This is a genomic window from Marinobacter sp. SS21 (assembly GCF_028369065.1).
Taxonomy (GTDB): domain Bacteria; phylum Pseudomonadota; class Gammaproteobacteria; order Pseudomonadales; family Oleiphilaceae; genus Marinobacter.
The window spans coordinates 1-57,671 of sequence record NZ_JAQNDA010000009.1 but is presented as its reverse complement, the minus strand read 5'-3'; the positions used below and the strand labels follow the sequence as shown (position 1 = coordinate 57,671).

General features: G+C 57.9%; 47 protein-coding genes and 4 tRNA genes (1 of these 51 running past the window's edge). 14 read left to right on the top strand and 37 right to left on the bottom strand.

Features of this window, described 5'->3' with window-relative positions:
* From clpX to N6L25_RS13025, 5 genes are all read right to left on the bottom strand, one after another.
* Positions 1-535 carry the 5' portion of an ATP-dependent Clp protease ATP-binding subunit ClpX gene (gene clpX / locus N6L25_RS13045; protein ID WP_271981054.1) on the bottom strand. 749 nt of this gene lie to the left of the window's left edge, so the window shows 535 of its 1,284 coding nt (coding positions 1-535); the start codon lies at positions 533-535; the stop codon falls past the left edge of the window.
* A gap of 86 nt (positions 536-621) precedes the next feature.
* Positions 622-1,257: an ATP-dependent Clp endopeptidase proteolytic subunit ClpP gene (gene clpP, locus N6L25_RS13040; protein WP_271981052.1), complete on the bottom strand. Its 636-nt coding sequence runs from the start codon at positions 1,255-1,257 to the stop codon at positions 622-624.
* 191 nt (positions 1,258-1,448) lie between these two features.
* Positions 1,449-2,753 (bottom strand): trigger factor, encoded by a 1,305-nt coding sequence (tig, locus tag N6L25_RS13035; protein ID WP_271981050.1) that lies wholly within the window; start codon positions 2,751-2,753, stop codon positions 1,449-1,451.
* A 164-nt stretch (positions 2,754-2,917) separates the two neighbouring features.
* Positions 2,918-5,011, bottom strand: coding sequence for a putative bifunctional diguanylate cyclase/phosphodiesterase (locus N6L25_RS13030; RefSeq protein ID WP_271981047.1), 2,094 nt, complete (start codon positions 5,009-5,011; stop codon positions 2,918-2,920).
* Positions 5,011-5,526, bottom strand: coding sequence for a YfiR family protein (locus N6L25_RS13025; protein ID WP_271981045.1), 516 nt, complete (start codon positions 5,524-5,526; stop codon positions 5,011-5,013). The genes N6L25_RS13030 and N6L25_RS13025 overlap by 1 nt, the downstream gene beginning before the upstream one ends.
* 522 nt (positions 5,527-6,048) lie before the next feature.
* On the opposite strand from N6L25_RS13025, the gene N6L25_RS13020 reads away from it, so the two are divergent.
* From N6L25_RS13020 to N6L25_RS13010, 3 genes are all read left to right on the top strand, one after another.
* Positions 6,049-7,923 (top strand): TonB-dependent receptor plug domain-containing protein, encoded by a 1,875-nt coding sequence (locus N6L25_RS13020; protein WP_271981043.1) that lies wholly within the window; start codon positions 6,049-6,051, stop codon positions 7,921-7,923.
* Between the two features lie 324 nt (positions 7,924-8,247).
* Positions 8,248-10,068, top strand: coding sequence for a TonB-dependent receptor plug domain-containing protein (locus N6L25_RS13015; protein ID WP_271981041.1), 1,821 nt, complete (start codon positions 8,248-8,250; stop codon positions 10,066-10,068).
* Positions 10,069-10,331: 263 nt separating this feature from the next.
* Positions 10,332-12,341 (top strand): TonB-dependent receptor plug domain-containing protein, encoded by a 2,010-nt coding sequence (locus N6L25_RS13010; RefSeq protein ID WP_271981039.1) that lies wholly within the window; start codon positions 10,332-10,334, stop codon positions 12,339-12,341.
* A 54-nt stretch (positions 12,342-12,395) separates the two neighbouring features.
* On the opposite strand, the gene N6L25_RS13005 is transcribed toward N6L25_RS13010, so the two are convergent.
* From N6L25_RS13005 to N6L25_RS12990, 4 genes are all read right to left on the bottom strand, one after another.
* Positions 12,396-12,480: transfer RNA gene (locus N6L25_RS13005), tRNA-Leu, on the bottom strand.
* Positions 12,481-12,571: 91 nt separating this feature from the next.
* Positions 12,572-12,647: transfer RNA gene (locus N6L25_RS13000), tRNA-His, on the bottom strand.
* A 76-nt stretch (positions 12,648-12,723) separates the two neighbouring features.
* A tRNA-Arg gene (locus N6L25_RS12995) sits at positions 12,724-12,800 on the bottom strand.
* Positions 12,801-12,836: 36 nt separating this feature from the next.
* Positions 12,837-12,913, bottom strand: a tRNA-Pro gene (locus N6L25_RS12990).
* Positions 12,914-13,188: 275 nt separating this feature from the next.
* On the opposite strand from N6L25_RS12990, the gene folD reads away from it, so the two are divergent.
* Positions 13,189-14,046 carry a bifunctional methylenetetrahydrofolate dehydrogenase/methenyltetrahydrofolate cyclohydrolase FolD gene (gene folD, locus N6L25_RS12985; RefSeq protein ID WP_271981037.1) on the top strand — a complete coding sequence of 286 codons (858 nt, stop codon included), beginning with the start codon at positions 13,189-13,191 and terminating at the stop codon, positions 14,044-14,046.
* A gap of 91 nt (positions 14,047-14,137) precedes the next feature.
* Here folD and N6L25_RS12980 read toward each other — a convergent pair whose 3' ends face one another.
* The 3 genes from N6L25_RS12980 to N6L25_RS12970 all read right to left on the bottom strand — a co-directional run bounded on the left by N6L25_RS12980 (position 14,138) and on the right by N6L25_RS12970 (position 19,557).
* Entirely contained in the window at positions 14,138-16,318 is a 2,181-nt protein-coding gene (locus tag N6L25_RS12980; protein WP_271981035.1) for a malate synthase G, read from the bottom strand.
* A 165-nt stretch (positions 16,319-16,483) separates the two neighbouring features.
* The gene (gene cysS, locus N6L25_RS12975; RefSeq protein ID WP_271981033.1) at positions 16,484-17,866 is read right to left on the bottom strand and encodes a cysteine--tRNA ligase; all 1,383 of its coding nucleotides are present in this window, start codon (positions 17,864-17,866) and stop codon (positions 16,484-16,486) included.
* 17 nt (positions 17,867-17,883) lie between these two features.
* Positions 17,884-19,557 carry a glutamine--tRNA ligase/YqeY domain fusion protein gene (locus tag N6L25_RS12970; protein WP_271981031.1) on the bottom strand — a complete coding sequence of 558 codons (1,674 nt, stop codon included), beginning with the start codon at positions 19,555-19,557 and terminating at the stop codon, positions 17,884-17,886.
* A gap of 215 nt (positions 19,558-19,772) precedes the next feature.
* Here N6L25_RS12970 and N6L25_RS12965 point away from each other — a divergent pair, with 215 nt between their 5' ends.
* Both N6L25_RS12965 and N6L25_RS12960 read left to right on the top strand, forming a co-directional pair.
* A complete protein-coding gene (locus N6L25_RS12965; RefSeq protein WP_271981029.1) occupies positions 19,773-20,282 on the top strand; it encodes a peptidylprolyl isomerase in 510 nt (169 codons plus the stop codon).
* A complete protein-coding gene (locus N6L25_RS12960) occupies positions 20,279-21,007 on the top strand; it encodes a UDP-2,3-diacylglucosamine diphosphatase (RefSeq protein ID WP_271981027.1) in 729 nt (242 codons plus the stop codon). The genes N6L25_RS12965 and N6L25_RS12960 overlap by 4 nt, the downstream gene beginning before the upstream one ends.
* A gap of 94 nt (positions 21,008-21,101) precedes the next feature.
* On the opposite strand, the gene N6L25_RS12955 is transcribed toward N6L25_RS12960, so the two are convergent.
* The 6 genes from N6L25_RS12955 to N6L25_RS12930 all read right to left on the bottom strand — a co-directional run bounded on the left by N6L25_RS12955 (position 21,102) and on the right by N6L25_RS12930 (position 27,001).
* Positions 21,102-21,905 (bottom strand): SDR family NAD(P)-dependent oxidoreductase, encoded by an 804-nt coding sequence (locus N6L25_RS12955; RefSeq protein ID WP_271981025.1) that lies wholly within the window; start codon positions 21,903-21,905, stop codon positions 21,102-21,104.
* Between the two features lie 108 nt (positions 21,906-22,013).
* Positions 22,014-22,730, bottom strand: a complete 717-nt coding sequence (locus tag N6L25_RS12950) for a transglutaminase-like domain-containing protein (RefSeq protein ID WP_271981023.1) — start codon at positions 22,728-22,730, stop codon at positions 22,014-22,016.
* A gap of 67 nt (positions 22,731-22,797) precedes the next feature.
* Positions 22,798-23,559 carry a helix-turn-helix domain-containing protein gene (locus N6L25_RS12945; protein WP_271981020.1) on the bottom strand — a complete coding sequence of 254 codons (762 nt, stop codon included), beginning with the start codon at positions 23,557-23,559 and terminating at the stop codon, positions 22,798-22,800.
* The gene (locus N6L25_RS12940) at positions 23,552-24,004 is read right to left on the bottom strand and encodes a GFA family protein (protein ID WP_271981018.1); all 453 of its coding nucleotides are present in this window, start codon (positions 24,002-24,004) and stop codon (positions 23,552-23,554) included. The genes N6L25_RS12945 and N6L25_RS12940 overlap by 8 nt, the downstream gene beginning before the upstream one ends.
* A gap of 25 nt (positions 24,005-24,029) precedes the next feature.
* On the bottom strand, positions 24,030-25,973 hold the full coding sequence (locus N6L25_RS12935; protein WP_271981016.1) for a hypothetical protein: 1,944 nt from the start codon (positions 25,971-25,973) through the stop codon (positions 24,030-24,032).
* Positions 25,974-26,230: 257 nt separating this feature from the next.
* Positions 26,231-27,001, bottom strand: a complete 771-nt coding sequence (locus N6L25_RS12930; protein ID WP_271981014.1) for a ferredoxin--NADP reductase — start codon at positions 26,999-27,001, stop codon at positions 26,231-26,233.
* Positions 27,002-27,115: 114 nt separating this feature from the next.
* Between N6L25_RS12930 and N6L25_RS12925 the strand changes: the two genes are divergently transcribed.
* Positions 27,116-28,003, top strand: a complete 888-nt coding sequence (locus tag N6L25_RS12925) for a LysR family transcriptional regulator (protein ID WP_271981012.1) — start codon at positions 27,116-27,118, stop codon at positions 28,001-28,003.
* Positions 28,004-28,062: 59 nt separating this feature from the next.
* On the opposite strand, the gene N6L25_RS12920 is transcribed toward N6L25_RS12925, so the two are convergent.
* Together N6L25_RS12920 and N6L25_RS12915 are read right to left on the bottom strand one after the other, a co-directional pair.
* A complete protein-coding gene (locus tag N6L25_RS12920) occupies positions 28,063-28,866 on the bottom strand; it encodes a substrate-binding periplasmic protein (RefSeq protein WP_271981011.1) in 804 nt (267 codons plus the stop codon).
* Positions 28,867-29,021: 155 nt separating this feature from the next.
* A complete protein-coding gene (locus tag N6L25_RS12915; RefSeq protein ID WP_271981009.1) occupies positions 29,022-29,630 on the bottom strand; it encodes a tRNA-(ms[2]io[6]A)-hydroxylase in 609 nt (202 codons plus the stop codon).
* A 382-nt stretch (positions 29,631-30,012) separates the two neighbouring features.
* Between N6L25_RS12915 and acnB the strand changes: the two genes are divergently transcribed.
* Positions 30,013-32,607, top strand: coding sequence for a bifunctional aconitate hydratase 2/2-methylisocitrate dehydratase (gene acnB, locus N6L25_RS12910; RefSeq protein ID WP_271981250.1), 2,595 nt, complete (start codon positions 30,013-30,015; stop codon positions 32,605-32,607).
* Positions 32,608-32,874: 267 nt separating this feature from the next.
* Here the strand turns inward: acnB and putP are convergent, their stop codons facing one another.
* From putP to N6L25_RS12845, 13 genes are all read right to left on the bottom strand, one after another.
* Positions 32,875-34,347 carry a sodium/proline symporter PutP gene (gene putP, locus N6L25_RS12905; protein WP_442915246.1) on the bottom strand — a complete coding sequence of 491 codons (1,473 nt, stop codon included), beginning with the start codon at positions 34,345-34,347 and terminating at the stop codon, positions 32,875-32,877.
* 104 nt (positions 34,348-34,451) lie between these two features.
* Positions 34,452-37,631 carry a bifunctional proline dehydrogenase/L-glutamate gamma-semialdehyde dehydrogenase PutA gene (gene putA, locus N6L25_RS12900; RefSeq protein ID WP_271981004.1) on the bottom strand — a complete coding sequence of 1,060 codons (3,180 nt, stop codon included), beginning with the start codon at positions 37,629-37,631 and terminating at the stop codon, positions 34,452-34,454.
* A 191-nt stretch (positions 37,632-37,822) separates the two neighbouring features.
* On the bottom strand, positions 37,823-38,668 hold the full coding sequence (locus N6L25_RS12895; RefSeq protein ID WP_271981002.1) for an AraC family transcriptional regulator: 846 nt from the start codon (positions 38,666-38,668) through the stop codon (positions 37,823-37,825).
* A gap of 308 nt (positions 38,669-38,976) precedes the next feature.
* Positions 38,977-39,606: a dTMP kinase gene (gene tmk, locus N6L25_RS12890; protein WP_271981000.1), complete on the bottom strand. Its 630-nt coding sequence runs from the start codon at positions 39,604-39,606 to the stop codon at positions 38,977-38,979.
* A complete protein-coding gene (mltG, locus tag N6L25_RS12885) occupies positions 39,603-40,664 on the bottom strand; it encodes an endolytic transglycosylase MltG (protein WP_271980998.1) in 1,062 nt (353 codons plus the stop codon). Before mltG ends, tmk begins: the two co-directional genes overlap by 4 nt.
* Positions 40,664-41,467, bottom strand: coding sequence for an aminotransferase class IV (locus N6L25_RS12880; RefSeq protein ID WP_271980996.1), 804 nt, complete (start codon positions 41,465-41,467; stop codon positions 40,664-40,666). Before N6L25_RS12880 ends, mltG begins: the two co-directional genes overlap by 1 nt.
* Before the next feature lie 14 nt (positions 41,468-41,481).
* Positions 41,482-42,723, bottom strand: a complete 1,242-nt coding sequence (gene fabF, locus N6L25_RS12875; protein WP_271980994.1) for a beta-ketoacyl-ACP synthase II — start codon at positions 42,721-42,723, stop codon at positions 41,482-41,484.
* Between the two features lie 116 nt (positions 42,724-42,839).
* Positions 42,840-43,073 (bottom strand): acyl carrier protein, encoded by a 234-nt coding sequence (gene acpP, locus N6L25_RS12870; protein ID WP_092021478.1) that lies wholly within the window; start codon positions 43,071-43,073, stop codon positions 42,840-42,842.
* A gap of 150 nt (positions 43,074-43,223) precedes the next feature.
* Positions 43,224-43,967, bottom strand: a complete 744-nt coding sequence (gene fabG / locus N6L25_RS12865; RefSeq protein ID WP_271980989.1) for a 3-oxoacyl-ACP reductase FabG — start codon at positions 43,965-43,967, stop codon at positions 43,224-43,226.
* Positions 43,968-44,029: 62 nt separating this feature from the next.
* Positions 44,030-44,968: an ACP S-malonyltransferase gene (gene fabD, locus N6L25_RS12860; protein WP_271980987.1), complete on the bottom strand. Its 939-nt coding sequence runs from the start codon at positions 44,966-44,968 to the stop codon at positions 44,030-44,032.
* Positions 44,969-45,085: 117 nt separating this feature from the next.
* Positions 45,086-46,087, bottom strand: a complete 1,002-nt coding sequence (gene plsX, locus N6L25_RS12855) for a phosphate acyltransferase PlsX (protein ID WP_442915245.1) — start codon at positions 46,085-46,087, stop codon at positions 45,086-45,088.
* A 41-nt stretch (positions 46,088-46,128) separates the two neighbouring features.
* Complete coding sequence (gene rpmF / locus N6L25_RS12850) at positions 46,129-46,308, bottom strand: 50S ribosomal protein L32 (protein ID WP_271980983.1); 180 nt, start codon at positions 46,306-46,308, stop codon at positions 46,129-46,131.
* 85 nt (positions 46,309-46,393) lie between these two features.
* Entirely contained in the window at positions 46,394-46,939 is a 546-nt protein-coding gene (locus N6L25_RS12845) for a YceD family protein (RefSeq protein WP_271980981.1), read from the bottom strand.
* Between the two features lie 164 nt (positions 46,940-47,103).
* On the opposite strand from N6L25_RS12845, the gene N6L25_RS12840 reads away from it, so the two are divergent.
* Positions 47,104-47,721 (top strand): Maf family protein, encoded by a 618-nt coding sequence (locus N6L25_RS12840; protein WP_271980979.1) that lies wholly within the window; start codon positions 47,104-47,106, stop codon positions 47,719-47,721.
* Here N6L25_RS12840 and N6L25_RS12835 read toward each other — a convergent pair.
* Genes N6L25_RS12835 through rluC form a run of 3 tightly spaced genes read right to left on the bottom strand, consistent with a single transcriptional unit; the run spans position 47,697 to position 50,470 of the window.
* Positions 47,697-48,710, bottom strand: coding sequence for a S49 family peptidase (locus N6L25_RS12835; RefSeq protein WP_271980977.1), 1,014 nt, complete (start codon positions 48,708-48,710; stop codon positions 47,697-47,699). The two genes, N6L25_RS12840 and N6L25_RS12835, sit on opposite strands and share 25 nt — an antisense overlap.
* A 59-nt stretch (positions 48,711-48,769) precedes the next feature.
* Positions 48,770-49,420, bottom strand: coding sequence for an HAD family hydrolase (locus N6L25_RS12830; RefSeq protein ID WP_271980975.1), 651 nt, complete (start codon positions 49,418-49,420; stop codon positions 48,770-48,772).
* Positions 49,421-49,459: 39 nt separating this feature from the next.
* Entirely contained in the window at positions 49,460-50,470 is a 1,011-nt protein-coding gene (rluC, locus tag N6L25_RS12825) for a 23S rRNA pseudouridine(955/2504/2580) synthase RluC (RefSeq protein ID WP_271980973.1), read from the bottom strand.
* Positions 50,471-51,178: 708 nt separating this feature from the next.
* Between rluC and rne the strand changes: the two genes are divergently transcribed.
* Both rne and N6L25_RS12815 read left to right on the top strand, forming a co-directional pair.
* Complete coding sequence (rne, locus tag N6L25_RS12820; RefSeq protein ID WP_271980971.1) at positions 51,179-54,337, top strand: ribonuclease E; 3,159 nt, start codon at positions 51,179-51,181, stop codon at positions 54,335-54,337.
* Positions 54,338-54,340: 3 nt separating this feature from the next.
* Positions 54,341-54,880 carry a YecA/YgfB family protein gene (locus N6L25_RS12815; protein WP_271980969.1) on the top strand — a complete coding sequence of 180 codons (540 nt, stop codon included), beginning with the start codon at positions 54,341-54,343 and terminating at the stop codon, positions 54,878-54,880.
* Here the strand turns inward: N6L25_RS12815 and N6L25_RS12810 are convergent.
* Positions 54,877-55,752, bottom strand: coding sequence for a PHP domain-containing protein (locus tag N6L25_RS12810; protein ID WP_271980967.1), 876 nt, complete (start codon positions 55,750-55,752; stop codon positions 54,877-54,879). The genes N6L25_RS12815 and N6L25_RS12810 overlap by 4 nt on opposite strands.
* A gap of 97 nt (positions 55,753-55,849) precedes the next feature.
* On the opposite strand from N6L25_RS12810, the gene N6L25_RS12805 reads away from it, so the two are divergent.
* The 3 genes from N6L25_RS12805 (at position 55,850) to N6L25_RS12795 (ending at position 57,402) form a co-directional block, all read left to right on the top strand.
* Complete coding sequence (locus tag N6L25_RS12805; RefSeq protein ID WP_271980965.1) at positions 55,850-56,149, top strand: YciI family protein; 300 nt, start codon at positions 55,850-55,852, stop codon at positions 56,147-56,149.
* A gap of 103 nt (positions 56,150-56,252) precedes the next feature.
* Positions 56,253-56,924 (top strand): TIGR04211 family SH3 domain-containing protein, encoded by a 672-nt coding sequence (locus N6L25_RS12800; RefSeq protein ID WP_271980963.1) that lies wholly within the window; start codon positions 56,253-56,255, stop codon positions 56,922-56,924.
* Between the two features lie 187 nt (positions 56,925-57,111).
* Positions 57,112-57,402, top strand: coding sequence for a PilZ domain-containing protein (locus N6L25_RS12795; RefSeq protein ID WP_271980961.1), 291 nt, complete (start codon positions 57,112-57,114; stop codon positions 57,400-57,402).
* The last annotated feature ends 269 nt before the right edge of the window (positions 57,403-57,671 follow it).

The following is a 57,671-nucleotide window of genomic DNA, read 5'->3' as shown; positions in this document are numbered from 1 at the left end:
CCTTGTCAACGTCGTAGTCGCATTTCTGAAGCAACTTCTGGATGATGTTCTCAACATCTTCGCCGACATAGCCGGCTTCCGTCAGCGTGGTAGCATCAGCAATGGTGAACGGGACGTTCAGCATACGCGCCAGGGTTTCGGCCAACAGCGTTTTGCCGCTACCGGTGGGACCGATCAGCAGGATGTTGCTCTTGCCCAGTTCCACATCCGCCTTGCCTTCACCGTAACGCAGGCGTTTGTAATGGTTGTAAACCGCGACAGAGAGAACAATTTTGGCCCTATCCTGCCCGATAACGTACTCGTCCAGGGTGTGGCGAATCTCATTGGGCGTGGGAAGACGATCACTGGCTTCTTCCTGTGCACTTTCCTGAATTTCTTCCCGGATAATGTCGTTGCACAGATCCACGCACTCGTCGCAGATGAACACCGAGGGCCCTGCAATGAGCTTACGGACTTCATGCTGGCTCTTTCCACAAAACGAGCAGTACAGCAACTTGCCGTTATCGTCGCCTCTGCCGTTTCTATCATCTGCCATTGACTTACCTCTGTTCTGGATTTGCCGGCGCACCTTAACGGTTTACCACCTTACGCCGGCGTCATTTGAAGCGATTAGCCCCAGTATTATTTATTCGGTGCGCGCTTATCAAGTATAGAATCGATCAGGCCATACTCCTTCGCCTGCACCGGGTCCATAAAATAGTCACGTTCCGTATCTCTTTCGATGGTTTCCAGATCCTGCCCGGTGTGCCGGGAGAGGATGGTGTTAAGGGTATGACGGATCTTGAGAATTTCCTTGGTATGGATCTCGATATCCGTCGCCTGCCCCTGGTAGCCCCCCAGCGGCTGGTGAATCATGACTCGCGAGTTCGGCAGGCAGGCACGCTTGCCCTCTGTGCCGCCGGCGAGAAGAAACGCCCCCATACTGGCGGCCTGCCCCACACACAGGGTTGCAACGTCCGGCTTGATGAACTGCATGGTGTCATAGATGGACATGCCAGCCGTGACAGAACCGCCCGGACTGTTGATGTACAGATGAATATCCTTGTCCGGGTTCTCCGACTCCAGAAACAGCATCTGGGCCACGATCAGGTTCGCCATGTGGTCTTCCACCTGACCCACCATGAAGATCACCCGCTCTTTGAGCAGTCGGGAGTAAATATCAAAGGAACGCTCGCCACGAGCCGTCTGCTCAATAACGATTGGCACCAGGCCAGAATTGGTAACCATCGCGGGACCATCAATCGGTTTTTGCATCATGATGCGCCTGAACTCCTTCTGGACGTAAAGTGACCATCCGGCCACTAAGGTTGGGACTGTTATTGGTTGTTCATGTTGCTTTTTTATCTTACCAGAGCCCTACTTTGCCACCCTGAGCCCAAGATGAAAACAGCCGGACGTGCCGGCTGTTTTCTTTACATTGCTCTCAGACCGCCTCGCGGTCGGGCAACTTAACGCTGAGGCTGGCCGGCCTTCACCGCGTCTTCATACTTCATTTTCTTCTCTTTGACCTTGGCCTGCTCAAGTACCACGTCAACTACGGCCTCTTCCAGCACCACAGATTCAATCTGCGACTTCTGTTCCGCGCTGCCGGTGAAGTGAGCAACAACCTCTTCCGGCTGCTCGTAGGTCGAAGCGATCTCCTGGATCTTCTCTTCCACCTTGGCCTCATCGGCCTTCAGGTCATTCTTCTTGACCACTTCCTGGAACAGCAAACCAGTCTTAACTCGACGGACAGCCTGCTCTTCGAAAAGTTCTTTCGGCAGCTGTTTGAAATCCACCTGACCACCAAAACGCTGAACCGCATCCTGGCGCAGACGATCAATTTCCTGGTCGATCAGTGACTGGGGAACTTCCAGTTCGGTGGTTTCCAGCAGACCATCAATAACGTCGTTTTTGACCTTGTTGGTGATCGCCTGCTTCAGCTCCCGCTCCATGTTCTTACGAACTTCGGCACGGAATGCCTCTTCATCAGCGGCATCGATGCCAAACTTTTTGAAGAATTCTTCATCCAGTTCCGGCAGCTGGGGCTCCTGAACGTCATGAATCTTGATTTCAAACTTGGCGGGTTTACCGGCCAGCTCTTCGTTCTGGTAATCCTCGGGGAAAGTGACGTCGATTTCCAGCTCCTCGCCGGCCTTACCGCCCACGATGCCTTTTTCGAAGCCCGGGATCATCTGTCCGGAACCCAGGGTCAGGCGATGACCTTCCGCAGCACCGCCTTCAAACTCTTCACCGTCGATAGAGCCCTTGAAGTCGATGGTCACGACGTCCTTGTTCTTGGACTTACGCTTAACGGACTTATTGGTAGCCTGCTGTCGACGCAGGTTGTCGATCATGGTGTCGACATCTTTGTCGGTGATTTCCGTATTCGGCTTCTCAACGTTGATCTTGCTCAGGTCACCCAGCTCAATCTCCGGAAGCACCTCAAAGATGGCGACAAACTCGAGGTCCTTGCCCTCTTCCATGGTCTTGGGCTCGAACTTCGGCCAGCCAGCCGGAACAATATCCTGGTCTTCCAGGGCTTTCATGTAGTTGTCGCGCATGACTTCGCCAACGATTTCCTGGCGAACGCTATCCCCGAAACGACGTTTGACAACGCTCAGAGGTACTTTGCCCGGGCGGAAGCCGTTCAGGCGAACGGTACGCGCAGTCTCCTGAAGGCGTTTCTGAACCGCCGCGTCAATTTCCTGGGCGGGCACACCGATTGTCATGCGACGCTCGATGTTGGATGTCGTTTCAACAGACACTTGCATGGAAGTTCCTCGAATTACCGGTCAGTAGTGAGTGGGTGACTTTTCACGCCAGGCAGGGCGTGAGCCAGAAGATTGGCACGACCCGGAAGAGCGCGAAAATTAAAAGCGGTAGTCTACCACGGTTTTACTGGCGGAGAGAATTATCTGGGTGGGTGTAGCCTGAATTAACGCTGGCCGGCTTCGGCAATGATTTGCTCGAGGGAAAAATCCCTCATAAAGGCAACAAAATCGTCATCCCTAAGGCCCTGACTTACCAGGAAGCCCTGAATCTCATCACACTGGTGCTCCGACAGGAAAGCCCACTGGTCCGGTGTTTCAACCCCTTCGGCAATGACCTTGAGGCGGAGACTCTTGGCCATTGAGATGATGGCCAGGGTTATGGCGGTGTCGTCGCTGTTGGAACCAACTTCATCGACGAAAGAGCGATCGATCTTGAGGGAATCCAGCGGAAATTTGCGCAGGTAGCTCAACGAGGAATAGCCAGTGCCAAAATCGTCGATGGAGACTCTTAACCCCAGCAGCTTGATACGGCGCAGCATGCGAATGGCCTGCTCGACATCCCTCACCAGCATGCTTTCTGTGATCTCCAGCTCCAGAGACTGTGGTGGAATATCGTAGTCTTTGAGCAGATCCGCCAGAGTTTCCACCAGATCCGCCTGACGGAACTGGGCAGCGGACAAGTTAACAGCCACCGTCAGGTCGCCAAAGCCCAAGTCGCGCCAGCGCTTTAAGGCGGCGCAGGACTCCTCCAAAACCCAGCGGCCAATGCGGCGAATCTGGCCGGTGTGCTCCGCAACCGGTATGAAGTCCGCCGGGGAGATCCCGCCCAGCCCGGGATGACGCCAGCGCAACAGCGCCTCCGCGCCATGGACTCGACCATCGGCAAGCCCAATTTTCGGCTGGAACACCAAGAACAGCTGGTCCCTGGCAATGGCTTGCTGCAGCTCACTGCCCAGTTGCTGGCGCCAGACCGCCAGCTTGTTCATTTTCGACTCATAGAAGGCATAGGTGTTACGCCCTACCTCCTTGGCCTTGTACATAGCGGTATCTGCCGCCTTCATCAGGGCCTCGACCGTTTGTCCGTCATCCGGATAGACGCACACCCCCACACTCACGGTTGATTGCAGCGAATAGCCGGAAACCTGGAACTGACGATCAAAGTGATCGAGGATCTTGCTGACCGCCGGGATCACGTTTTCTGTGCTGTCGATGTCGGTCATGATGATCACAAACTCGTCGCCGCCCAGCCGGGCCAGCGTGTCCTCTTCCCTCAACATCTCGGACAGCCGCCTTGCGGTGGCTTTCAGCAGCTCGTCGCCAACGGCATGCCCCAACGAGTCGTTAATGTCTTTGAAATGGTCGAGGTCCAGGTACAGCACCCCGGTGCAGGTATTGGTGCGATTGGCATGCTTGATCGCATAGGCAATCCTGTCCATGCACAAGGCCCGGTTGGGCAAGCCCGTCAGCGAATCGTAATTGGCCAGGTATTGCAGCTCGGCGACTGCCCGTTCCAGCCGCACTTCTTTGTCCCTTAGGGCCTTCTCCGCTGCATCCCGAATCTGCTGCTGTTCCGAAATGGTCTCCAGCATGTCATTGAACGTGCCCGAAAGCAGTCCGATCTCATCCTGGGACTCCACAGGAACACGAAGATCGTAGTCATGACTGGAGGTCACTCGACGGGTAAAATTGGCGAGGCGCAGAATCGGTGCCGAGATATAACGTTGCATTGCCTGGGCCAGAATAAAAGCCAAAGCAACCATGGCGAGCAGCAACACCGCCAGGGTCAGCACAAAGGCCTCCAACTTCTCGGCCAACTCGGACTTGGACACCTTCAGGTACAAGGTGCCCAACTGCTCGTCGAGGGAATCCAGGACAGGCTGATACACATGCAGCCATTCTTCGTCCCAGATTACGGCGGGCTCCTGCAGAAAACCGGCTTCGCTTATTTCTCCCGCGCCCCGTTCAATTCGCGCAAAGATCCCTCCCCCATCATTGAACAACGCGACGCTGTGGGGAGCACTTAACACGGTTTTGCCCAATAGGTCTTCCCGGGCCTGTCCAGCCATACCCAGTGACATATAGGCAACACTGTCCACCGCTAGCCGGCGGGCCTGGGACACGGAATCGTTTTCCAGAGAATCTTCAATGGTGTTGGCGAAACTGAGGGTCACCACAAAAAAACCGACCATTATGGTCACCATCGAGACGCCGGCGATCAACAGCACCAACTTGGAGCGAATGGAGACGAGATAGGCCATCAGCGATGCCCCCCATTCAGCTCCTCGACCGCCCCATAGACCTTGCCGGCTAACTTGACAAAGGCAGCCGACGGCTCATTGCCACCGGCGGCGAACGCCGACTGATTAATCTCGATGTCAAAGGTGTCCGACTCTCCCAGGTACAGCCGTATGTGCAGTCCCGCAGCCGCACTGAACCTGCTGCTGCCAACAAAGACCGTGCGCTGCTGCAAGCCCGCCCGCAGAATACGCTCGATGTCACCCTGAGATACCTCGCCCAGATAGGCGACGTGGCAGCGCCCCAAGTCATCAAATCGATCTGCCTGAATCAGCTCGACAGGCTTTCCGGTGACCTCCCGCCCCCCCAGGAAGTCACGCATTTGCCGGTAAAATTCACGATCCTGATAGATACAGAGACGATAGGGGGTGGAGCGCTCATTGAGATCCGAATCCGGAGACCAGTAGATCTGCCCCGCCAGACGTAACAGGATAAAGGCCCGCACCTGAGCCTCCGCGGCGCGGTCTTGCGCTGACAAGGCCGGCACCATCCCTAGCAAAAGGCCTACGACCAGCAGCCCCAAGTACCACCGGAGTGAACACGGCCTTCCCCTGACCACTGTTCGCCGGTCACGCTGGGTAACTGAATGGCTAGCCTTACCGCCACGGAAAGCCGGATCTCGATTCATAGCGCGCTTATTGTCTGGACTCAGTGCACCCTTAGTATAGGCAGTACCCTGCACGTCTGTCAGATCAACCACAAAAAAATGCGTCTTCCTGTAATTTTCCCAGCAAATTCACCACCTATAATGGCAACAACGACCAAACCCACTAAAATTAGAATGGATTAAGGATGGAGTAAGGATGAATTGCGAGACTTCCTCCCGGCCAAGCAGATGACCTTTGGCCCCATTTTGAGAGAGAAGATGTTGACCTCATTGTTTACAGCACACAGGAAAGCAGCATTTCGCAGGCTGCTTTTCCTCGGCCAGTGCCTGTTCATAATCTCTCTAAGCTCCCCATCCAAGGGGCAATCCCTATCCGAATTGGCCGACCTGCCTTTGGATCAACTGCTTGCTATCAGTGTCAGCACGGCGTCCAAGCTGCCCAGTACCGTCACCAGTTCGCCGGGCATCATCACTGTCTACAGCGACGAGGAAATTGAATTGTTTGGTGGCCGGGATCTGGGCGAAGTCCTGGCCCGAATCCCTGGCATCAATCTCTTTAACTCCGCGACTTCCCACAAGTACCGGATCACCGCCAGGGGCGATGCTCCACGATTCAGCAACAATCACATCCTGGTGCTGCTGGATGGCATTCCATTGAATCGTGAAAGCTATACCGGCGGCCTCTGGACTCAGTCTGTCGTCACCTCCCTGCCGCTGGAAATCATTAAACAGATCGAAGTCATCCGGGGGCCGGGTTCAGTACTCTATGGCACCAATGCATTTGGCGGCGTCATCAATATCATCACCAAGCGGGCCGCTGAACTCGATAATGGAGTCACCCTTGGCCTCGGTGACAACGACACAATGGCGGCAAGATTCACCTACGGCAGCGAGATGGGCGAATCCGGTACTGAAGTGGCAACGGCCTTGCGCTATTTCGGCACCGAAGGCGAGCCGTTAACCCCCAATGATCTTGGTGGCGGCTTTCGCGATCGGCTTGAGGAGCGCTCCCCCGGCGGCCTGGTCAGCGCCCGCAATAAGGGACTTCACGCCACGGTTCATTGGGGGCGGGCCAGGGTTGACAACATTCGTGGCAGCCCACTGGAACTGGCCCACGGCCATGAGGACAACGAACGCGTGTTTGTCCACGCCGGCTATGAGCACCAAATGTTTGACCGGTGGCAGGGCAAAATCGACCTCTCCCACGTCAGTGTGCGCACCGAGCTGATCGACCCCATAGCGGGGGTTCTTGGACCCATCAATTACAAAACCGATGACAGTCGCGCTGAACTGCAGTTACAGGGACGGTTCAGCTCTGAATTTCAGCTGGTTACAGGCATTACCTTTGACTCTTTCCTGGCCAGGGTCGAAGAGCCCTACCCCTTCCTACCAAACTGGCGAAGCCATCTTTACGCCGCCTACATCCAGGCAGAGTACCAGCTGAACAACACGCGGCTGATTGGCGGTTTGCAGTTCAACAAGGTGGAGGGCATTGCCGATAAGACGGTCCCCAGATTAGGACTCATCCATAACTTCACGGACACCATCGGCGCCAAGCTGATGTATGCCGAAGCCTTCCGCGCGCCCTACGCCGTGGAAACAGAGGTTGCCATCGTCACCCCCGGCATTAGCCTGCTGGGAAATCCCGACCTGAAAAGGGAACTGGTGAAAACCTGGGATATGCAGATTTTTTATAACCAACGCAATTTCCAGACCGCACTGACCTTATTCCACACACGACAGGAAGACCTGATCGTTCGCGGCCTGCAAGCTCCGGGGGTCATCAGTTTCTTCAATGACGGCGAGCTTGAGACCCAAGGCGTGGAGCTGGAGGCCAAGTACATCCCCCACCCAGGCTGGTTTTTGACAGGCTCGGCCACCTGGCAACGCAATGAAGATGGTAACGATACTGACGACGTGACCCTGCAACCAGACTACACCCTCAAGGCCGGCATCGGATACCAGGGCGACACTTGGTCGCTGGCCCTGTTCGACATCTATCAAGATCACTATCAGGACAACATCATTGTCACCCCCACGCGGCTTGAACTGAATCCCACTGCCGGCAATAACCACAACATCAGTCTGAACGGCACACTGGTGCTGAGACAATTGGGCCAGCTGAAGCTTGGCCTCTACGTTCACAACCTGCTTGACGATGACATCTGGCTACCCGCTTCCCCCGGGTTTACCACATCCAACCTCAACACAATGCCCAGTGTCGAAAGCGGACGCACCTTCCTGGTCACCGCCAAGCTACCCTTCTAATTCTCTAACGCCCTACCCAGAACATCACCCACTTTGGTAACCTTGGGATCGACATCTAAAATCAGAAGCAAGAAACCTGGTCGCCCTGTAAGCAACCGGTTCTTTCAGCTAAGCCGATGACCTGCTGAGGGGAAGTTCTTGATCCGCGTTCGCCAATCACCCAAGCGTGCCCCACTTCGCCTCCGCCACTCTTGGTCCGCAGCACTGTTACTTTTCACCCTTATCGCCTCGGCGCGGGGCCAACCCCTACCTGAGCTCGCCGAACTACCTCTAGAACAGCTGCTTAACGTAAGCGTGACCACCGCTTCTAAATTACCGGGCACAGTGACCAACTCTCCCGCTGCCATCAGCGTCTACAGCGCTGAAGAGATTGCGCTGTTTGGCGGCAGGGATCTCAGTGAAGTGCTGGCCAGAATTCCCGGCGTCAACTTTTACCACGATACTGGTGGCCACAAGTTCCGCGTGATGACCAGAGCCGATGCGCCGCGACTCAACAACAACCACACCTTAATTCTGCTCGACGGCATCCCCTTCAACCGGGAAAGCTACACCGGCGGACTCTGGAACCACGCCGTGCTTACCACCCTTCCGCTGGACGCCATCCGTCAGATCGAGGTGGTGAGAGGGCCCGGGTCGGTACTCTATGGCACCAATGCCTTTTCCGGCGTCATCAATATCGTGACCAAGAGGGCCGGCCAAATCGAAAACAGCGTCAGTCTCGGTGGCGGAAGCAATACCACGTTCGCGTCGACATTCACTTACGCGGCCGAAGCCTCCGACACGGAGACCGAGTTTGTCACAGCCTGGCGACACTATCGCACCGAGGGCGAACGACTGAGATCGAACGATTCCAGCGGCCAGTTCAGCGCTCGACTGGAGGAAAGCTCGCCGGGTGGCCTGGTGACGGCCAGGCACCAAGGCTTTCACGCGGCCATTCAGTGGGGCCGCGCGGAAATGGAAAACATCCGCGGCAGCGATATTCAGCTCGCGGATGGCGGCCTGGATAATGAGCGAATTTTCGCAGCGGTGGGTTATGAGCGCGACATAGGTAGTCACTGGCGGGCCAAGGTGGACTTGTCTCACGTCAGCCAGCGCCTGGAACTGATCGAACCCACGGCGGGCGTACTGGGCCCCATCAACTACAAAACCGATGATAGCCGCATTGAACTTCAGCTCCAGGGTGAGCTCTCTGACAATCTGCAACTGGTTACCGGCGTGACCTGGGATTCGTTCCTGGCGCGGATTGAAGAGCCTTACCCCTTCCTGCCCAATTGGCGCAACAACCTGTACAGTGCCTATGCCCAAGCGGAGTACCAATGGCGCGAGACCCGGTTTACTGGTGGACTTCAATTCAACAAGGTGGAAGGCATCGCCGACAAGACGGTGCCACGGGTAGGCCTGATCCACAATTTCACCGACACAGCCGGGATCAAGCTAATGTATGCGGAGGCATTTCGCGCGCCCTACGCGCTGGAAACCGACATTAAGCTGATTACCCCAGCAGTGAGTCTTCTAGGTAATCCTGAACTACGCCGGGAGACAGTAAAAACCTGGGATTTGCAACTGTTTCATGACACCCCCAGACTGCAATCGGCCCTTACCTTGTTCCATTCCAGGCAGAAAGACCTGATCGTGCGCCGCTTGCAATCGCCTGGCGTGATCAGCACCTTCAACGACGCCGAGCTGGAAATCCAGGGCGTAGAGCTGGAGACAAAGTATATTCCCCATGCCAACTGGTTCCTGTCCGGTTCGGCAACCTGGCAGCAAAACAAGGATAACAACGGCACCAGGGACACCACCCTGCAACCGGACTACGTCATCAAAGCGGGCATTGGCTATCGAGCCAACACCTGGTCGCTGGGACTGTTCGACATTTACCAAAGCCGCTATCAGGACAACGTCATCGTCACCCCCTCACGACGGACGCTGAACCCCGCCGCCAACGCCAGCCACAACCTGAGCCTGAATGGCACATTGGAACTGGTTCAGCTCAATCGGCTGGAATTGGGCCTCTACGTGCATAACCTGCTGGATGAAGATTTCTGGTTACCGCCCGTGCCGGGATTCACAACCTCCAATCAGAACACTCAGCCTAGTGTGGAGTCAGGTAGAACCTATTTGATAACCGCCAAGCTCCCCTTCTAGATCAGAACAGCGGCAATCTGGGGAAATAGGGGCTGTAGGGCGTGATGAAAAGCGAGAAGGAAGGTGGCGCGAAAGGACTAACTCGAACGCCCACGGGTTGCCCTATTCCATTGGCCTGCCCTTGATCTGCACGAAAAACATCTGGCAAGCAGCCGAGGAACATCTAAACTCAAGAACAAACAATGCAAATGACGCACAGCACTCAAGCGCTTTAACCTAATAGAAGCGAGCATACAACACGCCGCTCCATGCAGGGCTCGTCAATGTGCATTTCCACCACATTAAGACGCCGCATTACCGCGCTCCAAAACCGTCTCGCGCTTTGGCTTGGCATACTATCACTTCTGATCACCAGCCATTGCCAAGGCAGCCATGTTGCCGAGATTGCCGAGCTGGCGTTTGAAGATTTACTCAACCTCAGCGTCAGTACGGCGTCGAAGCTGCCTACCAGCGTTGTGGACTCTCCGGGAATTGTCAGCGTTTATAGCGCCGACGAAATTGAGCTATTCGGGGGCCGTGACCTTGGGGAGGTTCTTGCCCGCCTGCCCGGCGTTACCCCCTTTTCATCAGCCTCCAGCAACCGCTCTCGCGTCACCACAAGGGCCGACTTCCCGAGGATAGACAACAATCATGTCCTGATCCTTCTCAATGGCACCCCCTTCAATCGTGAGGGTTACCTGGGGGGCCTTTGGGCTTATGGGGTTTTGACCACCTTCCCCCTGCAAGCCATACGTCAGATCGAGGTGATCAGAGGACCAGGCTCGGTGCTCTACGGCACGAACGCCTATTCAGGCGTCATCAACATCATCACCAAACGTGCCCATGAACTGGTTAATAGCATCAGCATTGGCGCAGGCAACAACGGTGCCCAAGCCAGCAATCTGGCGCTGAGCGCCGAATCCGATACCGGCGACAGCGAAATCGTCACCGCCCTTCGCCACTACCAGAGCGATGGCGAACCTATTCAGGCCAATGACGACAGTGGTGTATTTCGCACTGAACTGCAGGAATCATCGCCAGGCGCACTGGTTAGCGCTAACCATAAGGGGCTCCATGCCACACTGCACTGGGGTCGCGCCGATTTGGATGAAATTCGAGGAACCCAGGCCAAGCTTGCGGAAGCGAATGCAGACAACGAACGACTCTTTGTTCACGTAGGCTATGAACACCACCTTAGCAGCAATTGGCTTGGTAAAGCCGATGTTTCACACGTTTCTGCCCACACAATACTGACCGAACCGACCGTGGGGGTTCTGGGCCCAATACACTTCAGGACCGACGATAGCCGAGTTGAACTGCAATTACAGGGCCGCTTCAGCGAGAGCCTCCAACTGGTGACCGGCCTAACGTTCGATTCATTTTATGCCAGGGAGGAAGAGCCTTACTCTTTCGTCTCCCCCTCGCGGCAGAACCTGTACGGTGCCTATTCCCAGCTGGAATACCAGTGGCATAACACGCGCTTTATCGCCGGTCTCCAGCTAAATAAATCCGAAGGCATTGCTGACAAGACCGTTCCAAGGGTTGGAGTCATACACCACATGTCCGACAGCCTGGGGGTCAAGGCAATGTACGCTGAAGCGTTTCGAGCACCCTATGCCGCAGAAACCAACATTACCGTTCCAACTCCTCAGCTAACATTACAGGGCAACCCTGATCTGGATCATGAAACGGTCAAAACATGGGACTTGCAGGTTTTCTACCACCAGAACAATTTCGAGTCCGCACTAACCCTCTTTCATACCGAGCAGGAAGATCTCATTGTCCGGCGGCTTCAACCGCCTGACGTGATTACCTTCGTCAATGAAAACCGGTTGGAAACCAGGGGCGTTGAGCTCGAGTTTAAGTACCTCTCCCAGACCAACTGGTACATTTCCGGCTCGGCCACCTGGCAGACAAATGAAAACCAATCGGGAACGGAGGATACTACGCTCCAGCCGGATTACGAGGTCAAGGTGGGAATCGGCTATCGTGCCAACAACTGGTCGCTGGCGGTCTTTGACAATTATAAAACCGGCTATCAAGACAACCTTGTCGTGACGCCATCCCGCGTCGAATTGAATCCCTCCTCGAGCGCATTCCATGACATCAGCGTCAATGGCACCCTGGAAATAGAACGACTGCGACACTTAAAGTTGAGCGCCTATGTGTCCAACCTGCTGGATGAAGAGTCCTGGCTACCTGAAACGCCAGGTACTACGAGCTTTACCCTGAATACCCTGCCGGGTACAGTCAATGGTCGTACTTTTTTGGTAACGGCAGAGCTACCGTTTTAACCGGAAACCAAAAAAAGCCATTCACAGGAGAAGCAAAAAGGAAGGAGAGAAAGGTGGTGCGAAAGGAGAGACTCGAACTCTCACGGGTTGCCCCACTGGAACCTAAATCCAGCGCGTCTACCAGTTCCGCCACTTTCGCACAGCGGGCGCAGATCAAGAGCCCTGTACAGGGTTATCTTAAAATTCTGCCTTTGCGGAAATCAACCAAAGAATCAACTCGGAAAGAAAAGTGGGGTGGACGAAGGGGTTCGAACCCTCGACCGCAGGAGTCACAATCCTGAGCTCTACCAACTGAGCTACGTCCACCACATTCTGACGTACTGCTGAAACAACTTTACTGTGACGCGATGGCTCGCTTGGCGACCCGACCGAGGAGCTGTAATGGCACGCCCGGCAGGATTCGAACCTGCGACCCACGGCTTAGAAGGCCGTTGCTCTATCCAACTGAGCTACGGGCGCTTAACCTTTCGCCCACTTGAATATCCAGTTTGAAAGTGGTCGGGGTAGAGAGATTCGAACTCCCGACATCCTGCTCCCAAAGCAGGCGCGCTACCAGACTGCGCTATACCCCGATCGATCTGAACAACAAGTGCCTCAGCAAAGTTGGCGCGCATATTACCCGTGGATTTCGGCCCCGTCAACAATGATTTGAATTTTCCCTGATTATCAACGCCAAAGCTTTGTTACCGGAACGTCCTTGCTACCAGTTTATCACCACCCTGCTCTCTGCGCTCCTGTCTCGGGTAACTTCTGGCGTACGTCCGATTCACCATCCTTGCATTGGAGTCGGGGCCGAAGCATGAGACAATGCGGCGTTTTTTAACGCTGGATCAAAATAGACCTCGAAATGACCGCGAAACTGATCAACGGAAAAGAAATCTCCGCCCGGGTACGCCAAGAAGTTGCCGCCGGTGTGGAAGCCCGACTGCAACAGGGGCTACGCGCGCCAGGACTGGCCGTGGTACTGGTTGGCAACGACCCCGCCTCCCAGGTATACGTCGGCAACAAACGCAAGGCCTGCGATGAGGCAGGCATTGTCTCGCTGTCTTACGACCTACCCGAAGACACCTCCCAGGCATCCCTGGAAGCGCTGATCGACGAGCTGAACGACAATCCCGCGATCGACGGCATCCTGGTCCAGCTACCTTTGCCGGCCCACCTTGATGCAGACCCGATTCTGGTGAAAATTCGCCCGGACAAAGACGTCGACGGCTTCCACCCTCACAACATCGGCCGCCTGGTCCAGCGCCGACCCGAACTGCGCCCCTGCACTCCGGCCGGTATCATCACCCTGCTCGACAGCGTTGGCACGCCCTACAAGGGCCAGCATGCCGTCATCGTCGGTGCGTCCAACATCGTTGGCCGGCCAATGGCCATGGAACTGCTGCTCAAGGGCGCCACCACTACCGTCACCCACCGCTTCACCGATGATCTCGCCAAGTTTGTAGGCGAGGCTGACATTGTCATTGCCGCGGCCGGCAAGCCCGGTCTGGTGAAAGGCGAATGGATCAAACCAGGTGCCACGGTGATCGATGTGGGCATCAATCGCATGGCGGACGGCAAGCTCAAGGGCGACGTGGAATTTGAAGCCGCCGCAGAACGCGCCGCCTACATTACACCGGTCCCTGGCGGCGTAGGCCCGATGACCATCGCCACCCTCCTCCAGAACACCCTGTTCGCCGCAAACGAGCTGCACAAGGACTGACGCCTCAGCGGCCGCACAGCACCTTCGCTCCAGGCTACGGCAGACAATAAAAAACCCCGCACTCAGGCGGGGTTTTTTATTGGGCTTCGGCTTACTGACCGAACTTGGCTTTCGCCTTCAAACGGTAAGCGTGCAGAAGCGGCTCGGTGTAGCCGTTCGGCTGCTCACAGCCCTTCAGCACCAGAGCCATCGCAGCCTCGAACGCCACGCTGTCGTCGAAGTTCGGAGCCATGCTGCGGTAGGCCGGATCGCCAGCGTTCTGCTGGTCAACCACCGCCGCCATGCGCTTCATGGTTTCTTCGATCTGGGCCTCAGTGCAGATGCCGTGGTGCAGCCAGTTGGCCAGCAGCTGAGAAGAGATCCGCAGGGTTGCTCGGTCTTCCATCAGGCCAACGTTGTTGATATCAGGCACCTTGGAACAACCAACACCCTGGTCAATCCAGCGTACCACGTAACCAAGGATGCCCTGGGCGTTGTTGTCCAGCTCCTGCTGGATGTCCTCGGCACTCAGGGAGGAAGGATCCGCCATCACCGGCACCGTCAGGATATCTTCCAGGGCAGCGCGCTGACGGCTGGCCAGCTCTTTCTGCACATCAAACACATTGACCTGGTGGTAGTGCGACGCGTGCAGGGCAGCGGCTGTCGGGGACGGAACCCAGGCAGTATTGGCGCCAGACTTCGGATGGCCAATCTTCTGCTCCAGCATGCCAGCCATCAGATCCGGCATCGCCCACATGCCCTTACCGATCTGGGCAACACCGGACAGACCGGTTTCCAGACCGATGTCCACGTTCCAGTTCTCGTAAGCGCCGATCCAGGTCGCCTGCTTCATCTCACCCTTGCGGATGAACGGACCCAGCTCCATGGACGTGTGGATCTCGTCACCGGTGCGATCCAGGAAGCCGGTGTTGATGAAGACCGTGCGATCCTTGGCGGCGTGGATACACGCCTTCAGGTTCACAGTGGTGCGACGCTCTTCATCCATGATGCCCACTTTCAGAGTAAAACGGGGCAGAGCGAGTGCATCCTCTACACGACCGAAGAATTCATTGGTGAAGGCCACCTCTTCCGGTCCGTGCTGCTTGGGCTTGACGATGTACACAGAGCCCTTGGTGCTGTTCTGGAATTGGCCCAGACCCTTGAGGTCGTGGATGGCAATCAGGGAGGTGATCAGACCGTCCATCAGACCTTCAGGCACTTCGCTGCCATCGTTCAGCAGGATGGCCGGGTTGGTCATCAGGTGACCGACGTTGCGCACGAACAGCATGCTGCGACCCTTCAGGGACAGCTCGCCGCCATCAGCTGCGGTGTAGACCCGGTCTGCGTTCATCTTACGGGTCAGTTGCTGGCCACCCTTCTCGAAGGTTTCCTCAAGGTCACCCTTCATCAAGCCCAGCCAGTTCTTGTAGGCAATGATCTTGTCGTCAGCGTCAACGGCCGCCACGGAGTCTTCGCAGTCCATGATGGTGGTCAGCGCAGATTCCATCAGCACGTCTTTGACGTGAGCGCCGTCGTCTTTGCCGATGGGGTGGCTGGCGTCGATCTGGATCTCAAAGCGCATGCCGTTCTTGGCCAGCAGGATGCCAGTCGGCTCAGCAGCAGCGCCGACGTAACCAAGGAAACCGGACTCGTCTTGCAGGCCGGTCACTTCGCCGTTCTGCAGTTTAACGGCCAGCTTACCCCCGTCGATGTAATACTTGGCTGCGCCCTTGTGGCTACCGGAAGCCAGGGGAGCGGAGCCGTCCAGCAGATTGCGGGCCCATTCGATGACCTTGGCACCACGCACCGGATTGTATCCACGCCCCTTGTCGGCGCCATTTTCCTCGGAGATGGCATCAGTGCCATACAGGGCATCGTACAGGCTACCCCAACGGGCGTTGGCAGCATTCAGGGCAAAGCGTGCGTTCATTACCGGCACAACCAGCTGCGGACCGGCCATGGTGGCGATCTCGGGATCGACATTGGCGGTATCGATCTTGAAGTCAGCCGGCTCGTCGACCAGGTAGCCGATTTCCTTCAGGAATGCCTTGTACTCGTCCATGTTGATGGACTGACCTTTGTGGTCCTTGTTCCAGGCATCCATTTTCTCCTGGATCGCATCACGCTTGGCGAGCAGCTCTCTGTTGCGGGGTGCCAGCTCGTTGACGATGGTATCAAATTCCGCCCAGAATTTGTCGGCATCGACGCCGGTGCCCGGAATCGCTTCATTGTTCACGAAATCGAACAGGTTCTTTGCGACCTGCAGGCCGCCGACTTGCACGCGTTCAGTCATCGTTGTTTGCCTCAGTGGTTTGCTGTATTCCCTGGTTGCCGAAACCCGAGTTCCGGCCACCCCGCCCTCCAGACCGGAGTACCGGACGTGGGGCTACCTATATTTTGAGCGCGGTAGTGTACGTTAAATCCCGTACAAATTCATGCCCGCACGGTTCGGCTGTGCTCAGGCCCGACGCCAGGTGGTACCCTCGCGAGCGTCGTCGAGAACAATGCCTTTTTCCAGAAGATCGTCGCGAATCCGATCCGCTTCGGCGAAATCCCGGTTCTTCCGCGCCGCAGCCCGGGCCTGAATCAGCGCCTCGATATCGTCCGCCGTCAGCTCCCCGCCCGTGTCGGCATGGAAGAACGCCTCCGGGCCCTGTTGCAGCAGGCCCAGCACCTTACCCAGACGCACCAGCACCGCGGCACTGTCTCGGGCAGCCTGATCGTCGCCGTCACGACGGTGCTGGTTGATCTCTGCGGCCACCGCGTGCAGCACCGCCACCGCGCCGGCGGTATTGAAGTCGTCGTCCATCGCCTCGGCAAAACGCCGATCGTAATCGGTGTCCGCCACGCCCTTGGACGGCACCAGGCCACGCAAGGCGTGGTAGAGCTTGGTCAGGGTCCGGCCGGCTTCCACCAGGTTAGCCTCGGAGTAATCCACCTGACTGCGGTAATGGCTGGACACCAGGAAATAGCGCACCACTTCCGCCGGGTACTTTTCCAGGATCTCGCGGATGGTAAAAAAGTTGCCCAGGGACTTGGACATCTTTTCCTTGTTCACCCGGATGGCGCCGGCGTGCATCCAGGTCCGCGCAAACTCCTGCCCGGTGGCGGCCTCGGACTGGGCAATTTCGTTCTCATGGTGGGGGAACATCAGGTCCGGCCCGCCGCCGTGGATATCGAAGGTGTTCCCCAGGCAGCAGGTAGACATGGCCGAGCACTCGATGTGCCAGCCGGGACGGCCATCGCCCCAGGGTGACGGCCAGCTCACCTCCCCATCTTTCGCCGCCTTCCACAACGCGAAGTCGGCGGGGCTGCGCTTGGCCTCGGCAACATCCACCCGGGCACCTGCCAACAGGTCGTCCAGCTTCTTCTTGCTGAGCTTGCCATAGCCGTCGAAGGAATCGACGGCAAAATAGACATCGCCGTTATCCGCAGCGTAGGCATGCCCCTTGCTGATCAGGGTGCGAATCATCGCGAGGATGTCGTCAATATGGGCCGTCGCCCGAGGCTCTTCCGTCGGGGAAAGCACGGCCAAGCGCGCCTCATCCTCGTGCATGGCCTGAATCATCCGTGCGGTCAGCTCGGAGAACAGCTCACCATTCTCATCCGCACGCCGCAGGATCTTGTCATCGATGTCGGTGATGTTGCGCACGTAGTGCACGTCGAAACCGCGATGCCGGAGATAACGGGTGATGACATCAAAGGCCACCAGCACCCGGGCATGCCCCAGGTGGCAATAGTCGTACACCGTCATCCCGCAAACATACATCCGAACCTTGCCAGGCTCGATGGGCTGAAACTCTTCCTTTTGCTGGGACAGCGTGTTGTAAATTCGAATCACGTTACTGGCCTTTGGAACTATTTGGCTTTGGCCCAGGAATCCCTGAGCGTGACCGTACGATTGAAGATCAGGCGACCGGATTCCGGTGCTGGTTGATCCAGGAAGAAATAGCCTTCCCGCTCGAACTGGTACGGCAGATCGGTTCGTGCCGTGGCCAGGCTTTTCTCGACCCGGGCGCCAGTAATTGTGCTCAACGAATCCGGATTCAGGTGATCGATGAAATCCCCTTCCTTGTCGCTGTCGGGCGATTCGTGGTTGAACAGACGATCGTAAAGGTTGATATCCGCTTCCACGCTGTCCGTTGCCGACACCCAGTGGATTACCCCGTTGGGCTTGTAGCCCTGAGGATTCACACCCAAAGTATCGGCATCGTATTCGCACTTCAGCTCGACAATGTTCCCGGTATCGTCCCGCACAACTTCACGGCAGGTCATCACGTAGCCGCCGCGCAGGCGCACCGCCTGATCCGGTGCCAACCGCTTCCACTTGCGCGGCGGCTCCTCGGCAAAATCTTCCCGGTCAATGTACAGGGTGCGGGTCCAGGGGACATCCCGGGTGCCCATGGCCTCATTTTGCGGATGCACCGGCAGTGTCAGGGTCTCAGTCTGGCCTTCCGGGTAATTGGTCAGGGTCACCTTGAGCGGCCGCATCACACACATTGCCCGTGGCGCCCGCGCGTTCAGGTCTTCGCGGATGGCGAATTCCAACATCCCCATGTCCACGGTGCCGCCGGCCCGGTTGACGCCAATCATGTCACAGAAATTGCGGATCGATTCCGGGGTGTAACCACGGCGGCGCATGCCGGAAATGGTCGGCATCCGCGGATCGTTCCAGCCATCAACAAAGCCCTCATCGACCAGACGCTTGAGCTTGCGCTTGCTGGTGATGGTGTAGTTCAGGTTGAGTCGAGCAAACTCGGTCTGGTGGGGCCGCGCCGGCGGCGTGATGTTGTCCAGCACCCAATCGTACAACGGACGATGGTCCTCGAACTCCAGGGTGCACAGGGAGTGGGTAATCCCCTCCAGGGCATCGGAGATTGGATGGGTAAAGTCATACATCGGGTAGATGCACCACTTGTTGCCAGTTTGATGGTGCTCGGCTCGGCGAATGCGATACAGGATCGGGTCGCGCAGGTTCATGTTGGGGGACGCCATGTCGATCTTGGCCCGCAGCACCAGCTCGCCGTCGGCAAACTTACCCTCGCGCATCTCGCGGAACAGCGCCAGGCTTTCATCCACCGGACGGTCCCGATCCGGACTGTGCTTGCCCGGCTGTTTCAAAGTACCCCGATATTCCGCCATCTGATCGGCACTCAGCGAACAGACGTAGGCTTTGCCCTGCTCAATCAGCTCAACGGCAAAGTCATAGATGGCATCGAAATAGTCGGAGGCGTAGCGAACCTCACCGGCCCATTCAAACCCCAGCCAGTGTACGTCCGCACGGATCGCGTCGATGTATTCCTGGGATTCCTTTTCCGGGTTGGTATCGTCAAACCGAAGGTTGCACTCACCGCCGAAGGACTGCGCAATGCCGAAGTTCAGGCAAATCGACTTGGCGTGCCCCACGTGCAGGTAACCGTTAGGCTCTGGCGGGAAACGGGTGACCACCTTGCCGGTGTGCTTGCCACTGCTGATTTCGTCTTTGATCAGACTTTCAATAAAATTGTGGGCTTTCTTGGAATCGGCGCTCATACGATCTCAATTAAGTGGAACAGTGATTTAAAGAAGGCATTATACGCATTCGATGCTGTCGATTAACCCCATGGCGGTATCCGTTCGACGCTTTGCCCATGCACAGCCTCCGACACTTACGTACAATAGCCCCTTTCCAGCAAAAATTGGTCACTGACCAGCGACGTTTTTTAACCGCTTTTTAACCACAATGTTAACCACGACAGGAAACCCAAATGATTCTGCTGACTACCAATCACGGCGAGATCAAAATTGAACTGGACCACGACAAGGCACCGGAAACCGCCAAGAACTTCGAACAGTACGTTCGCGACGGTTTCTACGATGGCCTGATCTTCCATCGCGTGATCAGCAACTTCATGATCCAGGGCGGCGGCTTCGAGCCGGGCATGCAGCCAAGAAAAACCCGCGAGCCCATCAAGAACGAAGCCAATAACGGCCTCAGCAACATGACCGGCACCATCGCGATGGCGCGCACCATGGACCCCCATTCCGCCACTGCCCAGTTTTTCATCAACGTACAGGACAACGGTTTTCTGGATCACACCGCAGAATCCGCTGAAGGCTGGGGCTATTGCGTGTTCGGCAAGGTCGTCGACGGCATGGACACCGTGAACGCCATCCGCTCCGTTCACACCACCATGCTTGCCGGTCACCAGGACGTTCCGTCCGACGACGTGGTGATCGAGAAGGCCGAAATTCTGGAGGATGGAGGCGCGGCGTGACCACGCTGTTCATCTCCGACCTGCACCTTGAGGAATCACGCCCGGACATCACCCGGGCCTTCCTGCAGTTCCTGAGCGACAAGGCCACCGGCGTCGATCGACTTTACATCCTGGGTGATTTCTTCGAGGCCTGGATCGGCGACGACGAACACACGCCGCTACAGAACGAGATCGCTGCAGCGCTGAGGGCGGTCAGTGACAGCGGAACCAAGCTGTTCCTGATGCACGGAAACCGGGATTTCCTGATCGGCGACGCGTTCTGCGAACGGATCGGCGCCACCCTGCTGGACGATCCGTCGGTTGTGGACCTCTACGGAACGACCACCCTGCTGATGCACGGCGACAGCCTGTGCACGGCAGATGTGGAGTACCAGAAGTTCCGCACCACCATGCGCAACCAGCAGTGGCAGGACATGTTCCTGAAGCGGCCCCTGGCAGACCGCCAGACTACCGCCCGTCAGCTGCGGGAAATCAGCATGGCCAAGAACAAGGGCAAGGAACAAACCATCATGGACGTGACCCAGGACGAGGTGATCAAAGTGATGGAGGAACACCGGGTGCAGCAGCTGATTCACGGCCACACCCACCGCCCGGCCATCCATGAGTTTGAGGCCAATGGTCAGCCCGCCAAGCGCATGGTATTGGGCGATTGGGACAAAAACCTGTGGTGGATTGAAGTGTCTGCCGGCCAGCCGCCCGTTCTCAAGCAGCAACCCTTGTCGTAACCTGCAGTCACTCACCAGCAGAGACTAACCAGCGGTCACTAACCAGTGGTTAGCCAGAGGCGAGCTGGGTCGGATCACCCGGCCCAGCTCGCCTTCACTTCAGCCTTGCTGCCAGCCGCTTGTCCATCTGCCGAAATAGCGGCTGTGTCAGCCGGGTCACCGGACCGGGCAAGGCGGCTAACGCCAGACTGCCCAAGGTGCCCACCGGACTGCCCACCCGGGCATCCCGGGTTTGGATGGCCCGCACAATCCAACCTGCCGCCTTGTCAACGTTCATCATGGGCATGTGCCTATAGAGACTGGTGCGATTAGACATGGGGGTCCGCACCATCGGAAAGTACACCAGACTCACCGCAATACCCTGATCCGAGAGTTCCGCCAACATTGAACGGGAGAAAGATTCCAGCGCCGCTTTGCTGGCCAGATAAGCGGAGAACAGCGGGATCGGCACCTGACTGGAGAGCGTAGAGATGTTGACCACCTGCCCCTCACCCTGCTCCAACATCCGAGGCAGCAACTTCAACGTCAACCCAACGGCAGCCAGATAATTGATATTGATAGTGCGCTGGTAATCGTGAAGCCGATCCAACGCTTCGCTGATCGGGCGACGGATAGAGTGAGCCGCGTTGTTGACCAGCACATCGATCCGCGACTGCTCAACCAGGATGCGGCCTGAGACCGCAGACAAGGACGCCTCGTCGGTCAGGTCAGCAGGATACGACCAGGCCATTCCACCCGCACGGACGATGTCTTCCCTCACCCGATCAAGCTCATCTTCGCGCCGTGCCACCAGGCAGACCTTGGCACCGGCGGCGGCCAGCTGCCTGGCGGCGGTCTCACCAATTCCGCTTGACGCCCCGGTAATGACAATGGTTTTGCCACTCACATCAACGTGCATATATGCCCCTAGCCGGTTATCGGAACCACCATACTAGCGCCGTCATTCCGCGGTGTCCCTGCCCCGATTCGGTTTCGGCCCCCTGGGCCATGCCGCATTACCGGTAAGCTACAGCCCCCGACGTCGGATTCGGTCAACATTCAGGTTCATCAGATGGCGCAATACATGGCGGAACAGGAAGCGGCGAGGGCCTTTCAGGTTGCTTCCATGCTGCCGGTAGAAATCATCTGGCTGCTCGTATATCCCCAAATCGTCCGCAATGCCTTCCCGCTGAATGTAGGTATTGTCCCCGGTCCAGTCGTTATCCGGTTTGCTCAGGCATGGAGTTGCAATGCCATAACCACTGAAACCCTCACATTGGCCCGCGAACCTGGCCTGAACCTGCTCAAGGTAAGGGCGGTCAATGATGAAACCCTCAATCTCAAGCCACTTGCCGTCGAGATACACCTCCACCCAACTGTGGATGATGCGTTCCGGCGCGAACGGGAACAGATAGCCCGGAATGGCGCCTTTTTGCAGATCATTGAAAATAGTAAAGCCATGGAACCGGGTGGGTATGCCCACCGCCCTGAGCAATGCCATCAACAAGGTGCCCTTGGTATTGCATTGACCGTAGCCATCCTTGAGCACCTGACTGGCCGACAGGGTGTCATCCTTGTTGTAGCCGAAGGCGATCTGGTCACGAACATAACCATAGATGGAGGCAGCCGCATCGGCCTGGGGCAGCAGCCGCCAGCGCTGCTGATCAAGCAGTTGCTGGAGGCTTTCATGGTGAAAGTCCAGCATCGGGGTTGCCTGAAGGTATGCTTGCGTAAGGCTGGTCATGTGTCGCTCTCCTGTTCTGGTGATGCCAGAGTATGCGCGGCACGTTGGCAAGACTTGAATAAAGTAGCTATCGATCAAAAACCGCCATCGCTTCCCGGATGGACATGCCAAAGTTACTTCGGAACGTTCGGCTCAGATGGGCACTGTCGGAGAAGCCCGCTTCATGGGCAGCCTGAGTGGCGGACATACCTTTGCTCATTCCATTGACGGCACACAACAGCCTTCGCCAAAGTAGGTAAGGCCGCCAGGCAATCCCCATCTGCTCACGGAACAAGTGCAGAAAACGCCCTTCCGACAGGCTCAGCGATGTCGCCACCTCCGAAGCCCGCCAATGGTCCGGCTTAAGGCAGTGATCCATAAAGCAGGCATCCAGCGACGACAACAGGCGAGCAATCCGATCATCCCCGATGGTGCTGCTAACATCGCCGCTAACCTGTGGACTTGCCTTCCCCAACACCTGGGCCAGGCGCGGTAAAACCCGCTGTATAGCGCCCTTAGATTCGACCAGTTCAGTCAAAGCCGGCAACCCTTCAACAACCCGACAGCGATGTCCGGCGAGGGTGTCAGCCAACAGCTCACCCCAGTCAGATTGCGGCTCCAGCAAAATGACCAGCCCTTGCTGCATCTTCAGGCAATGGGGAACGCCAGAAGCTACGATAACCGGTCCGGTCTCAAGCTGACCGTCAATCGTCATCTCGCACCGTTCGACCGGCCAGACCACCTGGATCGCATGGTGGGCATGAACGTCAGCATCCAACGCCCCTCCAACCACCAGCAACATGCCGGGCTGGAGATGTACGAACGGTGTTCGCCCCTTCCGCTTAGTCATATTCCTGGGATTGCGGTAAGTCATCTTGAATATCATGCCAAGGCGCCTTGCTACCCACAAACACGTGCCGCGCAGCCTTCACACCAGGGTCAGTGTCGAGCGTCCCCAGCGGGAACCCTAGAATATCCGGGAACCGATCAAAGCGCGTATACAGACTGGAACCGCAGTTGGAACAAAAACTCTTGTGCTCCCCAGGAGATGACTCGTAGAACCGAATCAGCGCGTGCCCCTGCAGGGTTGCCCAGTCCTGAGCGCGAACTCTGGCTCGAGTGCGGAAAGCGGATGCGTGTAACTTGCGGCACATGGAGCAATGGCAGTTCAATACGTCGGTCAGCTCCCCATTAATTTCATACCGCACACCGCCACACAGACAACTTCCCTGATGAGCCACAACAGCCCTCCTGTCTTTTCCTATTACCTGCAAAAGAGCACATGCCACCAGCATGCGGGTGGCCAACCTGCTCTGATAACTAACGGACTACCTCGAATTCGACATTCGCGATCGGTAAATTGTTGACCTTAACCTCACCCTGCCATGTTCCAGGTCTATCTCCCTTCTGCGGGGTATAGGTCAGGAAACCGTGAAAAAACCCGCTCAGAGACGCCGAGTCCTCACGGTAAAAGGCCTTGCTTTGACCAGACTGGTCTTTGATGGAGAACTCTATTTGATAGGTTCCCTGTGGAATATCCGATAAGAAGCTAACCAAGTTGAAAGCACTGTCACCAGATATCGAAAATTCACTTCGACTGTCCAATGGCATATTTCGTGGCGACAGTGCCCCACTGGCAATCACGGCCCCCAACATCCCATGAGCCCTGAAAGCAGGAACACCAATTTCCGGATCACCAAAGACCTGACCTCGGTCATAGGCTTGCCTAAGAATCAGGTTCCCATTCGAAAAATAGCTCTCTAAGGCGCCGTCATACCATCCCTCGTGCATCTGGCCGCGACCGATGACATTACCACTGGGTCCGAATTCCAGGTACGCCCCTTCATACATTCCCCTGGCAACGGAATACTCATAGTAAACAGAACCATCGGGATACAAGCCTCGTTTCGCAATGACCTCGCCTTCTTTGTATTCCCATAGCTCAACAGGGCTGCCGAATTGATCAAAATGGGTTGCCTCGCCAACTGGCTTTCCACGTAAAAAGGTCGTTTCGCTTTGAGGAGGCCCAAAAATACTTTCTGACAAGACAAGCGTATGAGGATCATCGGGAGCCCACAGAAAGAGCTCCGCCAAGTGGGCATAATCACTATACCGACGGCGATCTCCGAGCTCGGCAGCCCGCTGGTAATAGTCCAGTGCTGCTTGATACTGGCCCTGCTCCAACGCTAGCCTACCCAGTTGGGCCCGCGCTTCAGCATCCAGTGGGTTAAGCGCCAGAGCGATAGCCATAGCCCTTTCGCCCTCGGCGGTGTTACCCAGAGTCTTTTCAATCAACCCCGACAATCGCCAGCCAGTTACATTGTAAGGATTCAGTCTTACCGCTTCGCGCAGGTATTCTCTGGCATCGACCAGGTAGCTACCACAGCTGTATGCTTTGCCGAGCTGGTAGCTGGTATAGCCGTTGCCAACGTCCTGATACGCCCTCATATATTCCGACAAGTGATCACAAGGGTTTTCACCTCGTCGGTTCAACAGTTGAAGTTGCCAATATACTGCCAGCGCAGAGAGCGACGGATATCGTAGCGCCTTGCCATCAACATGCCGGAGAAAGCTATCGGTCTGCCCTGGGGCGCCACCCCAACTGGTTTCCAATGAATGAAGGTACGTTTCATGAAGGAAGTAGCTGCCCGGATCACGGTTCAGGCCCTCCTCAAACAGACGCTTACGCTCTTGTGGACCATCCATTCTCATGGCAATTTCCAGCCCCATTTCATAGGGCTGAACCAGTTCGTCATCAAGTTGGGTCACAAATTCGAGATCTGTTTTGGCCCATCCCAAGTACAACGCCATACGCTGTCTTGACCACCAGGAGGTTCTGTTAATCACGTCATTGCCGCGGGCATTGAGTCCGAGGTTTATCAGATAAGAGGCACGAAACAGGTAGGGCAACGGATGGCCAGGGAATTGATCGACCCATCCGTCAAGCAAAGGTAAAAGGTCTATTTCCGGGCGCCGGATCGCCGTCAAGGCAAAACGAATCGCAGTTTTCGCCGCATCAGATCCGTCATCCAACAGAGCATCCAACTGCCCAGTCAAGGATCCATACTGCCGCTTTTGCAACAACAACAACCATTGCTGGCCCTCAATACCCGAGACCGGCTGTATGGCTGAAGCACGCAAGTCTCGGTTCTGGTAATCAAGAATCCAAACGGGATTCTGGGTTACTGAATAGACCCCATTCCCCAGAAGCCCGAGTCCCAGAACACACAACCCTAACCAGGCAGCTGCTAATATTTTGGCCAACACCCTCTCCTTCCTTGGCAGTTAAGTTACAACAGAAACCGGCCAGGAGTCTCCAGACCCATGACACGCTTTCACGTGAGCAATACTAGTTCAATCGATCTTCAGTTTAAAAGCTAACTTATTGACGAAAGTAGTTGTTATAAAAAGCTGGATTAGGTGAGGGTCGAAGGTAAAACACGTTGAAGCACAAAAAGAAAACCCCAGAGCTCATCACTCCGGGGTTCTCTTTGCTAAGGCGGTGGACGCAGGTCAGCGGGTTACTGCTCGACGAAGGCCCGCTCGATGACATAGTGGCCAACGTTACCTTGGCGCGCCTCGGTGAAGCCCTTGGCGTTGAGGATGGCACAGGTATCCTTGAGCATGCTGGGGCTGCCACAGATCATGAAGCGGTCATTTTCCGGGTCGAGTTCCGGCAGACCCAGGTCACGGGTCAGCTTGCCATTTTCCATGGCATCGGTGAGCCGCCCCTGGTTTCGGAAATCTTCCCGCGTAACGGTTGGGTAATACAGCAGCTTGCCCTGCACCATCTCACCAAAAAATTCGTTATCCGGCAGGTCGGTAATTTCCTGCTGGTAGGCCAGCTCACTGGTGTAACGGACACCGTGGGTCAGGATAACCTTGTCAAAGGCATCATAGACTTCCGGGTCCTTGATAATGCTCATAAACGGAGCCAGCCCGGTGCCGGTAGAAATCAACCACAGGTTTTTGCCCGGCAACAGATTGTCGAGAACCAGGGTGCCGGTGGGTTTACGGCTCACCAGAATCTCGTCTCCCACCTGGATTTTCTGGAGCCGGGAGGTCAACGGGCCGTCCTGCACCTTGATGGAGAAGAATTCCAGTTCTTCTTCATAGTTGGCACTGGCGATGCTGTATGCACGCATCAGCGGTTTTCCGTCGGTTTCCAGGCCAATCATGACGAAGTGGCCGTTCTTGAACCGGAAACCCGGGTCCCTGCTGGTCTTGAAGCTAAACAGAGTCTCGTTCCAGTGATGGACGCTGGTCACGGTTTCTTTCATCAAGTTGCTCATCGTCTCGCCCGTAATCGTAAATGGTTATCAAATCATCATTGCATCCATACTAACCCAAGGTTAACCTATCGATGAAATGGGATATTTTCATAACCTTATTCGGATTTTTCGATTATGCGATACAGCTTTCGCCAACTTGAGGTTTTCCTGGCCGCCGCACACTTCCAGAACATCACCAAGGCAGCAGAATCCCTGTCCATGTCCCAGTCCGCGGCCAGCAGTGCGCTCAAAGAACTGGAAAGCCAGTTCGACATCCAGCTGTTTGATCGGGTTGGCAAACGGCTTCAGCTGAACGAACTGGGCCGGCTCTATCGCCCCAAGGTCGAGTTTCTGCTGGCCCAAGCCCGTGAACTGGAACAGGCATTGGCAAAGCATACCGAAGTGGGCGCCTTGAAAGTGGGCGCCACCCTCACCATCGGCAATTACCTCGCCGTAGGCATCATGGCTCAGTATATGAAGTCGGAAACCCAACCCCGGGTTTCGTTGGAAGTGGCCAACACTCGCACCATTGCCCAGCGGGTCATCGATTTCGAGCTGGATATCGGGCTGATCGAAGGTGAACTGCAATCGCCGGAACTGGAAGTCATTCCCTGGCTGGCGGACGAACTGGTGGTGTTCTGCGCGCCGAGCCACCCGCTCGCCAAGAAAGGCAGCCTCTCCGACCAGGATCTCAAGGAAGCCACCTGGATCATGAGGGAGCCCGGCTCCGGCACCCGCCAGACTGTGGAGCGAGGCATGCACGGCATCCTTCCGGAGATGAAAATCTTGCTGGAGCTGGAACACACCGAAGCCATCAAGCGCGCGGTGGAAACAGGGCTGGGTATTGGGTGTCTATCCAGGGTTTGCCTTGAGGATGCCTTCCGGCGCGGCAACCTGGTGCCTTTGGAGGTGCCGGATTACCGTCGCTTCGACCGCCAATTTTACTTTATCCTACACAAACAGAAGTATCGAAGCGCCGGAATCGACCGTTGGATGGCGCTGTGTCGGGAACTGGAATCCTGAGCGGCCACGACACCGTGCCGGCGCCTAACCAGGGCCGGCTGTGACCGGCCCATAACGGCCTAGCGCCAACTCCCCATCACCTTACTGGGCTCAAACCCGAAACGTTCCAGCAGCGCGGTGTATTCATCGGTCGCCACAAAGGCCTCGATCGCCGTGTTGATGGCATCCAGATCGGATTGAGTGGTCGATTTCTTGCTCAACAGAAAATGCACCACATCGGCGTTCAGAGTGTGCTCATGGACCGAAATCTGATCGGCCATCGCCAGTGACTCCGCTGTGACATGGAGACTGACCACATCACCAACAACGGCATCGATACGATCCAGCATGAGCATTCTGAGCAAACGTTCATTATCGCTGGCCAGAAACAGCCGATTACTCCGCTGCAGGGCACTATGATCCAGGTCTCGGAATTCTTCCCCGTAGTAGCCCCCGTTGACCGCGCCAATGGCAACATCGTACCGCGACATGAACTGAGCGAGGCTGGTGGCCGGGTATCGCCCCCGGTCTTCCCGCCGTGTTAACAGCACCATGCGCTCTTCCCGATAGCTACGGGTAAAACGACCATACACCTGACGAGCCGGTGTGATCGATGCGCCGGCCACCAGATCGATCTCGCCCCGTTCGATGCCCACCAGCGCCCGTTTTGAGGGGTACTCTACAAAGTGGTAGCCGCACCCAGCCAGCTCGAGGATATGCCTGACCAGCTCATAGTCCAGGCCGGCCATGTCCCCTTCGGCAGTACGGTACATATACGGCTGCCAGGCCGCCTGGTTGACGACCAGGGTCTTGGAACACTCCGCCCAGGCCGGCGCTAACGGGAGCCCCAAAAGCACCAGCCCGACCAACCACCTGAAATTCATAGGTCTTTCATCCTGTTCCCGGGCCGCTGTACGGCTCGTACAACCAAGGTAGTAGATGAAGGAAATATATCAGATTTGGCAGTAATTGGACCGCCGCCCTGGAGTCGCCTCCAGTTCCGGCACACCACTACGGGGAGGAAGCGTCGATGACCGCATCAAGCCATGACCGGACCACTATGGAAGCGGAACTCAACGTCCGGGGTCTCGATCAGGCGCTGCTCAAGCGCCAAAAAAGTGGCTACCCGTTCGTCAATGCTAGCACCAGCCGCCTGTTCGGCCAGGGTGAGGTAATCCTGGTAATGCCGAGCCTCGGATTTGAGCAGGCTGTTGTAGAACTCCGCCAGCTTGTCGTCCAGATGCGGCGCCAGTGCCGCGAAGCGCTCGCAAGAGCGGGCTTCGATAATGGCGCCGACGATGAGCACGTCCACCAACCGCCCTGGATCCTCGCTTCGTACTTCCTTCCGCAAGCCGGCGGCGTAGCGGGCTGGGGTCAGGTGGTCGTATGCCACCCCCCGCTTCTTCATGATCGCCAGTACTTGTTCAAAATGCCGTAATTCCTCCCGGGCCAGGCGCGACATCTTGTTGAGCAGATCCACGTTATCGACATAGCGGTACATCAGACTCAACGCGGTAGAGGCGGCCTTCTTCTCGCAATGGGCATGGTCAATCAGCATCAGCTCCTGATTGGCCAGGGCGTTCTCGATCCAGCGCTCCGGTGTTCGGCACGGCAGGAAATTGTGGATGGCGTCGAGGGCGGCAGTCATGGGCTTGGAATAACCGTCAAAAGTCGTTGGGGGCGCGATTATACACGATTGACAAAGGCCGTCCGACCACCGTCCAGCTTAACTTTTGCCATGGATTCCTATAGAATGCAGCGCCAGTTAGGGAGCCTCTGCGTGGCTCCCGGAGCGTTTCCGCGAGTCCTGAAGCATGCAGGTGCAAGGCGCAGGCGCCGCCAATGGCTGCTGTCCTTGACGAGATCCGTGTCGCCGCAGATGTATGCTTGAGGGCTTGCCCGTTTGGGCGTTCAGAGCCTGAGACGCTCCCGTAGCGGCTCCGAGGCTCCAATAGCCTTTTCGCCATAAAACTTCCGCCAGGCAATGACGCCATAAGCGCGGGACATTCCAACTGATGAGGGTCCATATCGTGTTAGAAGCCTATCGTGAACACGTTGCAGAACGCGCGGCTCTGGGCATTCCCCCCAAGCCCCTGAATGCTGAGCAGACCGCAGCTCTGGTTGAGCTGCTGAAGAACCCGCCTGCCGGCGAGGAAGAAACACTGGTTGATTTGCTTGAGAACCGTATTCCGCCGGGCGTTGACGAAGCTGCATACGTGAAGGCTGCGTTCCTGACCGCGATCGTCAAGGACGAAACCTCCTCTTCGCTGGTCGACAAGCCCAAAGCGGTCCAGTTGCTGGGCATGATGCAGGGCGGTTACAACATCGCCACTCTGGTCGAGCTGCTGGACAGCGCCGAACTGGCCGAGCTGGCCGGTGAGCAGCTGAAAAAGACCCTGCTGATGTTTGACGCCTTCAACGATGTGAAGGAAAAAATGGACGCCGGCAATGCCGTGGCCAAAGGCATCATGGAATCCTGGGCCAACGCCGAGTGGTTCACCAGCAAGAACAAAGTTGCTGAAAGCATGAAAATGGTCGTGTTCAAGGTGACTGGTGAAACCAACACCGACGACCTGTCCCCGGCTCCTGATGCCTGGTCCCGTCCAGACATCCCACTGCACGCCCGTGCAGCCTACAAGATGACCCGTGATGGTCTGACCCCGGAAGAGCACGGCGTGACTGGCCCCATGAGCCAGATCGAAGAAATCAAGGCCAAGGGCCTGCCGGTTGCCTTTGTTGGTGACGTGGTTGGTACCGGTTCTTCCCGTAAGTCTGCCACCAACTCCGTACTGTGGTTCTTCGGCGAAGACCTGCCTGGCGTACCGAACAAGCGCGGCGGCGGTGTGTGCATCGGCTCCAAGGTTGCCCCGATCTTCTTCAACACCATGGAAGACGCGGGTGCCCTGGTATTCGAAGCGCCCGTTGACAACATGAACATGGGCGACGTGATCGAGATTCGTCCGTACGACGGCAAGATCCTGAACGAAGCCGGCGACGTTATCTCCGAGTACAAGTTCAAGTCCGACGTGATCCTGGACGAAGTTCAGGCCGGCGGTCGTATCCCGCTGATCATCGGTCGTGGCCTGACCAACAAGGCCCGTGAAGCTCTGGGTCTGGGCGCTACCGACATCTTCCGTCTGCCGGTTGATCCGGAAGCCGGCACCAAGGGCTTCTCCCTGGCCCAGAAGATGGTGGGCAAGGCGTGTGGCCTGGAAGAAGGCCAAGGCGTTCGTCCGGGCACCTACTGCGAGCCCAAGATGACCACTGTTGGCTCCCAGGACACCACCGGTCCGATGACCCGTGACGAGCTGAAAGATCTGGCGTGTCTGGGCTTCCAGGCCGACCTGGTCATGCAGTCCTTCTGTCACACCGCCGCTTATCCGAAGCCGGTTGACGTTGAAATGCAGCACACCATGCCTGACTTCATCCAGACCCGCGGCGGCGTCGCCCTGCGTCCGGGTGACGGCATCATCCACTCCTGGCTGAACCGCATGCTGCTGCCGGACACCGTTGGTACCGGTGGTGACTCCCACACCCGTTTCCCGATGGGCATCTCCTTCCCGGCCGGTTCCGGTCTGGTTGCGTTCGCCGCGGCCACCGGTGTTATGCCGCTGGATATGCCTGAGTCCGTACTGGTTCGCTTTAAAGGCGAAATGCAGCCGGGCATCACCCTGCGCGACCTGGTTCACGCCATTCCGCTGTACGGCATCAAGCAGGGCATCCTGACCGTTGAGAAGAAAGGCAAGATCAACGAATTCTCCGGTCGTATCCTGGAGATCGAAGGCCTTGAGCACCTGACCGTCGAGCAGGCGTTCGAACTGTCTGACGCTTCCGCTGAGCGTTCCGCTGCCGGCTGTACCGTAACCCTGTCTGAAGATTCGGTTGCCGAGTACCTGCGCTCCAACATCGTCATGCTGCGCTGGATGATTGCCGAAGGTTACGGCGATCCGCGTACCCTGGAGCGTCGCGCTCAGCAGATGGAAGAGTGGCTGGCTAACCCGAGCCTGATGCGTGCTGACAAAGACGCTGAATACGCCCATGTCATCGAAATCGATCTGGCCGACATCAAAGAGCCGATCGTTTGCTGCCCGAACGACCCGGACGACGCCAAGGTCCTGTCCGAAGTGGCTGGTGACAAGGTGGACGAAGTGTTCATCGGCTCCTGCATGACCAACATCGGCCACTTCCGTGCCGCCGGTAAGCTGCTGGAACAGCACAAGGGCCCGCTGAGCACCCGTCTGTGGATGTCTCCGCCGACCAAGATGGACCAGGCTCAGCTGATGGAAGAAGGTTACTTCAACACCTACGGCACCGCCGGTGTACGCACCGAGATGCCAGGCTGCTCTCTGTGCATGGGTAACCAGGCTCGCGTAGCGCCTCAATCCACCGTGCTGTCCACCTCCACCCGGAACTTCCCGAACCGCCTGGGTGATGGCGCCAACGTGTACCTGACCTCTGCCGAACTGGCGGCTGTGGGCGCGGTTCTCGGCAAATTGCCGAGCACCGAGGAGTACATGGAGTACGCCAAGGACCTGAACAGCATGTCGGGCGAGATCTACAAGTATCTCAACTTCGACAAGATGGACGACTACACCAAGAAAGCCGCCGAAGCCAGCGCTAGCTGAGCTTCCGGGCCAACCGGTTAGTTGACCGGAAACGCCAGCCTTCGGGCTGGCGTTTTTTTATGCCGTGTTCCATGGCACGGACCCACGACCGAGCCATGGCCCCTGCCCTGACCGTGTTGAACACCGGGCAGGCAATCAACAGGCATGAAAGCCAGATACGAAAAAAGGTGCCCCGGAAGGCACCTTTTCACTATCTATTAAAACGTCTTTCGAACGTTCTTAAATCGTTTTCAAAACGTTTTCAGCACCTGATGCTGCCGCAGCCTATCAGGAGCCCATCGCCCGGTCGAAGCCATCCTGTACGTCCTTCGTCGGCTCCGCACCGGCCAGAGACACCAGAACGATGGCGATGGTTGCCAGGATGAAGCCAGGAATGATCTCGTACAGATCCAGGATACCACCGGACAGGTTGCCCCAGACCACCACCGTGGCGCCGCCCACAACGATACCGGCAACCGCACCGGCACGGGTCATACGCTTCCAGTACAGGGACAGGATCAACGCTGGGCCGAAAGCAGCACCGAAGCCCGCCCAGGCGTAGGAGACCAACTCCAGCACCTGGCTGTCGGGATCGAACGCCAGAATACAAGCCACCACCGCAATGCCCACCACGGCCAGACGGCCTACCCAGACCAGCTCACCCTGGGACGCCTCACGGCGGAACAGCGCCTTATAGAAGTCCTCCGCCAGCGCAGACGACGACACCAACAACTGGGAGTCTGCGGTACTCATGATGGCCGCAAGAATCGCCGCCAACAGAATGCCGGCAATCACCGGATGGAACAGCGCGTCCACCAGCAGGATGAAGGAGCGTTCACCGTCGTCCAGCGGAGTCTCAAAGTAGCCAATGGCGGCAAAACCCACCAACAGCGCGCCGAACAGCCCCAGTCCACTCCAGATCACCGCGATACGACGGGCAGCGGGAATATCCTGCTCGCTTCGAATGGCCTTGAAGCGGGCCAGGATGTGCGGCTGGCCGAAGTAGCCCAGCCCCCAGCCAAGCAGCGACAAAATCGCAATCGCCGTCATGGCGGAACCGTCGCCACTGGTCAAGGCATTAAGAAATTCCGGGTTTTTCAGTTCCATGGCCGCTTTGGTAGCGCCCCAGCCGCCATCGGCATTGATAGCGATAATGGGCACCAGCAACAAGGCCGCGAACATCAGCAGGCCCTGGATGACATCGGTCCAGGCCACCGCCAGGAAGCCGCCAAAAAAGGTGTAGGACACCACCGCCAGAGTACCAATGATGACCGCCGTGGAGTAATCCAGACCAAACACCGTTTCAAACAGCTTGCCACCGGCAACCAGGCCGGAGCTGGTGTAGAAGAGGAAGAACAGCAGAATGAAGAAGGCTGACACGATACGCAGCAGGCGGGAGGTATCGTGGAAGCGGTTTTCAAAAAACGATGGCAGTGTCAGCGAATCCCCTGCGGCCAACGAATAGGTGCGTAACCGACGGGCCACGAACAACCAGTTGAGCCAGGTACCCGCCAGCAGGCCGACGGCAATCCAGATCGCCTCGTAGCCAGCGGCGTAAGCGTACCCAGGCAAACCGAGCAGCAGCCAGCCACTCATGTCGGACGCGCCTGCACTCAGGGCAGACGGCAAGGGCCCCAGACTACGACCACCCAGGATGTAATCGGACAGATTGGATGTACGGCGATAGGCCACGTAACCAATCCCGAGCATGAGCAGAATGTATACGACAAAGGTCAAACTGACCCCCAAGTTGCCTTCAATCATAAGAATTTACTCCCAGTGCGCTGTTGTCGCTAATTGTTATGGGTTTGAGGTACCGGATTCGTGCAGAAGACTTGAACGGCACTTCCATGTGGGCCGTGACATCAAATCTTTTCGATACCGAGTGATAGTAATGACGCGTTCCCTCCAACCGCCGTCGTATTGATGCAGCGAGCCCGCTCCGTCACAAACCGCAGCAGATAGTGGGGACCACCGGCCTTGGGTCCGGTGCCGGAAAGGCCCCGTCCACCGAAGGGCTGAACGCCGACCACTGCACCGATCTGGTTACGGTTGATGTAGCTGTTGCCCACTTTGACCTGACGCTCAATATAGGCGGCGGTCGTTTCGCTCCGACTGTGAATGCCCAACGTCAGGCCGTAGCCCGCGTCGTTGATCTCGTCGATCACCTTGTCCAGGTCTTGCGCGGCGTAACGCACCACGTGCAGAATCGGACCAAAGTTTTCCTTGCTAAGCTGTTTGATCGTGTCGATGCCGTAGGCCGACGGCGGAATGAAGAACCCCGCCTGGCACGACGGCGGCATCGGAGCCCGGGCAATGTAACGCCCGGTCTTTTCCAGGTGTGCCAAATGCTGCTGCAGTCCTTGCTGGGCCTCCTCGTCGATCACCGGCCCCACATCCGTGCTGTGCAGGGCCGGGTCACCCACCGACAGCATCTGCATGGCGCCGGCGAGCAGCTCCTCCATCCGATCCGCCACGTCGCGCTGCACATAGAGCACCCGCAAGGCCGAACAGCGCTGTCCAGCGCTGGCAAAGGCGGAGTGCAAGACATCTCTGATCACCTGCTCCGGCAGCGCACTGCTGTCAACGATCATCGCGTTCTGACCACCGGTTTCGGCAATCAACGGCACGATAGCGCCCTCACGTGCGGCCAGGGTGCGATTGAGAATGTGCGCGGTTTGGGTGGAGCCGGTGAACGCCACCCCGGCAACCCGAGGATCTGGAACCAGAGTGCCGCCGATGGTGGCGCCGTCTCCGGGCAGCAGCTGGATCGCATCGGCAGGAAAACCGGCCTCCAGCATCAACTCGACGGCCCGGTGCGCCACCAGGCTGGTCTGTTCCGCGGGCTTGGCGATCACGGCATTGCCAGCCACCAGGGCCGCCATGATCTGCCCGCTGAAGATCGCCAGCGGGAAGTTCCACGGACTAATGCACAGGAACACGCCCCGCCCTTCCATGTATAACTCGTTGCTTTCGCCTGTCGGCCCGGGCAAGGCGATGGGCTGGCCAAAGCGAGCGCGGCCCTGCGACGCGTAATAACGACAGAAGTCCACCGCTTCGCGGACTTCGTCGATGCCGTCTTGCATAGTTTTGCCGGCCTCGCGGCAGCAGATCGCCATCAACTCATGAAGATGGGATTCAAGCAGGTCGGCAAATCGCTCCAGGCATTGCGCACGCTCCTCCACCGGGCGCTCGCTCCAGGCGCGAAAGCCCTTATCCGCCACCGCCAAGGCCTCCAGCGCCTGCTGTTCCCCGGCCCAGAACACCTGACCAACCCTTTGGGTTTGGTCATGAGGAGACAGGACGTCTTTTCGATCTCCCTCACGGCGGGTCTCGCCATTGACCAGCGGTCCGGCCTGCCAACTGGAAGCGCCCCATTTGCCAAGCGCTGCCAACAACGGATCAAGGTGGGCTTCGACTTGAAGATTCAGGCCCCCGGAATTTTTTCTTTTGTCGCCAAAGATGCCGGCAGGCAGCGGGATACGATCATTGGGCAGAGATTCAAACTTGAGCAGTTCCTGCACCGGATTACGCACCAGGTCCTCTACCGGGGTGGCCGCATCGACCAGGCGATGAACAAAGGAAGAGTTGGCGCCGTTTTCCAGTAACCGTCGCACCAGATAGGGCAACAGATCCTTGTGCGCCCCGACCGGCGCATAGATCCGCACCGGATAGTCGTGCTGCTCCAGTACCGTGTTGTAGAGCGCATCCCCCATGCCGTGCAGGCGCTGGAACTCAATTTTGCGGTCCTTGTGCCGGCACATGGCCAGCACCGAGGCCACGGTATGGGCGTTATGGCTGGCCAGTTGGGGGTAGAGAGCGCCTCTGGTGTAGTCGCTGAGCAGGAAGCGCAAGCATGCCAGATAGGACGTGTCGGTGGCCTCCTTGCGGGTAAAAACCGGGTAGCCGTCAAGCCCCAGTTGCTGACAAAGCTTGATCTCGGTATCCCAGTAAGCGCCTTTGACCAGCCGTACCGGAATTTCATCGCCCTGCTCTTTGGCCAGTTTGTTGAGCCAGCACAGTACCGGCAGCGCACGCTTGGAATAGGCCTGCACAACGAGCCCAAACCCTCCCCAGCCCTGGCACACCGTGGAGGTGTAAAGTTTTTCAAACAGTTTGAGCGAAAGTTCCAGCCGGTCCATTTCTTCCGCGTCGATGGTGATGGCGACGTTCTTGGAGCGGGCCGCCTTTAGCAGGCCGACCACGGTGTCGTAAAGCTCGGTGAGCACCCGCTGTTCCTGGGCCACTTCGTAACGGGGATGCAGCGCCGAGAGTTTGATGGAAATGGAGGGTGCCGGCGCATTCCCCGCTGGCGTGCGATCGTCGCCCACTGTATCGATGGCCTGAAGGTAATCGGCCAAATAGCGGGCGGCGTCTTGCTGGGTCATGGCCGCTTCGCCGAGCATGTCGAAAGAATAGGTGTAGCCTTTTTTGCGGTAATCCCGGGCGTTCTTGAGAGCTTCGCGTATATCTCGCCCCAGCACGAACTGCTTGCCCATGATGGCCATGGCTCGATACATGGCACTGCGGATCACCGGCTCTCCGCTACGTTTGACCAACTGTTTCCAGATAGTGGACGGGGAACCGTCCAGATGCCGATCCATCTTGATCACCCGACCGGTCAGCATCAATCCCCAGGTAGACGCGTTCACCAGTGTTGAGTCACTGCGGCCCAGGTGTTTTTGCCAATCGGCTACCGACATCTTGTCTTCGATCAGCGCATCGGCAGTACGCTTGTCGGGAATGCGCATCAGCGCTTCGGCCAGACACATCAGCAAGATGCCTTCCTGGGTATCGAGGCTGTACTCCTGCAACAGGGCGTCCACCATGTGCACCGAGTCGTCCTGTTCACGAACCTGCTGGATGAGGCGGGTGGCGATCTCCGTCACCTCTCGGTGCTCGGCGGCATCGCTTTGGGCCAGCGGAATGAGTTCGTTCAGGTAGGCGGCTTCGTCAACGGCATAGTTGTCTGCCATGCCCTGCCAAAAAAAAGACCTGGGCTGTTCTTGAAAAGCAGGCTCAAGCACCTTGCTTGCATCAAACATGGGACACCTCTCGAAGCTTTTACGTCACAGACCGCTGTGATGCTTGCGGACGTAACGACCTTGTCGTTATTCGCTATGAGAGTCAGGAAACTCGCGTTGTTCCGTCAGACGCCCTGACATGGTTCAGCTCGACCTTAAGGTCAGCTGGCCCGTAAAGGTAGTCGGGTTTCCTGGCCAAAACTTACAAAAGCCTACGATTTAGTTGCCAAATCCTCCGATAGTTCCAGAACTGCACTCATTTCCAGCGGAAGAGCGGACGCTGCGCTGTTGAGATGGCGCAGTTGCGATGGAATGGTGCCACGATGCTTTCTCAGAGCGTTGGTCAGCGCACTCTGACTGGAGAAGCCAGTACGATAGCTGACTTCCGTCGCCGACAACTGAGTTGAGGTGAGCAACTGAACGGCTTGATCCAGCCGGATCTGAATCAGATATTGATGGGGCGATACCCCGGTCAGACTGCGGAAAATTTCGTGAAACCGGCTGACACTCAAGCAGGCAACATTGGCCAAATCCTGCACGGTAATTTTTTTGTGCAGGTTCTCCATAACGTAACGGCGAATGGTGTCAGGGCTAAGACCGGCACGATTTCTCCGTGGCCGCTGGCTTTGGCTCTGCACCCGATTGGCCAGGCAATGGAGAATACCCGCACTGAGATGCCGCCTGAGGCCGTCGTTATCTGGCGTTCGGTCAAACTCCGCCGCACAGAACTGCACCAATCCCTGCAGTTTATTATCCAGGTTGACGGTTCGGGGCCGTTCGAACAAAGGCGCCAGCTGATCGTATTCGGCGTGGTCCGGGGAATTCAAAGCAGGAACATAAGGATCGAGGTTGATGACCAGTACATGGTTCTGCTGGTCTCCCCGGTAATCGTGGCGAACTTCGGTCGGTAACAGGCAGGCGCTCCAGGTGTCGAGACGCGCATCGCTGCCTTCCACACTCAGCTCCGCCTGCCCACGCACCCCGATCACCAACTGGTGATAATCGTGGCGATGCTGGTGAGCCGCTTCCGGCAGTTTTAGCAGGTGCGCATTTAACATAGGGTCTTATCTGATCGAAAAATCAGGGGAGACGGTAACCTGTTTTCATTAAAGCAGAAATCGGCGAATTGTACATAAAACACCCAGGCCGTTGACCGCCTGGAGCGCCGGCATGGGCAGCAGCGGCAAGGCGATCTGCTCGGCGCAGTCTGTGTAATCCGTCCAGCGGAGACAACGGGCAATTGTACGTATAGGTGGGAAAGCGGCCGAATCGGCGGTGACAATCAGGGACACAGAGGCGGCCAGCGGTGCAGGTCACGCCTGGACGGCGACGCCGTGATAGCCCAGGGATAAAGTAAAACGGTGGATTACGACTGGATCAAACGCATCAACAGGGCGCGCACCTGCTCGGAGACCGCTTCCAATGGGGACGACGCATCCACCACATGATAGCGGCCGGGGTTGTCACGGACCCGATCCAGATAGCATTGCCGGATACGCTCGAAAAAAGCCACCTCTTCCTGCTCAAAGCGGTCGAGCTGTCCCCGTTTCGCGGCTCTGGCCATGCCCGTTTCAACAGGCGCGTCCAGCACAATCACGTGGTCGGGTCGCACTTCGCCTTGAACCAGAGTCTCCAGCATGGCGATGCGATCACTTGAAACCCCGCGACCGCCGCCCTGGTACGCAAAGGTGGCGTCGGTAAATCGGTCGCACAAAACCCATCGGCCGTCGGCCAGCGCTGGCAGGATTCGGTTGTGCAAATGCTGGGCGCGGGCAGCAAACATCAGCAACAGTTCGGTGGTTTCATGCACCGACTCCTCCCGGGGCGCAAGCAGCAACTCCCGGATCAATTCCGCCATGGGTGTACCGCCAGGCTCCCGGGTCACCTCCACGGCAATACCCTGCTCCCGCAGGACGGCTTCAGCCTGGGCAATCTGAGTGGATTTGCCGACACCCTCGGTGCCCTCGAAGGTGATGAACTGGCCGCGTTGAGTCACTGCTGGGTTCCAGGCTGCTGTGGTGGTGGGAAGGACCGATAGTTGGCGCGGCGGTTCAACTGGAATTGCCTGACCGCCTGCTGGTGTTCGGCCAGCGTCGCCGAAAACTTGTGGGTGCCATCGCCCCGGGCGACAAAATAGAGCGTGCGGCCGTCCGCCGGGTGCAGGGACGCATGAATCGCTTCCCGTCCGGGCAACGCAATGGGTGTCGGCGGCAAGCCGTCGATGCGGTAGGTATTGTAAGGAGTGTAACGGCGCAGGTCACGGCTGCCGATACGGCCGTTGTAGCTGTCGCCCATGCCATAGATGACCGTGGGATCGGTTTGCAGGCGCATGCCCTTTCGCAGCCGGCGAACAAAAACTCCCGCAATTTCACCACGCTCATAGGCCACCCCGGTTTCGCGCTCGACAATGGAAGCCATGATCAGGGCTTCGTAGGGCCGGTCGTAGGGCAGGCCCTCGGCGCGCTGCGACCACTCCTCGGCCAGCACCCGGTTCATCGTCTCGAAAGCCCGCCGGAGCAGGTCCAGGTCGGAATCCTGACTGGAGAAAAGGTAGGTGTCGGGAAAAAAGCGACCCTCTGGATGTTCACCATCCGCGCCCAGTGCCGCCATGATCTGCTCATCAGTCCATTGTGAGGTGACATGACGCAGCCGGTTGCTGGCAGCAAGAGCCGCACGCACATCCTTGAAGGTCCAGCCCTCGATGAATTGCATGCTCCAGCTTTTGGTATCCCCTGTCAGCATGGCCTGCAGCATATCGTTGCCACTCATGCCATCGGTAAACTCGTACTCGCCGGCTTTGATCTGGGTCTGATCGGGGAACAGGCGACCATGGATCCGCAGCCAAAGGCTCCGGTCCACCAAACCAACTCGCTCAAGCTGGCGGGCCACCTGGGAAAAGGCCATGCCCTGAGGCACGTCGAACAAGACCGGTTCAGTCAGGGTGACAGGGGCATCCAGGGTTTTCAGCCCCTGCCACAGCCAAAGGGCACTACCAGCTGCGGCGAGGACCAGGGTACAAACAAGGGCGATCAGAAAGGTTCTAAACAAAGGCATTACTTCAGACTGGTCAGTGGAGCGCAAATTGTCGCAAGGGTGCGGTCAATTGGCAAATGCTGGCAACCAACCCTGCGAACTGGTACCACACCGACTACGCTATTGAGCAAGTACAGGCCCAGACAGCCGGGTCGGTTCAGCATCGACAGCGGGATTGGCCGTTCTCGTACAGGCCTGCCAGCCGCTTGCAAACTCGCGGTGACATAATCCAACATGATGCCGTGAACCGCCACAGAACGCACCGGCGGAGTCATCCAGCCGGACTGGTGGTGTAACAGCACATTGGTACGCCCGCCTTCCAGCAGCCGCCCCGCCCCATCGGTCAACAGCACGTCATAGACCCCAGGGCGCAATTCCATGCTGGCCATCACCTGGTCAAGCCGGTTAAGGGATTTGAGCCCGGCCAATGCCGGATTGACCACCAGGGGATGCTGGGCCACCTGGGCAATTACCCCGGAGGAATCGGGCTGCGCCGGCGTGTCATGGCGAGAGCAAATCAGACAAGGTTCGCCGACGCTGGACGGCACATAGCCTCGGCCACCACTGCCACGGGTGAGAATCAGCTTCAGTACCCAGTCGTCGCTAGCGGCATAACGCGCAAGTGCCTGCGCAACGGAATCCGCCAACTGATCGCCTGTGAGGGCAATTCCCAGCCGTCGCGCGCCCATCAGCATGCGATGCAGATGCTGGCGCAACAGGATGGGCCCGCCCCGGTACACCCGGATGGTTTCAAACACCCCGTCACCGTAGGCAAGCCCCCGATCGCTTGCGTCAATCGGGGCCTGCTCGGCCCAAACGAGCATTACCACGGCATCACTCAGTCGTCATACCGACGGAAGATCAGCGTACCGTTGGTACCGCCGAAGCCAAACGAATTGGACAGAGCCACCTTAACATCGGCCTGCCGGCTCTGATTGGCCACAAAGTCAAGATCACAGCCTTGGTCCGGATTCTCCAGATTGATGGTCGGAGGCAACACGCCCTCACGAACCGCCAACACCGAAAAAATGGCCTCTACCGCCCCCGCAGCGCCCAACAGATGCCCGGTCATGGACTTGGTGCTGCTCATCGCCAACTTGCCGGCATGGTCGCCAAACACGTTCTTGACCGCTTCCACTTCGGCCACGTCGCCAATCTGGGTCGAGGTTCCATGAGCGTTGATGTAATCCACCTCCGCCGGTGCCAGCCCAGCGTCGCGAAGGGCGTTCTGCATGGCTTTCTCAGCGCCCTTGCCGGATGGCGCAGTGATGTGGTGGGCGTCATCACTCATCCCAAAGCCGATGACCTCGCCGTAAATTTCCGCTCCCCGGGCCTTGGCGTGCTCCAGCTCCTCAAGCACCAGCACACCGGCGCCGTCGCTGAGCACAAACCCGTCCCTGTCTTTATCCCATGGACGACTGGCCTTTTGCGGCTCGTCATTACGGGTGGACAGCGCCCTGGCGGCGGAGAAGGCGGCAATCCCCGTGCGAGTGGTGGCCATTTCCGCGCCGCCGGCCAGCATGACATCGGCGTCGCCGTATGCGATGGTACGGGCCGCATAACCGATGTTATGGGTCCCGGTTGTGCAGGCGGTGGTAATCGCGATGTTCGGTCCCTGGTAGCCAAATTTGATGGCCACGTTACCGGAAATCATATTGATAACCGACGCCGGCACAAAAAAGGGCGACACCTTGCGCGGCCCGTTCTCGGACAGCGCGATGACGTTCTTTTCGATGAATTCCAGGCCGCCGATACCAGAACCGATGGCAACCCCCACCCGGTCCGGGTCCAGGGCTTCAAAACGATTCAGCCCGCTGTCTTCCACCGCCTGCTGAGAGGCGATCAGCCCGTAGTGGATGAACGCATCCATTTTGCGAGCGTCCTTCGGCGACAAGTAAGGCGAGATATCCAGGTCCTTAACCGCTCCGCCGATCTTGGTGTTGTAGTCTGCGGCATCGAAGCGGTCGATCAGGCCAATACCGCTGCGGCCTGCCTTGATGCCCTCCCATGATGTGGCCACGTCGTTCCCCAAGGGGGAAAGCATGCCCAAGCCCGTAATCACAACACGTCGTTCAGCCATAACACCCTTCACCTAAGTCCATTCATCTGATTCAAGCGACATTGCGGCCATAAAAAAGCCGTCCCGTAGGTACTGCTCAGGACGGCTTCTGCTTGGCGTATAAATCGAGCGGAGTATCAGGTGTGCGCGACGATGTAGTCGATCGCGTCCTGAACACTGGCCAGCTTTTCCGCTTCCTCGTCAGGGATCTCGGTCTCAAACTCTTCTTCGAGCGCCATGACCAGCTCAACGGTGTCCAGTGAGTCAGCGCCAAGGTCCTCTACAAAAGAAGATGTGCTTTGAACTTCGGACTCTTTCACGCCCAGTTGTTCACAAACGATCTTCTTCACGCGCTCTTCAACTGTACTCATAATTTCCTCACTTTGATTTCAAACCAAGCAACATATTGGATTGCCAGTTTAGTTTAAAGCCCATTCGCAAACAAGCGAACAAACTGTCTAACATCTTGTGCAACAAGGGATTACAACCATAGTTCCGTTATAACCATCGTCACGCAAGCATTATCCCATGTACATGCCACCATTGACGTGAATGGTTTCACCGGTGACATACCCCGCGGCCTCCGAGGCCAGGAAAGCCACCACGGCGGCAACTTCCTCCGGCTCGCCGAGTCGACCGGCCGGTATGACTTCCATCATAGACTCGCGCTGCTTATCGTCCAGTTTTCGCGTCATATCGGTGTCGATAAAGCCCGGAGCCACACAGTTCGCGGTAATTCCGCGATTGGACATCTCTTTAGCCAGACTGCGAGTAAAGCCTTCAACACCCGCCTTCGCAGCGCAATAGTTCGCCTGGCCGGGGTTGCCCATACCAGCCACCACCGAACTGACGTTGATAATCCGGCCCCAGCGAGCCTTGGCCATGCCCCTCAGCACCGCCTTGCTGAGACGGAACACGCTGGCCAGATTGGTTTCAATAACATCCGACCAGTCGTCGTCTTTCAACCGAAGCAGCAGGTTATCCCGGGTTATGCCGGCGTTGTTCACCAGGATGGCCGGCGCTCCCGCCTCTTCCGCGACTTGTTTGAGCCCGGCTTCGATGCTTTGCGAATCGGCAACGTTCATGACGATGCCGAAGCCATCGTACCCTGCCGATTTCAGGTGATCGGTAATCGTCTCCGCACCTTCGGCGCTGGTTGCGGTGCCCACCACTCGCGCGCCCTGGGCTGCCAGCGCCAACGCGATGGCCTTGCCTATGCCGCGAGTTGCACCGGTTACCAGCGCAATCTTTCCTTCTAGAGACATGGATAGCTCCCTTGCTTTCTATGTGTATCCGGTCGGTATGGGGCCAGGCCCCGCCTATAGGGTCACGCCTGGGCAAAGGCCTTGATGGCGGCGTCTAACCCATCCGGAGTTTCAATCCCATGCACTGCCAAGCCTCGATCAATACGCTTCACTAATCCAGCCAGCACCTTGCCCGCGCCACACTCCACCGCGACAGAGACCTCCTCTGAGACCAGCTTGCGGATGGAGTCGGTCCACAGCACAGGAGAATACAACTGGCGAACCAGATTGGCCTTCAGGGTGTCGCGATCCTGGCCAGAAAGCGCGGACACATTCTGCACCACCGGGATGACAGCATCATTAAAGCTCACTTCATCAAGCGCTTTTTCCAGCTCTTCGGCAGCTCCCTTCATCAGCGCGCAGTGCGACGGCACGCTGACCGGCAGTGGCATGGCCTTACGGGCCCCCTTGTCCTTGCAGACCGCGATAGCCCGCTCCACGGCAGCAGCCGCACCGGCAATAACCACCTGCCCAGGGGCGTTGAAATTCACCGCGGAGACCACGTCGCTGCCAGCGGCTTCTTCGCAGGCTGCCACCACATCGTTATCTTCCAATCCCAGGATGGCCGCCATACGTCCCTCGCCGGCCGGAACCGCGTCTTGCATCAGCTCGCCACGCAGACGAACCAGCTTGACCGCATCGACAAAGTCCAGGCTTTCAGCCGCGACCAAGGCACTGTACTCGCCCAGGCTGTGACCAGCGACAAAATCGGGCCGGCCTCCATCGAGCACACACCATTGCCGCCACAGAGCTATGCTCGCGGTCAGCAATGCCGGCTGCGTCACCATGGTTTGATTCAATTCTTCAGCAGGTCCGTTCTGACATAAATGCCAAAGGTCATACCCCAGAACCTCGGATGCCTCGGCAAACGTCTGTTCAATCATCGGCCAGTGAGCGACTGCATCGCCCAGCATGCCGACTGATTGAGAACCCTGACCAGGAAAAATAAAGGCTGTTTTCATAGTTGGAATCTTACCGTTAATGAGCATTTCAGGAGATTAGCCAATAGTACAAGGCAAGTATTACAACAACCATTGCGTTCCGAGGGAAAGATCTTGGACATTGGTCGCAGGCGATGATCAGATCATCAGGTCATCCAGGCGGGCATTGATGCGACTGGGCACTTCCATTTCCACTTCACGAGCCGCCTGACGGATCGCGGACAACATTGCCCGCTCATTGGCATTACCATGGCTTTTGATCACCACACCCTGCAGACCGAGCAAACTTGCTCCATTGTGACGGGACGGATCCATCAGGCGCAACAAACGGCCGAGTATTGGCCTGGCGAGCCAACCAACAAAGCGACCATAAACACCCCGGGTAAACGCTTGCTCCAACAGCTCGATCAGCAGCCCGGCAACTCCCTCGCCGGTCTTTAGCGCAATATTGCCTACGAAGCCGTCGCACACCACCACGTCGGCGACGTTGCGGAACAGATCACTGCCCTCGACATAACCGATGTAATTCACACTGTCACACTGGGCCAGAAGATGGGAGGCAAGACGAACCTGCTCATTGCCCTTGATCTCTTCTTCGCCGACGTTGAGCAGAGCAACCCTGGGCTCCGGCAAATTGCTGATGGCAGACGCCATCAACGAGCCCATGAGCGCAAACTGGTAAAGATTCTCCGCACTGGCGTCCACGTTAGCGCCCAAGTCGAGCACATGACACTGACCACGCAGAGAAGGAATCAACTTGGTGATGGCGGGACGTTCAATGCCGGGGTACATGCGGATAATGGAGCGACCAAAGGCCATCAAGGCTCCGGTATTGCCAGCACTGACACAACCCTGGGCAACGCCATCGCGCACCAGACGCAGGGTGACCGCCATGGAGGAATTCTGTTTATGACGAATCGCGTGGGAGGGGCGCTCGTTCATTCGCACCACGTCGACAGCCTCCTCGATTCGAATTCGAGGGTGGCCCTCACGCAACAAGGCCTCGAGCTCGCTCTGGATTCCAACCAGAACAATACTCAAGGCCTCGTTTTCGCGCACTGCATCGAGAGCGGCCGACACGGTGATTGCCGGCCCTCGGTCGCCACTCATGGCATCGACGGCAATGGTGACTGAGTTCACCGCTGGTCCGTCAGGCATGGATGCAGCTTAAGACGCAACGATTACTCGTCGCGCGCTTCAACCACCTGCTTGCCACGGTAGAAGCCGTCGGCAGAGACGTGGTGGCGACGATGAATCTCGCCGGTGGTGGCATCGGTGGACAGAGTCGCGGTGCCCAGTGCATCGTGAGAGCGGCGCATACCGCGCTTAGAGCGGGTCTTTCGGTTTTGCTGTACAGCCATGATTATGCTCCTGACCTTGTAAAACTAGCGTTCGTAAAAAACAGCGTCCCGGCGCGCCAACAAGAGAGCGCCTGCGCCTGCGTATTTAATGCTTTTTCGTCTTAAGCCCGGCCAGCACGCTGAACGGGTTTTCCCGCTTCGGTGCTGAAGCTACGGGCTCCGAATCGCCCGCTTCCAGTTCCTGCAGCTGCTCCCTGGCTGGGCAATCACCCAACGCATGCACCGGGAAAGGCGGCAAGACCAGCAATAGCTCGTCTTCCACCAGGGTCCACAGGTTGGCACTGAACTCGTCCGTCAGAAACGGCTCCAGCTCTTTGGGCAACCGTTGGGCCTGCTCATCACTGGTCACCAACCCTAGCCGGAACTGAGATGTCAGGGTCGCCTGCATCGGAGTCATACAACGCTGGCACTCAAGCTCGACTTCGGCTTCCAGCTCTCCAGACACCACACGGCGACGCTCATCATCCATAGAGAACGCGAGCGAGACCTGACATTGCCCACCTTCAGCAATCCCAGCCACACAGTCAGAAAAACGATCCAGGGCTTTAAGGGGAACCCGGCCTTCCAGAACGCTGCTCTGCTCCGCGAGTTTGTAAGGATCGACGGTCTTTGGCAATTCGGCGTTTGACATAGGCGCGCAATTTTAGGGGGCTGACCCGCCGGTGTCAAAGACTTCGTTAACAAATCCGGGCCAGCGCCGTGAAATTCAACAAGGTGCAGCGTTCGGCACGTAACATTGCCGACACAATAAGGGTAGTATAGCCCGCATCAACACCAACCCGGGAGGACGCTCGAATGCCCGCCAAACCGCTTGTACTCGCCTCCTCGTCGCCCTACCGGCGGCAACTGCTGAGCCGGCTCGGCCTCCCGTTTGACCACGCCAGCCCGGACATCGACGAGTCCCGACAGCCCAACGAAAGCGCCGGGCAGCTCACCGTTCGACTCGCCACCGAGAAGGCCCAGGCCCTGGCAACCCAATATCCCAATCACTGGATCATCGGCTCGGATCAGGTCGCCACCCTGCCAGACGGCAGCATTCTGACTAAGCCCGGCGATCACGGCCGCGCCGTCGACCAGCTTACCCGATGCAGCGGGCACACCGTGCGTTTCCTGACGGGCCTTGCGCTCCTGGATTCCGCCAGCGGACAGACGAACACCCTGTGCGAAGCCTTTGAGGTGACCTTCCGGACACTGAGCCGCGACGATGTCGAGCACTACCTGCGCACCGAGACTCCCTACGACTGTGCCGGCAGTTTCCGCATGGAGGGACTGGGTATTGCGCTGTTTTCCAAACTGACGGGACGGGATCCCAACAGCCTCATCGGCCTGCCGCTTATTGGCCTGTGCGACTTGCTACGAGCCTGGAACCTTGAACCGCTGGCGGCGGCCTACCGCAATTCCAGCCGGGACTGAACCAACTGATCGGCGAAGCCGGCCCCCAGCGACACGCCAAAGCGCCGAATGAGATCATCCAGCTTGGAGCCTCCGCGGGTGTAATCCACCAGCTTTTCATGGCCGACAACATCCCGTGCCACCTGGGAGGTACTACCCAGCCCGTCCACCAGCCCCAACGCCTGAGCCTGCTCTCCACTCCAAACCAGCCCACTGAACAGCTCGTCCGTCTCCACCAGCCGATCACCGCGCCCCTGGCGGACCTGCTCGATAAACTGACGATGCGTGGTCTCCAGCACTTGCTGCCAGAACGCCACTTCACTCTCCTTTTCGGGCGAGAAAGGATCAAGAAACGCTTTATTTTCACCGGCCGTGTACAGGCGCCGCTCAAGGCCAAGCTTGTCCATCAGTCCGGTAAATCCGAAGCCACCGCCCACAACACCAATGGAGCCGACCAGACTCGCCTTGTCGGCATAGATCTCATCAGCCGCAGCGGCAATGTAATAGGCACCGGAAGCACCAATATCGACAATCACCGCATACACTTTCTTCTCGGGATACTCCTCCCTGAGACGACGAATCTCGTCATAGACGTAGCCAGCCTGCACCGGACTCCCACCCGGACTGTTGATCCTCAACACAATGGCTTTGGCGGACTTTTCCTCAAAGGCCTCACGCAACGCACCCACCATGTTATCAGCACTGGCCAACTCGTTCGCCGCAATGGTGCCGTTGATCTCAATCAATGCGGTGTGCTCGCCAATGGACGGCTTCATGCCCTCCCCCATTGGAAACATAAACGCGAACAACAGCACGAACAGATACACGAAGGTGAGCAGCTTGAAAAACACCCCCCAACGGCGGCTCTTGCGCTGCTCTGTCTGCAGCGACATCACCAGCTTCTCGATCAGCTTCCAATCCCTGCCCGACTCGCCACCGGAGACCCTCACCGGCCTGCCTCCTTCCGGCTCGCCCCAGCCTGACTGCTTGTCACCATCCCATTCCGACATCGCTGCATCCTGTCATTAAGTGTTGATCCCATCCCCAATGCCAATGAACTCCGGCACGACTAAAGCCCAAGCACAGCCCTGAGCGTCGCCACCGACTCCACCACCGCATGGGGGCCGTACCCGTTGAGCACATCCCGCTTATGAACCCCCCACTCAACCCCAATGGCCGGCATGCCGATGCGCTGGGCCATTTCCAGGTCGTAACGGGTATCGCCAACCATCACCGCCTCAGAGGCGTCGAGACCATAGAACTCCAGGATCTCCAGCAACATGGCCGGGTCCGGCTTGGAGCGGGTCTCATCGGCACAGCGGGTCAGATCGAAATGAACACCCAGCCCGCTGCTTTGCAGAGCGCTGTCGAGTCCACGCCGGCTTTTGCCGGTGGCGACCGCACAGCCGCGGCCCGACGCCTTCAGGTCGACCAGTACCTCGGTCATGCCCTCAAACACATTCTGCGGCGTGGTCATCTTGGCGAAAAAATAGCGCCCATAGTTATCGCGGATGCCCCGCATCTCTTCCCGGGTAATCCCCGGATACAGAGTCTCCAGCGCCTCAACCATGCCCAAACCGATAATATCCCGGTAGGCTTCCCGCTCAAGCGCGGGAAATCCAAGGTCCGTTGCCGCCTGGTGCAGACTTTCCGCAATGTGGTCCACGGAATCCACCAGGGTGCCGTCCCAATCGAAAATAACCACTTTGTGCTGTGCCACAGCAACCTCAACCTGACTGCGATGAAAGACCACGGACGATCAGCTCGTCCGCTTGTTGTTGATGTCCTGGGCATTGGCGCCTGAAGCATTGATACCAGGACGCAGCGCCAGTTTCTCCAGCATGACACCGAACGGCTCGTCGTAGGGCGCTTCCAGACGCATTGCATCGCCTGAACCGGGCAATGCAAACTCCAGGGCAAACGCGTGGAGCATCAAGCGCCGCCCGCCTTCGGCCCGGAACGCCTTAAGACTGGCGTCATCCATATACTTGTCATCACCGGCAATGGGGTGACCCGCGTAAGCGCTGTGCACCCGAATCTGGTGAGTACGTCCGGTCACCGGCGACGCCTGCACCAGACTGTAGCCAGCATACACCGTCAGCACCCGGTAGGTGGTCAGCGATTCTTTACCTTCATCATCCACTCTAACCCGGCGCTCGCCGTTGCTCAGCTCGTAACGGAGCAACGGCGCGGCCACCCGATCCACTGCGGCCGGCCAAACGCCCGCCACCAGGGCATGGTAATGCTTGCGAATCCGCTTATGGCGCAGCTCATCCTGCAGGAAACGCAAGGCTGAACGCTTCTTGGCGACCATGATCAAGCCTGACGTGTCCCGGTCGAGTCGATGCACCAACTCCAGAAAACGCCCCTGAGGTCGCGCTGCCCGCAACACCTCGATCAGACCAAAATCGAGACCGCTCCCCCCGTGTACTGCGATACCGGCGGGCTTATTCACCACCAACATGTCGTCATTCTCGAAGACGATGGCGCTCTCCATCACCTCCTGAACCCGCGCACCCGGCAGAACCGCCACCTCCTTTTTCTTTTGGGTTACGGGCGGTATCCGCACCTGATCGCCGGACTTGAGCCGGGTATCCGGCTTGACCCGCCCTTTATTAACCCTGACTTCGCCCTTGCGAACAATACGGTAGACAACACTCTTGGGAACCCCCCTGAGCTGGGCAAGGAGAAAGTTGTCCACCCGCTGACCGTGATTGTCTTCGCCCACAGTCACCCAACGAACGGCAGAACGTTCGCCCTCGGCGCTCACTGTCGAAACCTGGGGACGACGGGCCGGATGTGAGCCGGTACTCGGTTTTTTGCTGGAACCTCGGGACATAACACCCTGTCGGACTATTAACGCTGTATGATTGGAGCGGTGACGGTCCCCCCGGTTGTACGGGATTGATGGGTCCGACATTTACTGTTATATTCCGGCGTGCTCTACCGTTTGTCTACGGCACGGCCACATTGCCCATCGCCGGAGCGGCAGAAGTATACCGATACGAATAGGCAGTTTGAACGCCGACAAGAAAGTTTCAGCGCCTGCACACCGATCTTGACTGGCTGCAGTGCGCGAAATGCTTCCGCAGAGTGCCCTGAGTCTTCGGTTAACCGAAGGCATCATCACCCCGGAAGAATGCTGATAACCGTGCGGAAAACCGACGGGAAACATCGCGAAGAATTATCAACACGCAGGACCGGGCCGTCCAGCAAACCAGTATGACATGAGACCCAGGCGCCCGCGTGAAAAATGAATACGAACAACATGCGTGAACAGACACGAACACGACAGAACCACCCCCAGCTTTTTGGCTTAAGGATGGTCTGCTGTTATTTCAGTCGAACGGAGATTGACTCCGTAACCATCTGATTTGTCTGACCGCCCGTAGAGGTTATTGGCGGCACGCCCGTTCTGCTTCGCAGATGCCACCCTCCCGGTTTTCTGTCCCAACAACGACAGGAACCAATTCTTTCCATGAAAAGAATGCTAATCAATGCAACTCACCCTGAGGAGTTGCGGGTCGCTTTGGTCGATGGCCAGCGCCTGTTCGACCTGGATATTGAATCAAGTACGCGGGAACAGAAAAAAGCCAACGTCTACAAGGGACGCATCACCCGCGTTGAGCCCAGCCTGGAGGCCGCTTTTGTTGACTTTGGCGCCGAGCGCCACGGCTTCCTCCCACTGAAAGAAATCTCCAAAGAATACTTCAAGAAATCTCCTGGCGAGATTGAAGGCAAGATCAACATCAAAGATGTGGTCTCCGAAGGCCAGGAAGTCATCGTTCAGGTTGACAAGGAAGAGCGCGGCAACAAGGGCGCCGCCTTGACCACATTCATCTCTCTCGCCGGACGCTATCTGGTACTGATGCCCAACAATTCCCGCGCCGGCGGCATCTCCCGTCGCATCGAGGGTGAAGAGCGGGCACAACTCAAAGAAGCGATGTCTGGCGTTCAGGTTCCCAAGACCATGGGCATCATCGTGCGTACCGCAGGCATCGGCCGCAGTACCGAAGAGCTGCAGTGGGATCTGGATTACCTGGTGCAGTTCTGGGAAGCCATTACTCAGGCCGCTGGCGAACGTAAGGCTCCGTTCCTGATCCACCAGGAAAGCAACGTGATTATCCGGGCGATCCGGGACTACTTGCGCCAGGACATTGGTGAGGTTCAGATTGACTCCGCCATCGTCCATGAAGATGTGCTCAACTTCGTCCGCGCGGTCATGCCGACGTTCGAAAACAAGATCAAGCTGTACCAGGACGAAATCCCCCTGTTCAGCCGCTACCAGATCGAGGGCCAGATCGAGACCGCTTTCCAGCGCGAGGTGAAACTCCCCTCTGGTGGCTCCATCGTGATCGACCCCACCGAGGCCCTGGTCTCTATCGATATCAACTCCTCTCGCGCCACCAAGGGCCAGGATATTGAAGAGACCGCGCTGCAAACCAACCTCGAAGCGGCCGAGGAAATCGCCCGCCAGCTTCGTCTGCGGGACATGGGCGGCCTGATTGTCATCGATTTCATCGATATGACGCCGGCCAAACACCAGCGGGAAGTGGAAAACAAGGTCCGCGAAGCCCTCGAACTGGACCGTGCTCGGGTTCAGGTGGGCAAGATCTCCCGCTTCGGCCTGCTGGAAATGTCGCGGCAAAGGCTGCGCCCCTCCCTGGGCGAGACTCGCAGCGAAGTTTGCCCCCGCTGTAACGGCCAAGGCACCATCCGGGGCATTGAATCCCTGGCGCTGAGCATCATGCGCCTGATCTACGAAGAATCTTCCAAGGAAAAAACCGGCGAAGTCCGAGCCATTGTCCCGGTGGTGGTGGCAACGTTCCTGCTGAACGAAAAGCGCAAGCAGCTGGCCGATATCGAAGCCCGCCAGAGCGTCAGCATTGTCGTTGTTCCCTCCCCTCACCATGAGACTCCGAACTTCGAAATCATTCGCGTTCGCGACGATGAAACGGGTCCGGAACGAGTCTCCAGCTACCAGGTCGCAATGGAGTACTCCGAGCGCGAAGACGAAATCACCGAAGTGATTGCAGCCCGCGAACAACCGGCGCGTCAGGAAGCCGCGGTGAAGGCCGTCCGTCCGACGGCCCCGGCCCCCGCTCCCGCCAGCCAGCAAGCGGAAGCCGTCGCCGAAGCAAGCCAGGATGAAGGTCTGTTCCGCCGACTAGGCCGGAAGATCGCCGAGTTCTTCCGTGGCGAATCGCCCCAGGAAACCACCACCAGCAAGCGCCAGCCGGCCCGTCCGGGTGATCGCCGCAACCAAGACCGCCAGGACCGTCGCAAGTCCCGGGTCGCCAAGGTCGATGACAGTCAGGACAAACGCAGCGGTCAAGAGCGCCGCAAGCCGCAAGGTCAGGCCCAGGGCCGTGGTGAAGAGAGCCAAGGTCGCGGTCGTGGAGCCAAGGGTGGCGGCAGAGATGGCCGTCAGCAGGACGGTGGTCGTGGACGCGGTCGTGGCAAGGGTCAAGGTCAAGGCCAAGGTCAGCAACCCGCCGAAGCCCGCCGCGACAGCGACGAGCAACGCAAGACCTCCGGTGGCCGTGGCCAGGAACGCAAAGCCCAAGGCGGAAACCGGGACAAGCAGGAGGCGCAAGGGCCAGACAGCGCAGCCGACAAGCCCCGCAAGCCTCGCCGCCAGCGCAACCGTGACGGCTCACCGGCAGACAAGCCAGGCAGCGCGCCAGCGGAACGCAAAGCGGAGCGGCTAGAGAAGCACCAAAAGGACACCCAACCGGAAAAGGCCCAGGAAAGCACCGCCAAGGCCGATAGTGCAGCGCCCAAGGCGTCCAAACCTGACGCGGCCAAAGCCGAAGCCCCAAGGAGTGAAGCCCCAGAGCAGGCCAAAGCCGACAAACAGGCTGGCGCAGGCAGCAAACCCGAAAAGCAGGCAGCGCCTGTGAAGGACACCAACGGCGAAGCCACCAAAGGCAAGCCGGAGTCCGCTCCGACGGAGAGAAAGTCCGCCGCCAAGGCGCCAGCGGCGACCGAAGCCCCGACCACCGAAAAAGTCGAGGCCAAACCTCAGTCGTCCAAGCCTGAGACCAAGGACTCCAAGCCTGAGGCCAAAGAGGCCAAGCCGATGGCCGCGGAGACATCGCCAGCGCAACCCGCGCGCAAGGCAGATACCGCCAGCGACGACAGCAAGGGCGCCAAATCCGCGCAACCGAGCTCAACCACGGCAACCCCGGAGGTCAAGCCCGTCGAGGCGGATACAACACCGAAGGCCAAGGCCGCCGATCAGGCGCCAAAAGCGCCGGCGAAGCCCGCTGACAGCGCCAAGAGCGATGACGAGCCGGCGAAAGCCGCTGACAACGCCAAGAGCAAAGGCGAGCCGAAACCGAAGCCAGCCAAGCCGGCAGCAAAGACGGCCGAAGCCAAGGCGCCGGCCGCCAAGAAGCCGGACGCCGAGGACAAGCCCGAACCCAAGCAACCGGCAACAGAACCGGCTCAGGTCAAGCCAGAGGTTGCCGCCAAGCCAGCAACGGAGAGCGTCCAGGCCGAGCCCAAGCCGGCTCCGGCCGAATCCAAGCCGGCGGAACCGCCGGTCACACCGGGTCGGGCCTACAATGACCCACGGGAAGTACGCAAGCGCCAGCAGGCAGCGGAAGCGGCCAAAAAAGCCGAGGGGAACTGATTCATGCTCAGCAATGCAGAGATTGAAGCCGTGGAAGACATCCTGTTTGCCGAACCCTGGGGGGACGACGCACTGGACTTCTTCGGCCTGCATGGCGTGATCTGTGCCAGCGTGGTGGGCCCGGCAGCCCTTCAGGTTGCCGACGTCTTCCGGCTCGCCACGGGGGTGGATCAACCGCCCCCGGCTGGCGTGCCGGAAGTGTTCAGCCAGGCCGTCGAAAAGCTGGCTGACAGCATGCGCTCAGCACTGGATATGGGGCTGCCTCTGGAACTGCCGGAACCGGAAGACGGCGATCCGATGAATGCCCTGGAGAACTGGTGCGCGGGTTTTGTCGACACCTTCCTGGAAAACGAAGAGCAATGGCTGGAGATTCACGAAGAGGACACCGCCAATTTGTTGGTGCCGATGATGACCCTGTCAGGATTGTTCGATGACGAGGACTTCCAAAAGGTGCGCGAGAGCGAAAAGTTGAGCAAGCAGATGGCCGATGCCATCCCGGACTCACTGACCGACCTCTACCTGTTGTTCCACGCCCCGGCTTAAGCTGAGGCTACCTCCAACGGCTGACGAAAATGCTGCCAGACAGGCTCCAGACCTGCTGGCAGCTTTTCCATTCGTCCCAGCTCACACCAGGGCGCCCCCGGGAAATGGAAATCGCTGCCCTGAGAGGCCCAAAGCTCCTCCCGCCGACATAACTCTGCCAGAAAACCGAGATCACCGGACTGCTGTCCCGAGGTGGACACCTCAATGGCACGGCCACCCGCACGCTTGAAATCCGCTACCAGGTTTCTCAGCTTCGTTGCCGTCAGCTTGTACTTGCGGGGATGCGCGACCACGGCGATACCTCCAGCCGCGGCAACCCAGCGTACCACCTCCGCCAACTCCGGCCAGAATGCCTTAACATCCCCGGGCTTGCCGGCGCCGAGGTGACGGTTGAACGCCTGGTTCATATCACTGACCACGCCCTGCTCGATCAGCGCCCGGGCGAAGTGCGGACGCCCAGGCACATCGCCCCCGGCTTTCTCTGTCGCCAGGGTGAGTAGCGGTTCCGGGTCCTTTCGGGAAAGTCGTTCGGCAATTTTCCGGGCACGCCGCCAGCGATTTTCGTGCTGACTCGCCAGGACCGCCAGAAACTCTGGGTCCCGGTGGTCAAAATCCAATCCCACCACATGAATGGTCTGGCGATGCCAGACGCAGGACAACTCCACCCCGTTGATGATGGACAGCCCCAGAGCGCCGGCATGTTCACGTGCCTCCGCCAGCCCTTCGATGGTGTCGTGGTCGGTCAGCGCCAGATGACTAACGCCCTGCTCGCTGGCGCGTTGAACCAGTGCCTGCGGACTGAGGGTGCCGTCCGAGGCGGTGCTGTGGCAGTGGAGATCAATGCAGAAGGTCGAGCCTTGGGGTATAGTCACGGCTACTCAATTAGACAAAGGGTTCGGAGCTACAGTGTACCAGCCGCACGGAGCACTGTATGCGTCCGGCGATGAAATTCATGTCAGGGAGAATTCCATGTATTACGCCATCATCAGTGAAGATGTGGACAACAGCCTGCCGTTGCGTAAAAACGCCCGCCCCGCCCACCTGGCTCGCCTGGAAGCGCTTAGAGACGAAGGCCGGTTGCTGGTCGCCGGCCCCCACCCGGCACTCGACACCCCGGACCCGGGCGATGCAGGCTTTACCGGCAGCCTGGTGATCGCTGAGTTCCCGTCGTTGGAGGAGGCCTGTCATTGGGCCGACGCGGACCCCTACGTTGAGGCCGGTGTCTACCAGGCAGTAACGGTCAAGCCGTTCAAGCCGGTGCTGCCTTAGCCCCGAATCCTTGGATGAGTTTTTTGTAATACCGCTTACCTTGATTGAAGGTACGGCTGTGACAAAATTAGCGTTCTAAATTGAAACTCAGGGAAAGACACACGTGACTGCAATTCGCCTGATCGTCTGCACACTTTTTTGCTTGGCCGTGGGCGCCCATGCCCAGGCAAAGACCATGTATATCGATGACACCCTTCAAATCAACGTCCGAAGTGGCGAAGGCAATCAGTTTCGGATCCTTCGTAGCGGGCTGACCAGCGGCACCCCGGTCGAACTGATTGAAACCAGCGAGTCCGGATACAGCCGTGTCCGTACTCAGGACGGCACCGAGGGCTGGGTCATTACCCGCTATCTGACCGACACCCCCATCGCCCGGGACCGGCTGGTTCGGGCCAACCGAGAACTGCAGCAGGCTCGGACTCAACTGGACGCCCTGCGGGGTGAGCTCCAGCAACTGAAGGACGAGCGTAACCAGCTGGCAACCTCGGAGAGTACGCTTGAGACCCGCGCCCAGTCCCTCAGCGAAGAGCTGGCCAACCTCAAATCCATTTCCGCCAACGCACTGAACATCAATCAGCGCAACTCGGAGCTACAGGAAGAGAACCAGCGCCTACGCAACGATGTGGAAGTATTAACGGCAGAAAAGGAACGCTTGGAAACCAAGAGCGAATCGGACTTCATGCTGCTCGGAGCCGGCCTGGTCCTGCTGGGCATCCTGTTGGCCTTGATCATTCCGATGCTGAAGCCGTCCAAGAAGGCCGATAACTGGGCCTGATTGAGCCAGCGGGGACGCTAATCCGCTGAATGCGGTGCAACCCACAATATATGCCACCCCCAAAAGCGAAATCCCACTAAATAGGGGGTTTTCGCTTTTTTTATATCATCCCGTTCTTTGACCGCAGCCAAAATGCATCTTATATATAAGAGACAACACATACGAGGGTGCTGGGATGTCGATGAGCATGAAGGACTACTCGGAAAAACGGGATTACTACCGGATGCAGCTGGATTCCGGCATCCAGATTACGGATAGCCTTGGCCGATCATTTACCGCCATTTGCCGGGATCTAAGCGGCACGGGAATGCAGCTTCTGGTGAGCGAAGCCCTTGAAGAAGGGGCCGAAGTGCACACCCTGTTGCCGACCACCAGCGACCGGTTCCCGCCCCTGGAAACCATCAGCAAGGTGGTGCGTTGCACGCCCAGCGCCGACGGTTATCTGCTGGGTCTGTCCATCGTACAGGTGAAACGCTAAAACGGAAAAAGCGGCCCATAGGAGGCTGTGTAAAAACGAGTTATACAGCCTTCAGGCGGCCAAGCAAAAATGCCCCGGACTCTCTCCGGGGCATTTTTCGTTCCAGGCGTCCGACCTGAATGGGCTCAGATCCGGCAAAAATCGCTGTCAGGCGAGCCTGGCCAGCATACCTTTCACACCCAGAATGTTGATCGCCCGCATCAGGTTGTAGCTGAGCACCGCAAGGCTGTACTCGCTACTGGCGGAGCTCAGTCCCCAGCAGGTAAATC

Bases quoted from the DNA above. Each gene is read 5' to 3' on its own strand.
- N6L25_RS12835 (WP_271980977.1), bottom strand. From the start codon at position 48,710: ATGTCGGAATGGGATGGTGACAAGCAGTCAGGCTGGGGCGAGCCGGAA.
- fabG (WP_271980989.1), bottom strand. From the start codon at position 43,967: ATGTCTCTAGAAGGAAAGATTGCGCTGGTAACCGGTGCAACTCGCGGC.
- fabD (WP_271980987.1), bottom strand. From the start codon at position 44,968: ATGAAAACAGCCTTTATTTTTCCTGGTCAGGGTTCTCAATCAGTCGGC.
- N6L25_RS13030 (WP_271981047.1), bottom strand. From the start codon at position 5,011: ATGGCCTATCTCGTCTCCATTCGCTCCAAGTTGGTGCTGTTGATCGCC.
- N6L25_RS12925 (WP_271981012.1), top strand. From the start codon at position 27,116: ATGCGATACAGCTTTCGCCAACTTGAGGTTTTCCTGGCCGCCGCACAC.
- fabF (WP_271980994.1), bottom strand. From the start codon at position 42,723: ATGGCTGAACGACGTGTTGTGATTACGGGCTTGGGCATGCTTTCCCCC.
- folD (WP_271981037.1), top strand. From the start codon at position 13,189: ATGACCGCGAAACTGATCAACGGAAAAGAAATCTCCGCCCGGGTACGC.
- tig (WP_271981050.1), bottom strand. From the start codon at position 2,753: ATGCAAGTGTCTGTTGAAACGACATCCAACATCGAGCGTCGCATGACA.
- putA (WP_271981004.1), bottom strand. From the start codon at position 37,631: ATGTTTGATGCAAGCAAGGTGCTTGAGCCTGCTTTTCAAGAACAGCCC.
- N6L25_RS12805 (WP_271980965.1), top strand. From the start codon at position 55,850: ATGTATTACGCCATCATCAGTGAAGATGTGGACAACAGCCTGCCGTTG.
- N6L25_RS12880 (WP_271980996.1), bottom strand. From the start codon at position 41,467: ATGCTCGTTTGGGCCGAGCAGGCCCCGATTGACGCAAGCGATCGGGGG.
- rpmF (WP_271980983.1), bottom strand. From the start codon at position 46,308: ATGGCTGTACAGCAAAACCGAAAGACCCGCTCTAAGCGCGGTATGCGC.
- N6L25_RS12950 (WP_271981023.1), bottom strand. From the start codon at position 22,730: ATGACCAGCCTTACGCAAGCATACCTTCAGGCAACCCCGATGCTGGAC.
- acpP (WP_092021478.1), bottom strand. From the start codon at position 43,073: ATGAGTACAGTTGAAGAGCGCGTGAAGAAGATCGTTTGTGAACAACTG.
- N6L25_RS12915 (WP_271981009.1), bottom strand. From the start codon at position 29,630: ATGACTGCCGCCCTCGACGCCATCCACAATTTCCTGCCGTGCCGAACA.
- N6L25_RS12845 (WP_271980981.1), bottom strand. From the start codon at position 46,939: ATGTCAAACGCCGAATTGCCAAAGACCGTCGATCCTTACAAACTCGCG.
- N6L25_RS12965 (WP_271981029.1), top strand. From the start codon at position 19,773: ATGATTCTGCTGACTACCAATCACGGCGAGATCAAAATTGAACTGGAC.
- N6L25_RS12955 (WP_271981025.1), bottom strand. From the start codon at position 21,905: ATGCACGTTGATGTGAGTGGCAAAACCATTGTCATTACCGGGGCGTCA.
- N6L25_RS12940 (WP_271981018.1), bottom strand. From the start codon at position 24,004: ATGCTGGTGGCATGTGCTCTTTTGCAGGTAATAGGAAAAGACAGGAGG.
- mltG (WP_271980998.1), bottom strand. From the start codon at position 40,664: ATGCCTTTGTTTAGAACCTTTCTGATCGCCCTTGTTTGTACCCTGGTC.
- N6L25_RS12930 (WP_271981014.1), bottom strand. From the start codon at position 27,001: ATGAGCAACTTGATGAAAGAAACCGTGACCAGCGTCCATCACTGGAAC.
- N6L25_RS12840 (WP_271980979.1), top strand. From the start codon at position 47,104: ATGCCCGCCAAACCGCTTGTACTCGCCTCCTCGTCGCCCTACCGGCGG.
- clpP (WP_271981052.1), bottom strand. From the start codon at position 1,257: ATGATGCAAAAACCGATTGATGGTCCCGCGATGGTTACCAATTCTGGC.
- N6L25_RS12895 (WP_271981002.1), bottom strand. From the start codon at position 38,668: ATGTTAAATGCGCACCTGCTAAAACTGCCGGAAGCGGCTCACCAGCAT.
- N6L25_RS13010 (WP_271981039.1), top strand. From the start codon at position 10,332: ATGTGCATTTCCACCACATTAAGACGCCGCATTACCGCGCTCCAAAAC.
- N6L25_RS12920 (WP_271981011.1), bottom strand. From the start codon at position 28,866: ATGAATTTCAGGTGGTTGGTCGGGCTGGTGCTTTTGGGGCTCCCGTTA.
- N6L25_RS12970 (WP_271981031.1), bottom strand. From the start codon at position 19,557: ATGAGCGCCGATTCCAAGAAAGCCCACAATTTTATTGAAAGTCTGATC.
- rne (WP_271980971.1), top strand. From the start codon at position 51,179: ATGAAAAGAATGCTAATCAATGCAACTCACCCTGAGGAGTTGCGGGTC.
- N6L25_RS12815 (WP_271980969.1), top strand. From the start codon at position 54,341: ATGCTCAGCAATGCAGAGATTGAAGCCGTGGAAGACATCCTGTTTGCC.
- N6L25_RS12980 (WP_271981035.1), bottom strand. From the start codon at position 16,318: ATGACTGAACGCGTGCAAGTCGGCGGCCTGCAGGTCGCAAAGAACCTG.
- N6L25_RS12945 (WP_271981020.1), bottom strand. From the start codon at position 23,559: ATGACTAAGCGGAAGGGGCGAACACCGTTCGTACATCTCCAGCCCGGC.
- N6L25_RS12795 (WP_271980961.1), top strand. From the start codon at position 57,112: ATGAAGGACTACTCGGAAAAACGGGATTACTACCGGATGCAGCTGGAT.